This is a genomic window from Roseateles sp. (assembly GCF_036404855.1).
GTDB lineage: Bacteria > Pseudomonadota > Gammaproteobacteria > Burkholderiales > Burkholderiaceae_C > Pelomonas.
On sequence record NZ_DASWYS010000109.1, the window covers coordinates 1 to 53,649 of the forward strand.

60 protein-coding genes are annotated in these 53,649 nt (G+C 66.7%); 9 read left to right on the forward strand and 51 right to left on the reverse strand.

Translation table 11 applies throughout. From position 1 onward, the window contains the following. Positions 1–156 precede the first annotated feature (156 nt). Positions 157–378, forward strand: a complete 222-nt coding sequence (locus tag VGF12_RS06945; RefSeq protein ID WP_331175310.1) for a hypothetical protein — start codon at positions 157–159, stop codon at positions 376–378. Here VGF12_RS06945 and VGF12_RS06950 read toward each other — a convergent pair. The 26 genes from VGF12_RS06950 to VGF12_RS07075 form a co-directional block, all read right to left on the reverse strand. Beyond that, complete coding sequence (locus VGF12_RS06950; RefSeq protein ID WP_331175311.1) at positions 368–12,211, reverse strand: LPD38 domain-containing protein; 11,844 nt, start codon at positions 12,209–12,211, stop codon at positions 368–370. The two genes, VGF12_RS06945 and VGF12_RS06950, sit on opposite strands and share 11 nt — an antisense overlap. 7 nt (positions 12,212–12,218) lie before the next feature. Beyond that, positions 12,219–13,457 (reverse strand): hypothetical protein, encoded by a 1,239-nt coding sequence (locus tag VGF12_RS06955; RefSeq protein WP_331175312.1) that lies wholly within the window; start codon positions 13,455–13,457, stop codon positions 12,219–12,221. Continuing rightward, complete coding sequence (locus VGF12_RS06960; RefSeq protein ID WP_331175313.1) at positions 13,454–14,263, reverse strand: hypothetical protein; 810 nt, start codon at positions 14,261–14,263, stop codon at positions 13,454–13,456. The genes VGF12_RS06955 and VGF12_RS06960 overlap by 4 nt, the downstream gene beginning before the upstream one ends. Further along, a complete protein-coding gene (locus VGF12_RS06965) occupies positions 14,260–15,330 on the reverse strand; it encodes a hypothetical protein (protein ID WP_331175314.1) in 1,071 nt (356 codons plus the stop codon). The genes VGF12_RS06960 and VGF12_RS06965 overlap by 4 nt, the downstream gene beginning before the upstream one ends. A 37-nt stretch (positions 15,331–15,367) precedes the next feature. Next, the gene (locus VGF12_RS06970; protein ID WP_331175315.1) at positions 15,368–15,829 is read right to left on the reverse strand and encodes a hypothetical protein; all 462 of its coding nucleotides are present in this window, start codon (positions 15,827–15,829) and stop codon (positions 15,368–15,370) included. Between the two features lie 49 nt (positions 15,830–15,878). After that, positions 15,879–16,259, reverse strand: a complete 381-nt coding sequence (locus VGF12_RS06975; protein WP_331175316.1) for a phage tail assembly chaperone — start codon at positions 16,257–16,259, stop codon at positions 15,879–15,881. Beyond that, on the reverse strand, positions 16,256–18,331 hold the full coding sequence (locus tag VGF12_RS06980) for a phage tail tip fiber protein (protein ID WP_331175317.1): 2,076 nt from the start codon (positions 18,329–18,331) through the stop codon (positions 16,256–16,258). The genes VGF12_RS06975 and VGF12_RS06980 overlap by 4 nt, the downstream gene beginning before the upstream one ends. 29 nt (positions 18,332–18,360) lie before the next feature. Continuing rightward, the gene (locus VGF12_RS06985) at positions 18,361–19,959 is read right to left on the reverse strand and encodes a hypothetical protein (RefSeq protein ID WP_331175318.1); all 1,599 of its coding nucleotides are present in this window, start codon (positions 19,957–19,959) and stop codon (positions 18,361–18,363) included. A gap of 4 nt (positions 19,960–19,963) precedes the next feature. Continuing rightward, positions 19,964–21,478, reverse strand: coding sequence for a hypothetical protein (locus tag VGF12_RS06990; protein WP_331175319.1), 1,515 nt, complete (start codon positions 21,476–21,478; stop codon positions 19,964–19,966). A 9-nt stretch (positions 21,479–21,487) separates the two neighbouring features. Then, positions 21,488–22,087 (reverse strand): hypothetical protein, encoded by a 600-nt coding sequence (locus VGF12_RS06995; RefSeq protein WP_331175320.1) that lies wholly within the window; start codon positions 22,085–22,087, stop codon positions 21,488–21,490. Beyond that, on the reverse strand, positions 22,087–22,866 hold the full coding sequence (locus VGF12_RS07000; protein WP_331175321.1) for a DUF6682 family protein: 780 nt from the start codon (positions 22,864–22,866) through the stop codon (positions 22,087–22,089). The genes VGF12_RS06995 and VGF12_RS07000 overlap by 1 nt, the downstream gene beginning before the upstream one ends. Before the next feature lie 9 nt (positions 22,867–22,875). Next, positions 22,876–23,487: a hypothetical protein gene (locus VGF12_RS07005; protein ID WP_331175322.1), complete on the reverse strand. Its 612-nt coding sequence runs from the start codon at positions 23,485–23,487 to the stop codon at positions 22,876–22,878. 69 nt (positions 23,488–23,556) lie between these two features. Further along, positions 23,557–24,006, reverse strand: coding sequence for a hypothetical protein (locus VGF12_RS07010; protein WP_331175323.1), 450 nt, complete (start codon positions 24,004–24,006; stop codon positions 23,557–23,559). Between the two features lie 57 nt (positions 24,007–24,063). Next, on the reverse strand, positions 24,064–25,377 hold the full coding sequence (locus tag VGF12_RS07015) for a DUF4043 family protein (RefSeq protein ID WP_331175324.1): 1,314 nt from the start codon (positions 25,375–25,377) through the stop codon (positions 24,064–24,066). A gap of 19 nt (positions 25,378–25,396) precedes the next feature. Further along, positions 25,397–26,449: a hypothetical protein gene (locus tag VGF12_RS07020; protein WP_331175325.1), complete on the reverse strand. Its 1,053-nt coding sequence runs from the start codon at positions 26,447–26,449 to the stop codon at positions 25,397–25,399. A gap of 121 nt (positions 26,450–26,570) precedes the next feature. Next, complete coding sequence (locus VGF12_RS07025; RefSeq protein WP_331175326.1) at positions 26,571–28,661, reverse strand: hypothetical protein; 2,091 nt, start codon at positions 28,659–28,661, stop codon at positions 26,571–26,573. A 9-nt stretch (positions 28,662–28,670) separates the two neighbouring features. Further along, entirely contained in the window at positions 28,671–30,221 is a 1,551-nt protein-coding gene (locus VGF12_RS07030; RefSeq protein WP_331175327.1) for a terminase, read from the reverse strand. Then, complete coding sequence (locus VGF12_RS07035) at positions 30,196–30,714, reverse strand: DUF2280 domain-containing protein (RefSeq protein WP_331175328.1); 519 nt, start codon at positions 30,712–30,714, stop codon at positions 30,196–30,198. Before VGF12_RS07035 ends, VGF12_RS07030 begins: the two co-directional genes overlap by 26 nt. A 33-nt stretch (positions 30,715–30,747) precedes the next feature. Next, positions 30,748–31,347, reverse strand: a complete 600-nt coding sequence (locus tag VGF12_RS07040; RefSeq protein ID WP_331175369.1) for a putative metallopeptidase — start codon at positions 31,345–31,347, stop codon at positions 30,748–30,750. 32 nt (positions 31,348–31,379) lie between these two features. Continuing rightward, the gene (locus tag VGF12_RS07045; protein ID WP_331175329.1) at positions 31,380–31,562 is read right to left on the reverse strand and encodes a hypothetical protein; all 183 of its coding nucleotides are present in this window, start codon (positions 31,560–31,562) and stop codon (positions 31,380–31,382) included. 5 nt (positions 31,563–31,567) lie between these two features. Further along, entirely contained in the window at positions 31,568–31,810 is a 243-nt protein-coding gene (locus VGF12_RS07050; protein WP_331175330.1) for a hypothetical protein, read from the reverse strand. Beyond that, a complete protein-coding gene (locus tag VGF12_RS07055) occupies positions 31,807–32,157 on the reverse strand; it encodes a hypothetical protein (protein WP_331175331.1) in 351 nt (116 codons plus the stop codon). Before VGF12_RS07055 ends, VGF12_RS07050 begins: the two co-directional genes overlap by 4 nt. After that, positions 32,154–32,690, reverse strand: a complete 537-nt coding sequence (locus VGF12_RS07060; protein ID WP_331175332.1) for a DUF2514 family protein — start codon at positions 32,688–32,690, stop codon at positions 32,154–32,156. The genes VGF12_RS07055 and VGF12_RS07060 overlap by 4 nt, the downstream gene beginning before the upstream one ends. Further along, positions 32,674–33,183, reverse strand: a complete 510-nt coding sequence (locus tag VGF12_RS07065; protein ID WP_331175333.1) for a hypothetical protein — start codon at positions 33,181–33,183, stop codon at positions 32,674–32,676. The genes VGF12_RS07060 and VGF12_RS07065 overlap by 17 nt, the downstream gene beginning before the upstream one ends. Further along, entirely contained in the window at positions 33,180–33,524 is a 345-nt protein-coding gene (locus VGF12_RS07070) for a hypothetical protein (RefSeq protein ID WP_331175334.1), read from the reverse strand. The genes VGF12_RS07065 and VGF12_RS07070 overlap by 4 nt, the downstream gene beginning before the upstream one ends. A gap of 165 nt (positions 33,525–33,689) precedes the next feature. Further along, complete coding sequence (locus VGF12_RS07075) at positions 33,690–33,977, reverse strand: hypothetical protein (protein WP_331175335.1); 288 nt, start codon at positions 33,975–33,977, stop codon at positions 33,690–33,692. Positions 33,978–34,314: 337 nt separating this feature from the next. On the opposite strand from VGF12_RS07075, the gene VGF12_RS07080 reads away from it, so the two are divergent. After that, positions 34,315–35,112 carry a DUF4393 domain-containing protein gene (locus VGF12_RS07080; protein ID WP_331175336.1) on the forward strand — a complete coding sequence of 266 codons (798 nt, stop codon included), beginning with the start codon at positions 34,315–34,317 and terminating at the stop codon, positions 35,110–35,112. 27 nt (positions 35,113–35,139) lie between these two features. Here VGF12_RS07080 and VGF12_RS07085 read toward each other — a convergent pair whose 3' ends face one another. After that, positions 35,140–35,550 (reverse strand): zinc-finger-containing protein, encoded by a 411-nt coding sequence (locus VGF12_RS07085; RefSeq protein ID WP_331175337.1) that lies wholly within the window; start codon positions 35,548–35,550, stop codon positions 35,140–35,142. An 18-nt stretch (positions 35,551–35,568) separates the two neighbouring features. On the opposite strand from VGF12_RS07085, the gene VGF12_RS07090 reads away from it, so the two are divergent. Further along, positions 35,569–35,760 carry a hypothetical protein gene (locus VGF12_RS07090; protein ID WP_331175338.1) on the forward strand — a complete coding sequence of 64 codons (192 nt, stop codon included), beginning with the start codon at positions 35,569–35,571 and terminating at the stop codon, positions 35,758–35,760. On the opposite strand, the gene VGF12_RS07095 is transcribed toward VGF12_RS07090, so the two are convergent. The 22 genes from VGF12_RS07095 to VGF12_RS07200 all read right to left on the reverse strand — a co-directional run bounded on the left by VGF12_RS07095 (position 35,729) and on the right by VGF12_RS07200 (position 49,093). Then, complete coding sequence (locus VGF12_RS07095; RefSeq protein ID WP_331175339.1) at positions 35,729–36,904, reverse strand: hypothetical protein; 1,176 nt, start codon at positions 36,902–36,904, stop codon at positions 35,729–35,731. The genes VGF12_RS07090 and VGF12_RS07095 overlap by 32 nt on opposite strands. Then, positions 36,901–37,218: a hypothetical protein gene (locus tag VGF12_RS07100; RefSeq protein WP_331175340.1), complete on the reverse strand. Its 318-nt coding sequence runs from the start codon at positions 37,216–37,218 to the stop codon at positions 36,901–36,903. The genes VGF12_RS07095 and VGF12_RS07100 overlap by 4 nt, the downstream gene beginning before the upstream one ends. An 87-nt stretch (positions 37,219–37,305) precedes the next feature. Then, positions 37,306–37,719: an HNH endonuclease signature motif containing protein gene (locus VGF12_RS07105; protein WP_331175341.1), complete on the reverse strand. Its 414-nt coding sequence runs from the start codon at positions 37,717–37,719 to the stop codon at positions 37,306–37,308. Continuing rightward, positions 37,716–38,156 (reverse strand): hypothetical protein, encoded by a 441-nt coding sequence (locus VGF12_RS07110; RefSeq protein ID WP_331175342.1) that lies wholly within the window; start codon positions 38,154–38,156, stop codon positions 37,716–37,718. Before VGF12_RS07110 ends, VGF12_RS07105 begins: the two co-directional genes overlap by 4 nt. Next, complete coding sequence (locus tag VGF12_RS07115; protein ID WP_331175343.1) at positions 38,153–38,500, reverse strand: hypothetical protein; 348 nt, start codon at positions 38,498–38,500, stop codon at positions 38,153–38,155. Before VGF12_RS07115 ends, VGF12_RS07110 begins: the two co-directional genes overlap by 4 nt. After that, positions 38,497–39,339: a hypothetical protein gene (locus tag VGF12_RS07120; RefSeq protein ID WP_331175344.1), complete on the reverse strand. Its 843-nt coding sequence runs from the start codon at positions 39,337–39,339 to the stop codon at positions 38,497–38,499. Before VGF12_RS07120 ends, VGF12_RS07115 begins: the two co-directional genes overlap by 4 nt. Further along, entirely contained in the window at positions 39,336–40,094 is a 759-nt protein-coding gene (locus VGF12_RS07125) for a hypothetical protein (RefSeq protein ID WP_331175345.1), read from the reverse strand. The genes VGF12_RS07120 and VGF12_RS07125 overlap by 4 nt, the downstream gene beginning before the upstream one ends. Next, positions 40,094–41,236 (reverse strand): recombination-associated protein RdgC, encoded by a 1,143-nt coding sequence (gene rdgC / locus VGF12_RS07130; protein ID WP_331175346.1) that lies wholly within the window; start codon positions 41,234–41,236, stop codon positions 40,094–40,096. The genes VGF12_RS07125 and rdgC overlap by 1 nt, the downstream gene beginning before the upstream one ends. Before the next feature lie 3 nt (positions 41,237–41,239). Continuing rightward, on the reverse strand, positions 41,240–41,515 hold the full coding sequence (locus VGF12_RS07135; RefSeq protein WP_331175347.1) for a hypothetical protein: 276 nt from the start codon (positions 41,513–41,515) through the stop codon (positions 41,240–41,242). A 133-nt stretch (positions 41,516–41,648) separates the two neighbouring features. Beyond that, positions 41,649–42,587: a phage Gp37/Gp68 family protein gene (locus VGF12_RS07140; RefSeq protein ID WP_331175348.1), complete on the reverse strand. Its 939-nt coding sequence runs from the start codon at positions 42,585–42,587 to the stop codon at positions 41,649–41,651. Further along, complete coding sequence (locus tag VGF12_RS07145; protein ID WP_331175349.1) at positions 42,580–42,873, reverse strand: hypothetical protein; 294 nt, start codon at positions 42,871–42,873, stop codon at positions 42,580–42,582. The genes VGF12_RS07140 and VGF12_RS07145 overlap by 8 nt, the downstream gene beginning before the upstream one ends. Further along, a complete protein-coding gene (locus VGF12_RS07150; RefSeq protein ID WP_331175350.1) occupies positions 42,866–43,591 on the reverse strand; it encodes a hypothetical protein in 726 nt (241 codons plus the stop codon). The genes VGF12_RS07145 and VGF12_RS07150 overlap by 8 nt, the downstream gene beginning before the upstream one ends. Positions 43,592–43,675: 84 nt before the next feature. Beyond that, a complete protein-coding gene (locus VGF12_RS07155; RefSeq protein ID WP_331175351.1) occupies positions 43,676–44,131 on the reverse strand; it encodes a crAss001_48 related protein in 456 nt (151 codons plus the stop codon). Positions 44,132–44,290: 159 nt separating this feature from the next. Then, complete coding sequence (locus VGF12_RS07160; RefSeq protein WP_331175352.1) at positions 44,291–44,578, reverse strand: KTSC domain-containing protein; 288 nt, start codon at positions 44,576–44,578, stop codon at positions 44,291–44,293. 238 nt (positions 44,579–44,816) lie between these two features. After that, the gene (locus VGF12_RS07165) at positions 44,817–45,731 is read right to left on the reverse strand and encodes a hypothetical protein (protein ID WP_331175353.1); all 915 of its coding nucleotides are present in this window, start codon (positions 45,729–45,731) and stop codon (positions 44,817–44,819) included. Then, on the reverse strand, positions 45,719–46,321 hold the full coding sequence (locus VGF12_RS07170) for a hypothetical protein (protein WP_331175354.1): 603 nt from the start codon (positions 46,319–46,321) through the stop codon (positions 45,719–45,721). Before VGF12_RS07170 ends, VGF12_RS07165 begins: the two co-directional genes overlap by 13 nt. Then, positions 46,321–47,394: a phage recombination protein Bet gene (gene bet, locus VGF12_RS07175; protein WP_331175355.1), complete on the reverse strand. Its 1,074-nt coding sequence runs from the start codon at positions 47,392–47,394 to the stop codon at positions 46,321–46,323. Before bet ends, VGF12_RS07170 begins: the two co-directional genes overlap by 1 nt. Next, positions 47,391–47,690 (reverse strand): acyl carrier protein, encoded by a 300-nt coding sequence (locus tag VGF12_RS07180; protein WP_331175356.1) that lies wholly within the window; start codon positions 47,688–47,690, stop codon positions 47,391–47,393. Before VGF12_RS07180 ends, bet begins: the two co-directional genes overlap by 4 nt. 59 nt (positions 47,691–47,749) lie before the next feature. After that, a complete protein-coding gene (locus VGF12_RS07185) occupies positions 47,750–47,983 on the reverse strand; it encodes a hypothetical protein (protein ID WP_331175357.1) in 234 nt (77 codons plus the stop codon). Positions 47,984–48,008: 25 nt separating this feature from the next. Next, positions 48,009–48,377 (reverse strand): hypothetical protein, encoded by a 369-nt coding sequence (locus VGF12_RS07190; RefSeq protein ID WP_331175358.1) that lies wholly within the window; start codon positions 48,375–48,377, stop codon positions 48,009–48,011. Positions 48,378–48,509: 132 nt separating this feature from the next. Then, on the reverse strand, positions 48,510–48,749 hold the full coding sequence (locus tag VGF12_RS07195; RefSeq protein WP_331175359.1) for a hypothetical protein: 240 nt from the start codon (positions 48,747–48,749) through the stop codon (positions 48,510–48,512). Next, on the reverse strand, positions 48,746–49,093 hold the full coding sequence (locus VGF12_RS07200) for a hypothetical protein (protein WP_331175360.1): 348 nt from the start codon (positions 49,091–49,093) through the stop codon (positions 48,746–48,748). Before VGF12_RS07200 ends, VGF12_RS07195 begins: the two co-directional genes overlap by 4 nt. A 111-nt stretch (positions 49,094–49,204) precedes the next feature. On the opposite strand from VGF12_RS07200, the gene VGF12_RS07205 reads away from it, so the two are divergent. Both VGF12_RS07205 and VGF12_RS07210 read left to right on the forward strand, forming a co-directional pair. After that, positions 49,205–49,438, forward strand: a complete 234-nt coding sequence (locus VGF12_RS07205) for a hypothetical protein (protein WP_331175361.1) — start codon at positions 49,205–49,207, stop codon at positions 49,436–49,438. 34 nt (positions 49,439–49,472) lie between these two features. Continuing rightward, positions 49,473–50,186: an autoinducer binding domain-containing protein gene (locus VGF12_RS07210; RefSeq protein WP_331175362.1), complete on the forward strand. Its 714-nt coding sequence runs from the start codon at positions 49,473–49,475 to the stop codon at positions 50,184–50,186. A gap of 162 nt (positions 50,187–50,348) precedes the next feature. Here the strand turns inward: VGF12_RS07210 and VGF12_RS07215 are convergent, their stop codons facing one another. Further along, complete coding sequence (locus VGF12_RS07215) at positions 50,349–51,032, reverse strand: helix-turn-helix domain-containing protein (RefSeq protein WP_331175363.1); 684 nt, start codon at positions 51,030–51,032, stop codon at positions 50,349–50,351. Between the two features lie 518 nt (positions 51,033–51,550). Then, a complete protein-coding gene (locus VGF12_RS07220) occupies positions 51,551–52,018 on the reverse strand; it encodes a hypothetical protein (protein WP_331175364.1) in 468 nt (155 codons plus the stop codon). Between the two features lie 77 nt (positions 52,019–52,095). Here VGF12_RS07220 and VGF12_RS07225 point away from each other — a divergent pair, with 77 nt between their 5' ends. The 4 genes from VGF12_RS07225 (at position 52,096) to VGF12_RS07240 (ending at position 53,508) form a co-directional block, all read left to right on the forward strand. Beyond that, positions 52,096–52,389, forward strand: a complete 294-nt coding sequence (locus VGF12_RS07225) for a transcriptional regulator (protein WP_331175365.1) — start codon at positions 52,096–52,098, stop codon at positions 52,387–52,389. 321 nt (positions 52,390–52,710) lie between these two features. Continuing rightward, a complete protein-coding gene (locus VGF12_RS07230; RefSeq protein WP_331175366.1) occupies positions 52,711–53,013 on the forward strand; it encodes a ribbon-helix-helix protein, CopG family in 303 nt (100 codons plus the stop codon). A gap of 105 nt (positions 53,014–53,118) precedes the next feature. Beyond that, a complete protein-coding gene (locus tag VGF12_RS07235) occupies positions 53,119–53,337 on the forward strand; it encodes a hypothetical protein (protein ID WP_331175367.1) in 219 nt (72 codons plus the stop codon). A gap of 12 nt (positions 53,338–53,349) precedes the next feature. Then, positions 53,350–53,508, forward strand: coding sequence for a hypothetical protein (locus VGF12_RS07240; RefSeq protein ID WP_331175368.1), 159 nt, complete (start codon positions 53,350–53,352; stop codon positions 53,506–53,508). Positions 53,509–53,649 lie beyond the last annotated feature (141 nt).

The following is a 53,649-nucleotide window of genomic DNA, read 5'->3' on the forward strand; positions in this document are numbered from 1 at the left end:
CGAGCGCATCCCCCATGACACGCTCAGCGAGTGCAGCTACCGCCAGAGCTGGATGCTGCGGGTACCGACGGCGGAGGAGATGGAACTGATTCTGAAGGGCAAGCCGGGGCAGCTGTCTGGACAACAATGCCAGCCGAGCGCGTAGCATCGCCGCCCGTGCGACTCGCCCTGATGCTGCCCCTGGTCGTTTTCGGCCTGGTTTTGCTTGCCACCCCTGCCCTGCCCCTCGGCCTGGGCATGATCGCGTTGGGCATCTGGCAGTACGAGCGACGGGGCCACCGCGGGAGCGATGGCTTCATCACCGTCTTGATGGTCCTGGGCGGCCTCGGCGCTGCGGCCGTGGTCGTCCAGTTCATCGCTCAACGCATCACTGCGTAGCCCTGACGGCCGGCGCCGTCATCACCTGCTTGGCCAGGTCGTTCCGCCGCAGCTGCAGCGCGTCGATCTTCTCGCGCTTCTGGGCCGGGGTGAGCTTCGCGTCGGCGACGATGGCGTCGTGCGCCTTCGAGAACTGCGACAGCTTGCGGCCGGCCTCGGTGACGACCGGCTCCACCGCCAACACCTTGGCGTTGTCCCGGCGCAGCTCGGCCACGCGCTCCAGGTCGCCAGACTTGGCGTGCGCCTTCAGCGTCTTGGCGATCTGCTGGGCCTCCTCGCGCAGCTTGTAGAGGTCGCTCTCGAAGACCGTCGACCTGGCAGGGTCCACCCGATAGAAGCTCTTCACGACCGGCAGGTCGTCGGCGCGTAGCGCGGGACCGGGCGGCTTGCCTTCCAGTTCGCGCACGACCATGTCGCTGACCCCCAGCACGTAGGTGCCCACGGTGCCGAGGTAGCCGCCCACCAGGTACTCCATCCGCTTCGGGCTCATCCCTGTGGCGTCAGCCACCGGCGCCGCCCCTTGGGCCAGCACGCGCATGGTGTCCGAGGTCCTGGCGCTGTAGCGCGATGACGGCAGCTTGCCTTCGTCGCCGATGTTCTCAATGGGCGAGTCCCGGAAGCTGTCGTGGTTCATCGCCACGTTGAGCGCCGGCCGGAACATCTGCGGCACCAGGTCGAAAGCCAGCTGGTCGCGCACGTTGGCCCACGTCCGGCTCAGCGTCTTCTTGCCGGTGTCCAGCCCCTTGATCGAACGCCCCAGGCGCTCGGGGATGGTGGCGAAGAGAACGCCCAGCTCGAACGGCTTGGGCAAGCGGAAGTGATGGCCACCGATTCGGAAGTGCCAGTAGGTGTCGCGGTCCCAGTCCGGCAGCTCCTCATACCAGTCGTCGCCATCGTTGGCGAAGCCGAGCATGACCGTGGCGGCCATCATGAGCGAGCCCACCGCCACCAGGCGCTTCGGGTCGCTGCGCCCGAGGCGATACAGCCCCTGCACCCGGGCATTGAAGAACGGCAGCACGTCGGCCAGCAGCTGGTAGGCCGCCCAGCTGCCGCGGAGGTTGAAGTCCATCAGGTCCTTGGCCTCGAACGCGGCGGCCGTCGCCCCGCGGCCGGCCTTGTCGGCGGCCTCATAGACGGCTTCCCGGTTGGCGTTCTCGATGGCCTCGCCCACGCGGCGGTACTGCTCCCAGAACTTGGCCGGCGTGTCCAGCACCGTCGACACGAAGCCGTCGATGGAGGAGGCATTCATGCCGCGCGAGCGCAGCGCCCGGCGGATGGCGACGGCGGTGCCAGTGGGGTCGGCCGCGTTGACGTTGCCAGACTGGAAGCTCGCGCCGGCAAACAGCATGGCCTCGGACGCGGCCGATTCGGCGAAGCTCTTGGCAATGCCAGTCAGCGAGTGCACGGGGTTGAACCCGTCTCGCGTGATCGCCTGGGCCGCAGCTGAGTCGCGGACGAAGTTGCGCAGCATGAAGTCCGGCGTGGCCGTGACGGTCGCCGTCAGCAGGCGCTTGAAGGCACGCGCCGCCCCGAGGCCGGGGAAGTCGAACGGCACGAAGCTGGTCAAGGCGCGCAGCAGCAGCGGGTCCGCCACGCGGTAGAACTGCGGGCGGCCATCGCGCATCACGCGCACCACGTCAGGGTCGCTCGGCGCCTGGATCGCCCACATGCGCGCCATGCCCTCGAAGGCCTCCGGCGGCACGGCGTCCAGCGCCGGCTGCGGCGTGCCGGCGTCCACCAGCAGGCGCTTCACCTGCGAGGTGGGGATGATGGCCCCCACCATGTCGTAGCCCACCTTCTCGACTGCCTGGCTGTTGCCGTTCTCAAGCGTGGCGATGGTCTTGCGGATGGCGTTGTTCTTCAGGCTGGCGTCCACCAGCCGGCTGAAGTTCATCAGCAGGTTCTCGACCGGGTCGTTCAGCGCGGCCGTGCCGCCCCGCAGCGTGCGCACACCCGAGCTTTGCCCGGCCAGTCCCTTGCGGCCGGTGGGGCTGAAGGTCGATTTCTCGTCGATCTGCCGGTAGAAGGGGATGTAGTCGGCGTGGTCCCAGGCCTTGCGGCCCGCCGGGTCGATGAGGCCGGCGCCCTCGGCGATGTCCAGCACGCTGCGCTTGAAGGCGCTGTACTCCCCGGCGATCTTGACGAACTCGGCCCGGCGGCTGCCGGCCAGGCCCTGCAGCGCCTTGATCTGGTCCGCGGTGAAGTTGTTCTCGCGGCCTTCGTTCATCAGGCGGGCGGCGCGGTTGCCGATCATCCATCCGAAGAAGTCGCTCACGTCCTCGCCCAGCGGCGCCAGGATATCCAGCAGCCCCTTCGAGCCGGGCACCTTCACCAGGTGCTGCATGTTGGGCGACCACGCGGCCTGCCCGTGCAAGAGCAAGCCACGCATCACCGAGCTGGTGCCGCCATTGGCCAGGCGGGCGGCCACGTAGGGGTCCTGGTCCACGCCCAGCGCGCCGAGGTCGCGCTCGATGGCGCGCTTGATGCCGTGGAACTGGTCGAGCGCGCCTTGCCGGAACTCCGCCGTCAGTTCGTCGCGCGAGCGCAGCAGGTCGATGGAGCGGCTGTAGGCGCCGGAAACCCGGGTCTTGATGGAAGGGCCTGCACCGATACCAGCACGGGCTAGAGCTGCGCGCTCCTCCGGCGTCTTGCCGGCAAGGCTGAACCTTACGCCTTCGTCGCCGTCTTGGCCTTGGTCATTCGCTGTTCGAAGTCCACCTTCTGCTTCGGCGTCAGCTTCGCGACGCGGTCCATCATCTCGCGCATCTTCCGATTGCGCTGGTCCGCCAGCGCTTGCTTCATCTGAGCGGGCGTCATCCCGAGATCCTGGGCGGTACGTTTCTGCATTGAGGATTCCGTCGTAGGCATGGCCGTCGGGCAGATTTTGCTCCGGCACGCCGAGTTTGTCCCAGAAGCCCCGGGCCTCCGTCACGATATTGCTGATTGCCAGATCACCGTCGGTGCCGGCGAGGATGGCCTCAACGGCCGCGCGCCCGATGCCGGTCTGCCGGCCGTCAGCGTCGACCTCGATGTCCAGCAGTGCCAGCGGCACCCCGTCCTTGACCAGCAAGTCGACGCGGCCCAGCACGCCGAAGCTGTCGGCCGGCATGATGGCGTAGCTCAGGATCTGCTCGCCCTCGTCGGGGATGACTTCCAGGCGCTCGGTTTCGACGGGGAACGCGACGCGGACCCGGTCGTTGGCGAACTCAGGGCGGCCCTCGTCGTCCAGCGCCACGTAGGCACCGTCGCGCAACGACATGCGCGCTTCGCTCAGGTTGCCGATGCCCTGTGACTTGGAGAAGGCGGCCATCGCATCGACCACTGCAGCACGTGCCGCACGCATGTCCTTGACGTACTCATCCGACCCGAATGGGCGACGCTTCAGCACCTTGGCAAGCACGTCGTCGATGAACGACAGGATGGCATCGGCCACGCGGCGGAAGCCGCCGCCATTGACGTGGGCCAGCTCGCGCCAGAAAGCCGGCTCGGTGAACTGGTCGCCGACGATGTCGGCAATGCGCTCCTCGGCCAGCACGTCGTCATTCAACGGCGGGAGCTTCGCCACCTTGCGGCGGGCATTGAGCTTGCGGCCATAGACGGACGCGCCCAGGGTCACCTTGTCCAGGCGGGCCTTCAGGTCGTCGTAGATCGCCGGGTTCGTTGCGCGCAGGACGTGCAGTAGCTCGTGCCCCATCACGGCCATGACCGGCTTCGGAGTGCCAACGTCGATCACGACGGTGTCCTTGCCGCCCGGCTCCATGCGCAGCGTCATGCCGTGGAAGATGGGGCCCTCGGCATTCCGGACGAAGTGCACGGCGTGGCCGAACACTCCGCGGGCGAGGCCGCGAGCGCTTCGAAGTTCAGGGCTGACGTCAGCTCCTCCCACCGGAAGGACCCGGTGTTTGCCAGGTCGACTAGTTGCTCGGTCGATAACGCTCTGAACGCGCGCAGCAACTCGCACGGCCTCGGGGTCGGTGCTGGCGGGGATGTCTTGCGCGGTGGCATTGCTCGATCCTTCGTCGGCCAGCGACAGCTTGGGGTCTGGGAACAGCTCGGCCAGCCGCTCGATGTGCTTCTCACGAATGAACCAGCCGCCGTCCTTCTTGAAGGTGTACTCGTCGACCTGCTTGGCCTGGCCGGGGAGCAGGTCGGTGCGCACGACGCCACGCAGGACATTGCCCTTGCCCGTGGTGTGCTCGACGATCTTCTGGCCGGTGGCCTGGGCCACTTCAGCACCCCGTGCTGCAGCGGCGACTTGCTCGGCCTTCTTGGCTGAGCGCGCCGGCTGCGCGGGTTCTGCTTCCTCGACCATGGCCTTGGTCCGCTTCGGGATCTCGGCGTCCTCCATGCGGTCGAACAGCTCGTTGATGTCCTCGACGCTGCTGTAGTCCCGGGAGACTTGCGCCGGCGCGGCCTGGTCCTTGGCCAGCTTGTCGATCACCACGATGCGGGTGGCCACGTTGGTAGCCGCGCGCTCGAAGGTCACCTGCGGCAGCTTGATGTCGGCCACCAGGTGCATGCCTTCCGTCGGTCGGAAAGTCGTTGTGCGCGGGCCTGTCGGCTGCACGTCGGTGATGCTCTGCGTGGTCACCAGGCTGGTGCCGGTCTTGCCGGCCACCTTCACCATCACGCCGTCGCCCTGGGCGGTTCCGGCGGCCACGCGGCCCTCCGGCGCCCAGGAGGCGCGCGACTTGATGGTGTCGCCGATGTAGATCGGCCCCAGCGTGGGGTGCGTCAGCATCGGCTTCAGCGGCTTCGTCTGCTCCTCGTAGAACCAGGCGTCGAACTTCTTGTCTGCCGCCGGCCCCGTGGGGATCAGCGCCACGACCCGGCCGCCGTCGCGCAAGTGCGTCGCCGCCTTGGCCAGGTGGTCGACGGCCGTGCGGCCGGCGGTGCCGAACGGCGGGTTCATCACGATGGCGTCGAACTTGTTGACGACGTGCAGGTCCTCGAAGGTGCCCCGGACGATCTTGCCGTCGAACACCATCGCCATGCGCGAGCCGAGCGCGCTGCTGGGCTCGACGGCCGTGCGGTTCACGTTCTCAGGGAACCAGCGCGCGATGGCGCCATGCCCGCCGCTGGGCTCAAGCGCGTCTTCGCCCCCGCGCAGGTCGGCCCATTCCACCATCTTGAAGCCCACGGGCTCCGGGGTGGCGAAGTAGTCCGTGCCCTCCTGGGCCTTGGTCTTGGCCGTCTTCTTCTGGGTGCCGAAGTAGAACGACTTCGCCCGGTCGTAGGCCGTGATCGCGGTATTGGCGGCGCGGTCGCGCGCCTTGCCGCCGGTGCCCTCGCCTTCGTGCCCGGCCGGGAAGTCGCCGCTTTCCTCGAAGCCGCTGATGAAGGCGTCCTTCAGCGCGCGGGCGAGTTCGCCGCTACCCAGGTTCTCGGCCGCGCTGGCGCGCTCGGCGATGGTCTGGGCGAACGCCCAGCGCTCCCAGTTGGTGCCGGTGTTCAGGTAGCGGAACATGGCGTTGCTGACCTGGCCGGTGCGGTAGATGCGCCCCTCCTGCTGGATGGACATGGTCGGCTGCGTGGGCAAGCCAAGGTTGAAGAGCACGCGCTGATGCTTGCCGGTCGTGTCGTGCCCGCTCCAGCCCTTGTTCTTGGCAGACTGCACCAGGGCCACGAGCGGGCCGGTGTCGTCGGACTGGAAGGCCTTGTAGCGGTCCAGCAGGTCGCCCGGCTTCTCGTTGCCGTTGATGAGCAGCACGCCGGGGAATTCCTGCGTGAACCGCGTGATGGGCGAAAGCAGGTCGGACAGCAACTGGTCCCCGACGAGGCTGGGGAACTCCGCCCGGAACTGGGCGACGGCCCCGTTGTAGGCCTCGGCCATGGCGGCGCGCTTGGCGCCGTCCTCGTTCTCGATCTGGCCGGGCGTCACGGGCGTGAAATGGAACGGGTTCACCGCCCCGCCCTTCTTGAAGTCGTGGAACACCACGACCTTGCGCCCCATGGCCATGTGGTCGCGCACATGCTGCACGACCTCCTTCGCCTTGATGGCTTCCAGCAGGTAGCGCCGCACCAGATGGCCCTGCTTGCTGTACAGCCGCTCGCGCAGCTCGTTGTCGAGCATGGCGAAGCCGTTGACACCGTCTTCCTGCTTCTTCAGCGTCTCGTGCGTCTGCTTGGTCTGGTCGCCAATCCACTCCATGGCGCGGTCGATCTCGTTGCCGACTGCCGAGTCCACCAGCACGAACTTGCGGTCGTAGTCGGCCGGCACTTCGAGCTGCCGGCCGGACAGCGCCCCGCGCTTCTTCAGCCAGGCGTTGAACTGGCGCTGCATCAGCCCGCTGTCGACCTTGGCGTCGGGCGCGGTGAGCTTGTTGTAGCGCATGCGGTAGCCGAAGTGCTGCATGAAGAACTTGGCCCGCGCGTCGCCCTCGTTGTAGGCCTGGCCGCCGGTGTCGCGCTGCCCGTCGCCGTAGTCGAACAGATAGCCTTCGGCCCAGTCGATGGTCTTCTCGTAGGCGAAGGGGGTGGCAGACAGGAACGTCACGCGGGTGCGCTGGGCCAGCTGGCGGGCCTGCACGTCATCACGCACCGCCTGACGGGCGGCGTCGAGCTTCTTGCTCAGCGCCGTGTGCTGAGCGCGCAGCTTGGTGTTCTCGGCGCGCAGGGAGGCGGCCACTTCCTGCATCGTGTCGTCGTTGCCGAGGATCTTGTCGTTGGCGTCGATCTGCTTGCCGATCTCGGCAAGACGGTCGATGTCCGGCCGGTTCAGCATGGTGTACCGGTCGTGAATACCCCTGGGGTGCAGGCTGATCGCGCGCAACGCCTTCAGCGCCAGCGACTCGTCGCCGTCGGCGCTCTGCATGAGGCTGTGGGCTTCGTCAGGCACGACGAGGTCCCAGCTGCGGCCGGCCAGCGCATCGTTCTGGCCGAGGTTCGCGTAGGTCGTGATCGTCACGCCCTTGCCGGCGTCGCCGGTGTTCTCCAGCGCGGCGATGTCCAGGCCGAGCGCACGGCCCGAATCCACCCAGTCGGCCATGATCTTCGCGTCTGGCACCACGATGAGGGTGTCGGTCTTGCCCTGGCGGGTGAAGCGCTTGACCACGCCCAGGCCGGTGAAGGTCTTGCCGGTGCCGGTGCCGTTCGTGTACAGCATGCCGTAGCCATCGGGCTCGGCGAAGCGGGTTTCAGCCTTGAGCACGTCCTCCTGCTGCTCAGGCAGCAGGTAGGGCAGCGACTCGCGGATGTTGGCTAGGTCCCCCGACTTCGTCGGGACCGACTCGGCTAGGCGCTGGGCGCGCCGCTTGTCGCCGTCTCGTAGTCCGCCAACAGCAGCTTGCGCAACATGCTCTGTTGCGACGGACTCAGCCGGAACTCGTGGCTTGCCAGCACGAGCGCTTCGTTGATTGACGTCAGTTCCGGCAGGGAAGCCCGCAGGCCCGGATTCCCGGACGCCTCCACGTACCGGCTGATCGCCTCGTTCTCCGCCAGCAGCGGCGCCGTCAGCAGGTACGCCCGGATCGAACGCGGGTCGGCCCCCTTCTGCTCCAGGCGTGTCTCCAGGTCCTTGATCGCCGACGGCATCGCCTCGGGGTCCAGGTTCAGCAACCTGCGCCACTGTGGCGTCGCCAGTTCCTGCGTCTTGGCGATCTCGTTCCAGATTGGCAGCGGCGTTTGGTACATCGGTTTCCCCCTGATCGGCGGAGATAGTAGCTACATCGATGGCGTCGACCTCAGCCGCGCCGCTCATGCCGTCGAAGCCCGCAGCGCGCGGGTCGTACCGCACGCCCATGTACCAGCTCTTGAGGTACGGGCGGGCCGAATCGCCCAGGTCCGCCAGCATCGCCTTGGCGTAGGCGGCGAACGTGCGCGCCCCGCGCTCGATGTGATAGCCGGCCAACGTGATGCCGTCCACCAGCGTCTCAGGGTCGATGCCGCTGTTCAGCTGGCCCAGCTTCGACTTGAGGCGAGCGCGCGCCCGTGCAGCTGCGTCTTCCGTGAAGACGGTGTTCTCGCTGACCTTGGGCTTCGCAGGTGCCGGTGCATCGAACAGGCCGCCCTGCCCCGCTGCCGCGGCAACGTCGGCCGCGGAGTCGCTTCCGGTCAGCGTGAACTCGTCGCGCTCGGCGTCGGCCTTTGCCTTGTCGGAGAGCCGCTTCTGTTCGGCGGCATCGCTGGCCTTGGCGCGCTGGTCGCGCCCGGCCTGGGTCTGCAGGTCCTCGCGCGTCGGCGAGGTGAGCGTCAGACCTTCGGCGGCAGCATCAGGCCCCGGCGCTTGGCTTCGAGTTCCTGCAGGCGCGTCCGGTCCTCGCGCGGCATCGCGGCGATCTTCTTCAGCGTCTCGGCGCGCTGAGCTGCCTTGGGCGTCTTGGCGGGCTTGCTGGTCATGGGTGGCCTCATCGTAGGTTTCGCCAAGGAAGGCGGCGAGCGCACGCGGGTCGGTGCTGAAATTGTCGTCGAAGCCGGGGATGTCGTCATCCTCCAGGCTCGCCATGTCTGCCGGCGTGATGCCGGCCTTGGCGGTCAGCGCCTCCCACTCCGCCTGCTCGGCGTGGGAGAGTTCTTCGGCCTGCTCCTGGGCTTCTGCCCCGCGCTGCTCTGCCGAGCGCATCTGCCCCAGCGTGCTCAGGCGCGGCCGGCCGCCCAGCTCGTCGAAGATGGCGGTCTCCAGCTCGATGCGGATCTCGTCGTCGGCGACGCCATCGAAGTAGCCCGCCTCGCGCAGTTGCTCGGCCACGCCGTCGATGGACAGGCCGCCGGTCTTGCGGAACGGGAATCCCTTCAGGTTGCCGACCTGGACGGTGGACTTCAGCTCCTCCGGCTTCATGCCGAACTCGCGCGCCACCTCCTCGCGGTTGAGGCCGCCCATCTTCGCGACCGCCTGCAGCAGCGTGTCGCGCTCCGGGTCCAGCTTGACCCGCTTGGACTTCTTCGTTACCCGAGCGGCTTGAGCGGCAGGGGCTCCCGCTGCGGGAACTCCACCCCCTCCTTCAGGCGCTGCTGCTCGTGCAGCGCTTCCCTGATCTGCCGGCGCTTGTCCGCCCGTGGGGACTGCGTTCTGACTGGCTGCATTGAGTGCCTCGACTGCTTGCTGAACACCCTTGACCCACCTCTTGCCGAACGTCACACCGCGCTTGCCCGCGATGCCCTTGAAGTTCGGCAGGGCTGCCTTGATCGCCTCCGGCTCGCCCAACACCAGCAGCGTGCCGTCGGCCTTGGTCATAGTCTCGAAAATGGGCGACGCGGGTGCTTCACCTGCGCCGGGTTGCGCTGTAGGAGCGGAGGCCTTCCAGCGGACCAGATCGCCCAGCGGCTGCTTCTTGGTGCCGTCCTTCACCCACGACCGAAACGCCGGCATGGGCAGGCGCGTGATGCTGGCCAACCCCTTCCAGTCCTTCGCGTAGTTCGCGCGGTACATCTGCTCGGCCTCCGCCTCGTCAGCGGCGCCGAGCACGACCTTGTGCTCGTCGAACTTGCCAGTCTCCGGGTGCACCTGGTCGACGACGAACACCGGGCCGGCGTAGTCCGGCGCGGTGCCGGGCTTCACGAAGGCGTCGACATGGTCCTTGTCGTTGCCGACGGTGCCCTTGATGTAGCCGTAGTGACTGGCGAGGGTGCTCTCCCAAGCCTTGCCGTCACGGTCGACGCCGCGGCGCACGCTGCCCTCGGGGTTCTCGATGGCCAGGTCCAGGCCGCCGATGCGGACATGCCCCTTCGCGTAGTTGCCGGCCTCCTTCTGGGCCTGGGTGGGCTCGGGCCGCTCGTTCGTCGGACTGGTGGCCGCAGCGTGGGCGCCCTCGTCAACCGAGGTTGCTGCCGACGCTTGTTCAGGGTGGATCGTGGCAATCGCTTGGCCATTCTGAAACGGCCCCTTCTGCCCTTCGGGGACGAAGCCAAGGGTTCCGCTGGTCGGATGGCGCCACAACACCATCGGTTTGCCGGCGGCGTTAGCCTTCTCCTGGTAGGTTTGCACGGCTGCTGCAGCCACGTCGTCAGGCGCACCGGTCGCCTTTTGCGCCTGCCATGCTGCCCTCTTTCCTGCGAGCCTGTCGTCATCTGTGGGGATCGGCGCCGGCACCGGCGCAGGCGTCGGCTGGGAACCCCCCGCCCCTTCGGACGCGACCGCGCCCTGTGCCTGCGCCGGCTGATCGTCGGCCGCCAGCCCGGCGCCGTCGTCGAGCAGGCGCTCCACGGCCTCGGCGCGCAGCTGGGGCGTCACGTCCAGCGGGCCGTGCGCGAGGGCGTCGGTGATCGACGGGTCCACATCACCGCCGCTCAGGCCCTTCTCGCGCGCCGTGCGCGTGAACCGGGCGAAGAACCCGCCGATGTCGCCGATGGGCCGCTGCGCTGCCGCCTTGATGGCGGCCTCGACAGCGCCCGGCACCATGCCCACGGTAGAAGCCGCGTTGCGGAAGATGTCCTCGACCTTCTTCCTGCGCGCGAGTGGCGCGTCGGTGGTCAATGGCGGGTCCACATGGAACCCGCCCTGACGCGCGATGCCGAAAGGGCTGGCGTCGATCGCGCGGTTCAGCGCCTCGTCCGGCGTCTCGTGGATGTCGCCTTCCAACGCCCCGGCCAGGTCGTTGGCCTGGCTCTGGCGGCCGGCCACCTTCTTCACGCCACCCGCGAGGCCGCCGGTGAGCAGGCTCTGGCCGAACGTCACCTTGGCCGTCTCGACGACCTGGCCGAGGTAGTCGTCGAGCGTCATGTTGGGCTGCTGCCCGTGCGTGCCCGCGACTTCGTAGGCCGATTGCAGGGCCGTGGTGACCTGCTCGCCGATCTGCTCCTTCACGAGCATGTCGGCCAGGATGTGCCCCAGCTCCTTCCCGGTCGCCTGCTGGGCGGCGCGCGAGAACAGCGCCTGCAGCTGCGGCATGCCGAAGCGCTCGCCGATTCCTTCGGCCAGCCCCATCCACACCGCACGCTCGGCGGCTGCGTTGCCGTCCAGGCCGCGGGCGCGGCTTTCGCCGTACTCCTGCGCGGCCGACTGCGCCATCAGCGCGCGCAGCGGCGCACCCGGCGCGGCCAGCGCCAGCGGCACCGATGTGAAGGTCGACTCGAACACCTTCGTCGTCAGGCTCTCCGGGTCGCGCTTGTTCGTGAGCCTGGCATTGGTGCGCTGGCCCGCCTTCACGCTCTCGCCGGCCAGGTCGCCCAGGCCCTCGGCGCCCACCGCATCGGCACCAGCCTGGATGGCGCCCCAGGCGGATTGCCCCAGGTTCACGCCGGCACGAGCCACCCCGCGGACGGCATCGCCGCCCGTCTCGACGACGGCGCCTAACAGCGAGTTGTCCAGCGGCTTGCGAACCGTGGTGTCGAGCGCGCGCTGCACGAAGCCCGGTTCGGGCGCGGCCGTGATGCTGGCGCCGCTGCGCGTGCCAGCCTCGTAGCGCATGCGGTCCATGGCCTTAGCCTGGCCCTGGTCGCTCAGGCTGTCCCAGTCAGCGCGGGCGGCACGATCAGCAGCCGTCTCCTGGTGGCCGGGGCGGTCCAGTACCTGATCCGGGCTCTTCGGTGCGCTCGCAGGGCTGAAGCTGACGCCCAGGCTGCGGCCCTGAGGACGGATCGCAGGCGGCGCGGGCGCACGCGGTGCCGGTGCCGAACTGGGCTGCATCGCCTCGATGGGCGCCGGGGTCGGCTCGCTGGCCAGGCTGGCAAAGCTGGGACTCGAGTCCAGCATGCTGCCGCTGGGCGAGGCCGCAACCGGCGCAGGTGCCGGCGGCCTGGGCGCCACGCCCTTGAGCAGACGCGGCAGGATCTCCGCCGATGACCAACCCGCCTTACGCGCGCCGGCAATGTCGAAGTTCTGCTTGGTTGCCAGGTGGTCGGCGATCTCGTCGTCGCTATAGCCCTCGCTGCGGGCTGCTTCGATGTCAAAGCTCATGGGTGGTTCAGCGCTGGAAGTCGTCGAGGGGACGGCGGTTCGCCGGGGCGGGCTTCTGTGCCGGCTGCTGCGGCAGCAGGGTGCGTGCGGTGGCGCGGTTCTCCTGCGGCGTGGCCGTGAGGCCGGACAGGCTCTTGCTGACCGTGTTGGCCGTGGAACCGACCTGCTTCTCGAACTCCAGCGAGGTCAGGGGCTTGCCGTCGTCGCCGGTGGCGATGCGCTGGCTGCCGTCGCGCATGATGACCAGCACGCGGCCGTCGGCCAGGTTCAACGTCTTGGCGACGTTGCCGCCCGTGCCGCTCCCACCGGGCTTGCCGCTGCCACCCGGGCCGCGGATCTCGGCCACCTTGACGCGGCCGTCGAAGTTCATCTTCGCGACCTGCTCGCGCGACGCCGAGCGCAGCTTCTCCACGTCGAGCCGGCCCTCGTTCTGGGCTTCAATCTCGCTGATGCGGTTGTCGTGCTTTGCGTCGTTCGTCTGCCGCTGCTGATCACCGCGGTAGCCGGCCAGCTTCTCCATCAGCGAGTACTTCGCCGCCTGCACCGGATCGAGTGCGAATTGCATGAGCCCTTCGACCTGGTCGGCCGTGATGCGGTCAACCTTCTCCTCACCCGTGCGCGAGTTGCGGCGCTGCACGTCCCAGGCGCGGGGCGCCTTCGGGTCCGGGTTGTTCACCGGCACGACGCCCGACAGGTCGTAGCCGTCGTCCAGGTGGTCATAGACGCCGCGGAGCAGCGGCTCAACGTCGCCGCTGGACTTGAAAGCGAGCATGCCCTTCTCGGCTGCCTGCTTACGGAGCTGACCGCGCAGGCCTTCGTCCTGCAGCCACTGCTTCACTGCGGCATCGTGCCGGCCCTTGGCGAACAGGGTGTCGGTGCGGGCGCGAGCAACAGCCAGCAACTGATCGTCGGTCGGCTTGAACTGCGCCACCGCCGACGGCGTGTCATTGCCAGTCTGGTCCGGCATCGAGCTGTCGGAGCCTCCCAGCGTCAGGTTGTTGCGAGCCCCTGGGCCCTGCGTGCGGTTGAACTCGTCGCGAAACCCCTGCATGCGCTGGACCATGGCGGCGTTCGCCGCCTCCAGGTCCGCATTAAGCGCGTCGTCCCGGTCCTGAAGCGTGCGCTGACGGCCCCGCTGCTCGCGCTGCCAGCGCTGGTCCTCGATGCGCTCGCTCATGGCCTGGCCGTCAGCCAGCCCGCGACTCAGGCCGCCCGCCAGGGCGCCCAGGCCCGCAAGTCCGCTCATTGCAGTGCTCCTTTGCGTTGTGCGAGCGCCTGCACGCGCTGCACGAACTCGTTGACGCGCTTGTCCAGCGCCTTGATCGCGATGACCTCGACGCCGTTCGCGTCGATGGGGTCCTCACCGGAGAGCCCACGACGCACCGCATCGCCCAGGCCCTTGCCGCCGGGCTTCTTCAGCGAGCGCGACGAAGCTACCGTCGCCCCCCGCAGGTAGGCGTCGATGTCGGGGGCTTCGTAGTCGTCCTCCTCGATAGGCCGCTGCTGTGGCGCCTGCGGCTGGGACTGGCCGCCCATGAAGCGCTGCATGTTGGCCAGGCTGAGCTTGCCGCCCACGCCCCCTCCAGCGCCAGCCGACGACGCGCCGTAGCCGGTCGTGCCCGATGCGGACTCGATCAGTGCCGGCGTCCACTGGCCAGATGAGGCGCCGATCTGGCTCATCCCCATGCCGCCGGTGTCCACGAGCAACCCGCCTGAGCCTTCTGCCGCGCCGCCGGCCCCAACACCAGAGCCGCTGCCGGCCCCCGCCAGGCCACCGGCGGCGTAGGCCGCGGCGACGACGTGCGCAAGGCCCTGCATTGCTTTGCCCGTGCGGGTGTCGATGCCCGCCGCCTCGGCCTGGCGGTAGCGGTCCTGCGTGGCGCCGCCCATCTGGTCGACGATGGGCTTGTCGTTAGTGCCGAGGACCTTGTTCCAGAGCTTGGTGCTCGCAGGATCGACACCCGTCAGGAGGCGCGTCGGCTTCTTGGCGATGTCCTTGAGGATCTGCTTGCCATGGAAGCCCTCGAAGTCCAGCAGGCTGCCGAGGCTCATGCGGCCTCCAGTTGCTCGAGGATCTGCATGCCCTGGTCGAGCCGAGACATGAGCGCAGCGATGGCCGACCGGTTGCGGTCGAACGTCGCGCCGACGTTCAACGCCTTACCCTGCGGCGCGACCTTGTCGCCGAACTGGGCGCGCGAGTCCTCGGCATACTCGCCGACGTGGGTCCGGTCGTCGCCCAAACCCTTCTTGTAGCGCCACGACTCGACCTCAGGCATGGCGCGCATGCCGTCGAGCACCGCGTCGTCCAACGTCCGGCCGCCCTTGCGCTCGGTCTTGAGTTTCTTCGAACTCATCATGTACATCATCCCGGCCTGTCCGGCGAGCTGGCCCAACCCCATCAGGCCGCTCATCGCGCCAGCGCTGCTTTGGTTGTTAAGTTGGGCGACGTTCCCGTAGATGTTGCCGGCGGAGCTGTTAGCGCCCGTCGACAGCCCGTAGGCCTGGAAGCCAGGCGCCAGCGACGCGCCGTAGGTGCTTTGCTGCTGGCCCAGCATGCCGCTCGCCGTGCTGCCCGCACCCAGCGCGAGCTGCGCAGCCTGCAATCCGGTCGACGAGATCCCGCGGCCGAGCTTGGCGACGTTGTCGGTCAGGCTCATGCCGGTGGCCTCGACCTTGTCGCGAGCGGCCTGCTCAGCACCCACCGTGGCCTTGGACTGCTGCAGGCGGCTGGCGTTGTCGAGCGTCAGCGCACGGCCGCTGCCCAGCGACACACCGGCTCGGCCCAGAGCGCGGGTCTGCGCTTCGCGTTGGGCATTGCCCTGCTGCTCGACGGCCGCGCCGGCTGCAGCGGCGGCCTCGGCGCGACGCTCGGGCGTGTCGTAGTTCGCCGCCGTCTCCGCGAGCCGCTGCTCCGCCGGCAGGCCGATCTGCTTGTACAGATCCCACTGCTCCGCGCTGCGGTCGTCGGCCGTCTTCTGCGAAGCCATGGCCTGATCGATCAGCGCCATGTACTTCGGGTCGAAGAGCTTCTGCCGCTCCTCGGCAGCCTTCATCTGCTCGCGAGCGATGGCCGCGGTCTCTGCCCCCGTGGCCGCGTTCTGGACGGCCGCAGCGTTCATGCCGGATGTATCCGGCGCCGATGGTCCCCAACCCATGTCAACCTCCGATGGAGTGTTCGCGCAGGTAGTCGTCTAGCCGGTCCGGCGTGGGCGAGCTGCGGAAGTAGTGCGCTGCCTCATCGGCAGCCTTGGCGCCGGCCGCGGCGAGCACGACGGCGACGAAGAACGAATACGGGCTACAGCGCAGCGTGTAGGCCGTGACCAGTTGCTCGCGGTCGCGCGAGCCCTCCATGCGCGTCGCGGCCCACCACTCGGCAACGGCCACTCGCAGGGCCAGTTCCAGGGCACTACGGTGCTCCAGATAGAACGGGTTGCGATGCAGGTCAAACAACGCCCAGGTGAAGGCGCTGTAGATGTCCGCGTCGGGCTCCTGCTTCTCGCCGTCGATGGCGTCGTCCATCACCTCGGCAAAGCGCCAGGCGTCGAAGATCAGACGGCTGGCGTCCTCACTTCCACCACAGAGGCGGAGGACTGTTTCGCGCTGGCTTTCTGGCTGCATGCTTGGCTCCGAAGACCAGCCACCCTAAGGGTGCGCAGCCCATTAATGTTCACTCTGGCGCAGGTGGCCAAGTGATGGCGGCCGGAAACCCCGGCTGCTCCGGCAAGTCGCGCAGCGCCTGGCGGTAGTCGCTCCAGGTCGACGGCATCGGAATTCCGGTTTCGAGCGCGCGGGTCACCATCCAGTCGCAGGCGGCCAGGTCAGCGTCGCGCCGTTCGCGCGCAGCGGCAGCCTTCTGACCGTCCGTGCGCGGGTCATGCCATGTCGGCACACCTCCGACCAGGCGCAGCTCCGCCAGCGGGTGCGGCTCTTGCGGCCAGCCGGCCCAGTCGGCGACTTCGACCGTCTCCACATCGTCGGGCGGCTCGTCGGCCTCGAAGACCTGCACGATGCAGTCGGCAGGCCCCAGTTCAGCAAAGAATCGGGTCATGGGATGGGGCCAGGTGTGCCGTGCGTGGCGGTGATGAGAAACGACGTCTTGGCGGTGCGTCCGTTGGCATCGGTGACGTCGCAGGTCACGTACCCTGTCTGGATGCAGTTGAACCCATAGCCGCTGACCGTAACGGTGGCGGAATCAGCGCCGCTCATGGTCATGCTGCCCGCGGTGCCGTACGCATTGCCGTAGCTCAACGACCAACGGTACGTGAATGGCGCCTTGCCGCCTGATGGCGTGGCGGTGCGACTCACATAGGTCCTATTCGTGTTGCCGCCGCTCGATGTGCTGTTGGAAAGCGCGCCCACCGTGAACGCGTCCAAAGTTGGGTTGTTGATCGTCGGGTTGTTGATCGTTGAAGCCACCACGAGGGCGCCATTGAGGTTCAGCACCCCGTCATGTGTGCCCATCCACAGACCGCGGATGACGCCACCGCCCATGTCCCGGGTAATACCGAGATAGGCGTTTCCGCTCCAGACGCCCAGCATGATGCCGGATCCGGTGTCAAAACTTGGCTTGCCCGAGCTGGTAATCAAACCGCCCAAAGTGATCGCGCCCAGGGTGCCGGTGGCGCCGTTGACGGCATTGGCCGTGATGGTCCCGCGCACGGTGGCCGAGCCGAACTCAGCGGTTCCATCAGCGTTGAGTCTGAAGCCCGTCGAGCCAGGGACGTAGTTCGAGCTCTGGATGTACTGGCTGGCCGCGAGCGAGCCCGCCTGCAGCTTCGCCACCGACAGGCTGGCGATCTTGGCGTCGTCGATGGTCGCGTTCGCGATCATGGCGTTGACGATGGCGCCGTTCTGGATCGCCGCGCTGCCCACAGCGATGGAGTTGGCTGCCAGGTGGGTCGCATTGACCTGGCCGGCCTGGATCAAGCCCGCGGTGATCGTGTTGACGGCGATCTTGTTGCCGGTAATCGTGCCCGCCGCGATGTCGCCCGCCACGATGGACAGCGCTGCGATCTTTCCGGCGACAACACTGCCTGCGGCCAGCTCATTGGCAGTGACCGCGCCGGCGGTCAGCTTGGCGGTGGTCACCGAGCCTGCGGATAGCTCAGTCGCCGTGACGGCACCCGCGGCGATCTTGCCCGCGACGATGGAGCCCGCGGCGATTTCGTTCGCGGTGATGGCACCCGCCTGCAACTTGGGCGTGCTGATCGAGTTGTTCGCGATCTGCGTCGCCGTGATCTGCCCGGTGACCTTGGCGGCATCGATGGCTGCGAGCTGACTGTTGCTCAGGGTGCCCGTGATCTGGCTTGCGGCAATGCCGGCGATCTGCGCCGAAGCGATGAGCCCGACGATGTTCGACGCCAGCACGCTGTCCGCCGTGCCACCGACCGCCGGCACGTAGGCCCCGGAAAGATCGTCCCAGAAATAGAGCTTCCCATCGGTCGTGTTGAAGACAGTGGACGTCGTCTTCACCAGCGGCACCGTGTCGACGATCCCGACGGGCTCTAGGCCGGGCACGAACTTCGGCGGTCCGACAGCACCATCGGCGATATTCCCGGCCTCGATGATGAGGTCGCCGAGATCCTCGTTGCCGATCTTGCCCGTGGTCGCGGTCACCCCATTGATGCCACCGGCGGGGCTCACCGATTTGACGCCGTCGTTGGACTCGAACTTGGCCCAGACGTGCCAGGTGATGCCGAGGTCGCTGGGAAGCGATACCGTGCTCAGGAACTCCGGCGTCTCGTACACGCGGCCGGCCTCACCCGGGAAGGTGGGCGCGGGACCGGCCGCACCAGAAGGCATCTTCACCGCGTACAGGATGGTCCGTTTGTTCCCCCGACCCTGCGTGTAAATCGGCGAGTTCCACTCGATGATGACCTGAGCGAAGCCCGCCGTGATCGAAAGCCCTGCGACGTCGGGTGGCGCCGTCAGGTCGGGGTCGGTCCCGGGCGGCGCGATGACGACCGGGCCGCCACCCGACCCACCGCTGCCGCCCATCGACCCCGTGCCAGCACCGCGCACGCCGGTACCGAACTGCACGCGGTTGGATGTGATGTCCAGCGCGAGGCGGCGCAACTGACCGAGGAAGTCGGACAGCCCTTCGCCCAGTCCCTCGGGCACCGGGCCAATGCTGCGAGAAGGCCTGTTGCTCATTCGACAACGACCCCTTGCACGCTCGTGGCGGTCTGCACCTCGAGCTGCCATTCCCGGCCGCCCGTGCCGTCTGGCAGGCGGTGTTCGCCGGTGCCCACCGCTCGGTTGAAGGGCGTGGTCTGGTCGGTGATGACCTTGACAAGGCATGGCCCGCCATCAGCCACCAGCTCCACCCACTCGCCCTCAACGTGGCTCACCTGGCGCACAACCCTGCTCTTGAAGGTGGCTGTCATGAAGTCGGCGCCGGCATCCCACTGCTTGACCGTCGAGCCGTCGAGCACGAACAGCGCGCTCAGCAGCGGGTCCCAGAAGCCCGCGGCGTAGCCTTGGCTCAGGAAGTAGATGCCGTCCGGGTTGGCCGGGTCGACGACGAAGCCCTTCAGCGCGCCATCGTTGTAGAAGCCCACGTACAGCGTGCGCTCCCCGAGCTTGCACAGGTATCCCGCGATGGTGGTCGGCTGCAGCGCTGCCCACTGCGCTGTGCTCATGGAGTTCCCTGTCAAGCAGCGCAGGCCATCGACGCCGTAGTACCAGAGCCCATCCTTGGCGGCCCAGATGCACCACGACTCGCCGACGACTAGCGACCGCTGGCTGGCGATCAGCGCCAGGGTCATCGGCTTCTGATCCATGGCGCCCGGGTCGCTGCCGGTGAACAGCTCCGCGCCGGCCTCGGTGAACACCAGCAACCGCTGCGCGAAAGCCGCCTGCGCGATGGGCTTGGCGGGCAGGATGTACTCATGCTCGATGGGCCAGGCGTAGACGTAGTTCGGCACGCACAGACGCACCGACTTGTCGACCAAGGCCGAGGCGAACTGGTTCCAGCAGTAGGTCAGCCACGAGGCGTTCGCTGGCAGCGGCAGCCAGGTTTCTGACGCCAGCACCTCGCCCAGCTTGCGGGCGTCGTCCTTCATGCCGACGCTGCCGAGCGCGTACTGGCGCAGGAACAGGTACTCAGCGTCCGTCGTGCCGGCGACAACCTGCGTGCGGTACCAGCGCACGATGGTGATGCCGTAGTTGCCGGCCGGCGGCGCCTCACCCACGGCCAGGTTCAGCGTAGCGCCGGGCTTGGCGGCCGGTGCCAGGAACGGAGGAGATGGGGCGGACTCCCAACCCAGGTCATTGACCCAGGTGTAGACGTAGTACAGCTGCCGCGCGTCACCCGACTCGCCGTCAACATCCAGCATCACGGTCGGCGGTACTGTTGGTTGCGGAACGGCCAGTTCGCGAGTCGCGTTCGGGTACGGCGTGCCCGAGAAGGCCATCGTCGTGTCCGTCCACTTCGGAGAGCCCGACCCGGTGAAGTAGGTCCGCTCGGTCGGGTCCTCCGCATCGAATGCACGGATGACATGGACAAGCGTGGTCCAGCTCAGCCAGTAGGCCGCAGGGTCGGGGGTGTCCCGACCCATGCGATAGAGCGTCTTTCGGGCGGCGCCGATGGGCGGCGTGGCGATGGCCAGCGGCGAGCGCCAAGGGCGAAAGTCGCCCTCCTCGCTCGGCTTCTGGTTCACCGACAGCACCCCGACGCTTGGGGGAAGCAGCCGCTTGTTCAGCTTCAGGTTGGCGCCCAGGAAGCCGGAGAGTTCGACGAGCGCCATGCCGTCAGCTCAATGCCTTGGTGACGCCATCCCAGAAGCCATCAGCGTTGAGCACGAGGGAGCCACCGAAGGAGTTGGCGCCGGCAGCCAGCCTCGCGGACCCCGACGCCAACGACACGACGATCTTGTTCTCGGAGGTCCAGAAGACGTTGAAGAGCACGCCGACGACGCCGGCAACGCCGACATCCGACAGCCAGCCGACCCGGAACCAGTTGCGCAGATCAGGTGACGACCACACGTCGTAGCCGCGGACTCCACCCGGAACGCTGCTGTCCCACATGCTGATCCACAGCGCACCGCCGCCAGGAATGGCGATACCGATCAATGGGTCTCGGCCGGGCGACATGTCAGCATCGCGTCCCTTTGTGGCCACCAGCGGACCGGTTCTGGAAACAGCGGTCGCCGGCCAGAACGCCTTCGCGCCTGATCGATCCGTCAGATAGGCACCAATGTCCCCTCCGAAAACCAAGTCCCCGGCACGGTAGTTGTCGGTGAGTGCGTCCAACCTGCTGAGTGCGTGCCAGCCGGCGAACTTGTTGAAGTCGGGCATCGCGGTGTTGGCCGGAGGGGCAGCGGCGGAGCCGTCCCAGCGGATGATTCCGGATGTCGGGTCGTCGCCGAACAGGAAGTACACGAAGCCAGTCGCCGGATCCTGCACCACGCCGTGGCCGTGCCTCACCTGACGATTCGCACCGTCGGTGTTGAACTCGAGGAAGATGGCCCAGGTCTTGCCAAGGTCAGTCGAGCGCCACACACGGCATTGGTCATTGGCCCCGCCCTGCACACGGCCGCCCGCCACGTTGTATTCGCTGAGGAACAGTACGGTGTTGCCCGCGATGGTGGCGATGCAGATGCTGCGGTCATGCAGGATGCGGATATCGGCCGTCTGTGCTCCACCCTTGTTACCGATGTCGAGAACTGCACAGCCGTTGTCGAACGCGGCGGCGTTGTTCCCTACGGTGAGCGTGGCAGCCGTGATCGCGCCGGCAGCGACCTTGCCGTAATAGAGGAATGCGCGACCGGACGTTGCCCCTCCATTGGAATTGACGGTGAACAGGAGGTTTCCATCGGGCAGCGCCCAGGCTCCCGTCAACGTGCCATTCGTGATCGTCGCGCCCGCGCTGGTCTTCAGCACCGAGGCAAGCGTCGCGTTCTGGCCAACCGGGACCAAGTTGGACAACGGCCCGGACGCCAGGAACAGCTTCGAGCCGTAGAAGCCCACCGACTCGGGCAAGGCCGCGGTCCCAATGTAGTTGCCATTCGGCAGCTGGTTGAACAACGTCTGTTGAAGGGCTGCTTCCACCGCAACGGTGCGCACCTCGCTTGCTGCTGCACGACCTGCAGGCGTGACCAAGGGAGAGGGCTGAGCGTCAGCAGAGTTGGCATAGTCCAACGAGGCGACCATGGCCGCGCCGTTCCAGTGATAGCGCGTGAACGGTGGGCGGTCCAGCACGTAGTCCACGTCGGGATTGCCAGGCATGCGGAGGACTTGCTCCGGGCTGATTCGTTGGAGGTTCATGTGGCCCTTTCAAGCAGGCTTGACACGCAGGCGGCGAGCCACCTGCTTGCGGTTGACAGAATGCGAGGCGGCCACCCGGGTGATCGCCTCGCGGAACTTGGTTTCGTGGAACACGGCGGCGGCGCCGTCAGCCCAGGGCTTGTTGGCCATGGCCAGCAGGCGCGCGAGGCAGCCGTGAGTGAGGGCCTCGCTGTGGCTGCGCCAGACCCAGTCGGCGACCTGGATGGCCTCGGGCCCGACGGACAAGATGCGGATGAGGCGCAGGTTCACCGCGGCCGGCGGTGTGGGCGTCAGCGTCAGCTCGCCGGACGGTTCCTTGAAGGTGAGCCGCCAGTCGGTCGGGCCGAGGTCGCGTAACGCCGGGTCGTTGTAGTACGTGACATGCACGTCCTCGCCCTCGATGGAAGCCTCCACCACGTCGACCACCTGGCTGAGCATGTCCGCCAGCGCGGGCACAGTGCCGTCCGTCGCGATGACGTCGTCACCCAGCATGCAGCGCGTCTCGGTCAGGAACTCCGCGCAGGCGTTGCGCATGGCGGCGGCGGCCTCGGCCTCGGGGCAGGCCTTGACCTGGCCGAGCACGCCCTTGAGCATGTTCAGGAAATCCATCACGCACCCCCTGCCACGTCTGCGAACGGCAGCTGCTTCAGGTTCGGGTTCACGCCAGTGAGCACTGAGGCCTGCGCGTTGATCGAGCTGATGAACAGCCCGGTGTGCGTCTGCGCCTTGGGGAGGTTGACGTTGTTCTTGCTCCCCTTGAGCAGCGCCACCGCCACGACGTAGTTCTGCAGGTCCTCGACGAACAGGTCATCGATGCCCAGCAGCTCGTTGGACCCGCCGCCGAACCGGTAGGCCTCAGCTCCGGGCTCGCCGCCAGCCGGGATGCGGCGGGGCGCGGCCAGCCAGGAGATTTCCACCCAGACCGGCGTGACGGCGTGCACCCCGGGGCTGACGTAGAAGACCTTCGGCAACTGCTTGTCGAAGACGTACTCCCGCACGACCGCCTCGGCCTTCGTGTGCCAGTCAGGGTCCAGGGCGTCGAGCGTCTCGCTCTCCACCAGGCGAACCACCCGGCCGGGCGTCGAGCCGTTCGTGCCCATGTACCGCACCACGTCCAGCAATGCGATGCCGATGGTGTCGACTGCGACAGTGCCGTCGCCGGGCACGATGTGGGCTGCCAGGACCTTGCTGATGTCCTGGCGCGTGCCCGGCTTCAGGCGGATCGCATCGACGCGCGAGCCGGCCTGCGGGAGGTACTTGGCGATGGCCATCTGGCCGTAGTTCGCGTAGTTCACCAGCTCGATTTCGGTCCAGCGGCTGAACTGGGGCGCGATGTCCTGCAGCGTCGTCGACACGCTGCGCAGGAACGTGCGGACCAGAGTGGTCATCGCCATGGCTTAGGCCCCGCCTTCCAGCAGCTCGATGAGCTTCGCCTTGGTCTGGTTGCCCTTGACCTCGACACCCTTGTCGGCGAGCGCTGCACGCAGCTGCGCGGCCGTCATGGCGCTGTAGTCGGGCTTCTCAGCTTCCGTCGCCTTGGCGGCCGGGTCCTTCTTCGCCTGCTCATCGGCCGCTTCCGTGCGGGCGGCCTCGATCAGCGATTCGATGCGCGCCTTGCGGTCGGCCTCGTCGAGCGCGTTCCACTCGTCGACCGTCAGGCCGCTGGCCTCGTGCGCCGCCGACACCACGACGCCGAGCTGGATCTCGGTGCCGGCGACTTCGATGAGCGCAGGGAGGTCCGCGCCGTAGAGGACGGTCGAAGCCTTGACCGTCGAGGGGCTGGGAGGAGGCGTCGCAACCACAGGGGTCGGCGACGGCGCGCTGCTGAGGGATGGAGTGGCCTCGCCAGCGGCCAGGCGCCACACGCCGGTGTGCTGCGCGAGCTTCGGCCACGCTGCCAGAGGCACCGACTGAACGTCACCCTCCCCACGCCAGACCGCGCCCGTGTGGGCGACGTTGTCTTCCTTGATCGGCTTGGCGCCGATGTACTCAACTTGAACGAGTTCCATGCTGGTCCTTCGTCTGCGGAATGAAAAAGCGGGGCCGAAGCCCCGCTCACGTCAGGTCACAGACCCGGATCAGGCGACGCCGAGGATGCGGCCCTCGCCGATGGCCCAGATGGACGTCGCGCCCGGCAGGCCAGCCGCGCTCACCGTCGGCTTGAGCACGATCTGCACCGGCTCGTTGAACGTGATGGGCTCGAACGGGATGTCGACCCAACCGTTCTGCGCGGCCTGGAAGGCCGTGCTGGCAGCGAGGAAGTAGGTCGGCGCGGCGGCGAGCTTCTGCTCAGCGTGAACCGAGCGGTAGCCCAGGTTCACGGCCAGCACGGCGCCCGTGTCCAGGTCACCCGCGCGGTACTTGAGCCCGTGCAGACGCACGCCGGCCGGCACGTCCAAGACGATCACCTCGTCGTTGGTCGTGAGGCTCGCGCCGATGGCCACCTTGTTATCTTCCTGCCAGGCATTGCCGCTCTCGCTGGAGGTCTGGCGCGGAGCGGTGTTTTGAGGACCCTTAAAAGTCGTCATGTCGATTCCTTGAAGTTGGACGAGGAAGGGCCAGGCTGTGCGCCCGGCCCCGCCCGATCAGTTGCCGATGGACTTGACGGCTGCGTCGATCACGATGGCGCCGTGGTCGGTCCACTCGAATTGGCCGTTCTGGTCCTTGAAGCGGAAGCGCAGCTTGGTTTCGCCGCCCATCCACTGGCCCATGGCCTCGTACTTCTCGCCGTAGTCGAAGGCGCGTTCCTTGAAGGCCGCGTTCACACCAGACGACTCATTTGCGCCGATCAGCTGCGCGAAGGCCTGCGAGCCCATGAAGATCGACCGTGTGACCCGGTAGCCGGCCGTCAGCGCCGCATTGACCTGCTGCGCGGTCTCCGTCGGCATGCTGTTGGACGCGCCCGTGTACCGGTTGGCGTTGGTGATGATCTGCGTGAAGTCACCCGGGTTGAAGAAGATCGAGTGCTCCATCTTCTTCAGCAGGATGTTGTTCCACATGTACATCTCGCCGCGGAACAGCGGGTGGATGTTGGCGCCCATCAACTTGGCGCGCTCCAGGGCGTTGACCTGCCAGGTGCGGATGTTGTGGCCGGCGGTCTGGTCCTTCAGCAGCTGGTTCCAGCCCTGCGGGTCCAGATACAGCACGCCCTTGATGGGCTCGTCGTCGGCCGCCGGGTCGCCCGGCAGCTTGATCGGCTGCACCTTGAACGTGATGCTGTCCAGGTACTCGGCCAGCGCATCGATGTGGCCCAACTTCCAGCCGTCCGTGCTGTCGATGTTGGCGAGCTGCTGGCCGCCCTGGATCAGCTCGTTGCCGTCGATGACCAGGTGCCGGTTGTAGCTGGGGGCCAGCACCGGGTTGATCATGATCTCGGAGAAGTCCGGATCGTCGGCCGTGGGGACGTGCCAGTCGACGGTGTTCTGCGAGCCACGGGCGCCCGCGATGTGGGTCAGCGCGCGCTGCCACAGCAGTCGGGGGAAGTAGCCCATCAGCTGGGCCATGGCCACCGAACGCAGGCGGTGCGCGGTGCGCTTCTGCGTCATCTTGGCGCCCGGGTAGACCACCATCGACGCGTTGTCGATGCGGGCCTCCATCGACGACAGGCCGATGGGCACGCCCTTGCCCTCGCGCATGCGGTCACCCATGATCGGCTTGCCGGTCAGGATGTCGACGGCGTCGATGGTCACCTTGTCGCCAGCACCTTGTGCCAGGTCGCGGACCATGATGCCGGGCATGCCGGGGTTGGACTGTTGCTTGAGCGTCGCTTCGGCACCAGCCTGCTGCGGGGCCTGGCCCACCAGCTTGGTCAGGTTGGTGGGCTTGCGCAGGCCGAGGGCGGCCAGCGCTACCGACTCCTTCTTGACGGCAATGGCCGAATCCTTGGAGATGGTCGTCATGTCAAACCTTTCGGATCAATCAGAAATAGATCCCGGCCATCTCCATCAGCTGCTTCTCGCTCATCCCCTCGGTCGATGCGAGGAGGTCGGCAGAGGTCTTGCTGCTGATGGCGTCCTCGGCCGACTGCGGGGTGGAGCCGCCGAGGTCCGAGAGCGATGGCATGGGGGCTGCCTTTGCGGCGGGCAGCGCGGGGGCTGCCGCCGGTGCAGGCGAGGCCGCGGGAGCGGCCGGGGTCGGTGCGGGTGCCGCGGACGGACGCTGAATGCCGAACTCGGCGGCCACCATCCGTTCGACCTTGTCGAAGCGCTGGGCATAGGTGAGCCCGGCGCTATTGGGGTCGTTCTTCAGGAGGCCATCGATGGCGCGAGCACGGTCCCATTCGGGGCCGCCATCGCTCATCCACTTTGAGATGAGCGGTGCGCCGGCAATGGCTGCGTCGAACGCCTCTTCGTCGCTCTCGGGCTCGGCACGCGGCGCGGTGGCCGGTGTCGGTGCAGCCGCTGCAGGGGCCGGCGCCGTGGCGGCGGTCTGCAGCTTCTCCTGGGTCGCCATCACGACCTTGACCAGCTTGGACAGGCTCGGGTAGTCCTGCTCCAGTTCGGCCAGTTCTTGAGGCGTCAGGGTCTCGGGAGCCGACGAGGCGCGGGCGGCCAGGTCGGGATTGCCGGCGGCGTTCAGCTGTCGCTGCGCTTCCTCCAGCTGTGCACGCAGGCTCGTGTTCTCCTCGCGCGCATGGCGCTCGGACTCACGCGTCTGCTTCAGCACAGCGTAGGGAATCACGCGCTTGCCGTCTGCGGTTGCTACGCCGTCAACGTGCTCCGCGTCGCTCGTTGCAGGTGCAGCTGCGGGCGCTTCGCTGCTTTGCGCCGGAGCCGGAGCGGCAGCGGGTGCAGCCGCCGGAGCGGTTGCGGGTGCTGCTGCGGCGGCCGTGGCGCTATCGCCCTTGTCCTGCTCGTCCTCGTCACCTTCCTCGATGCCGATCCCCAGGCCCTCATAAAGCGCGGGGTCGGACCAGTCAACGGTGTCAGGGTTCAGCGCGTCGATGCGCGCTTGGAGGTTTGCGGTGCTCATGGATGGCTTCTTCCTCGTGTCGGAGAGGTCCGAAATGACGAAGCCCACCTCAGGGGTGGGCTTCAGGGGTGCCGGCTGCTACACCATCCGCAGGGCCGGCGCCCGCGGAGGCGAATCGGTGTCAGGCCGCTTCGGCGAGCGCTGCCTGGATGCGAGCGTCTTCGTCGGCTTGGGGGTCAAACTGCGGCTCTTGAGCAGGCTGGGCGGCCTGCGCCAGATCAATCTGCGTCAGCGCTCCTTCGCGCTGGGCCTTGGCCGCTGTGAGCGCGGCGTCAGCTTCCTTCTTGGCGACGTCGGCCGTCGCTCCGCGCATCTGCAGCTCCTGGCCGGCCTGGGCCAGGGCCTCTTGCTGCTGCTTGGCCAACTGCTCGGCTGCGGGGTCCTGGTCGACCTCGGCCTCCTCGCCGGGCTCGGGCACGCCGTACTTTTGGCGCAGCCACTTCGCATAGAGGTGGCGGTTCTCCAGGTTCGTCGACTCGATGTAGGCGGGCAGCAGCACGCCGCGGGCGATGGGATCGTTGCCGGCGGCGGCCAGCGCGTTGCCGAGTTCGGCCTGCGTCTGAGCGCGGAACGCCGGCGTGCTGGGCACATCGCCCAGGCCGATGCGGGTTGGCGCGTCCTGGACGTGGTTGACCGGGATGCCCTCGGGCGTGAAGGTGTTCAACACGATGACGCGGGCCTTCTTGCCAGCGCCGACCTCGACCTGCAGTTCTGGCTGGCTGAGGTCCTCGACGATCAGATCGGCCAACGCATCGCCCACGGCCGTGCGGGCGTAGCGGTAGTTGTCGTTCGTCTCGCCCAGGCTGGTGATGGACTGCTCCACCAGGCTATTCAGCGCGGTGCCGCTGCGCACGCCGTCGGCGCCGGAGCCCAGCAACGCCGAGTAGATGCCCGGCACATCCTGGATCAGCTGCTTGGCGTCTTGCATCACCATGACCTGCTCGTTGCTCAGCTGCAGGTTCTGCTCGACGCGCAGCGCGTCCTTGTTCTTGCGGTCCTTGTTCATGACAAAGAAGCCGTCGGGGCGCATCACCTCCAGCGCCAGGTCGCGCAGGGTGTTGAACTTGGGGTCCATCGCGTCGCTGTCGACGTAGGTCTGCTTGGCCTTGAGCAGCCAGCGCAGGCGCGAGCGGCGCTCGTTGTATTCGTCCTGCGGGTCGATCATCCCGGCCACCAGGCCGTAGGGCGTGCCCTTCTCGTCGTCGCGGTAGCAGAAGAACGGAATGAGCGGGTACTTGCGTAGCTTCGTCTCCACGTCGAAGAGCCGGAAGGGACCGCAGAACAGGGCCCGGCGGATCTTGTAGCTAGGTCCCTTCACAAGCTGCGCCTTGCCGCGCTGCAGCAGGGCCAGATGCAGCGGGTTGCGCTCGTTGAACAGCACGCGGCGCGTGCCGGCGACCAGCGCAACCACGATCTTCGGCACCCTGTAGTGGATGTCGTAGAAGCGCACGCGTCGCCGCAGAGCGTTGTCGAGCCACTCCTCCTGCTGGCGGCTGTAGCTGCTGCGGATGTCGTGGAGGTCGTCAAACCGTTCCGATGCGAGGATGGTCTGTTGCATGGCGTCGGTAAACACGCCGCTATGGCAACCCAGCTCGAACACGTCGCGGAACTGCGGAAACCACAACACGGCCTCGTCCAGGTCCACCCACTGCTGGCGGCACACCCAACGCTTGGTGTTGATGTCGGGATCACGGCCGCGCCAGTCCCACCACACCTCGTTGCGGTGCACGCAGTTGACCCGATACGGGTATGCGAGAACGTCCGGGCTACGCGAGACCTCGACCCATCCGATGCCAGGCACGAGCTGGCTGCGGTAGGCGTCGGAGATGGCCAGGTCGGCGAAGCTCTCCCGCTGCGCCTCCTTCAGGCGCTCGCTCAACACCTCGGCCACATCCGTGAACGCGCCGGCATCGGCGTTGGCTCGCCAATCAGTTCGAGCCTTCGCCTCGTTCCCCAGTGCGCCGTTCACCGTGCGTGCGATGAGGTTCACGATGGTGCTGGGCTCTCCAGTCTCCTCGTGCTGGGCCAGCTTGGCGGCGCTGAGCTGCTTGCCGTCCATGTATGACGCAGCCTTGTCGGCGAGGTTGCGCCATTCGGGTTGATTGGCGCAGTCCTCGACCAGGCGCTCCAGGGCGTGCAGGTCCATCCCATCGCCCATAGCGCGGTCGCGGTCGGGGCGTGACGGCTGCAGATTGGTCGTGCCAGCTTGCATGTGCGTTTCTCAGGAATAGCGAGGGCGGTTGCGGAACGCTTCCGCCTCTGCTGTCATGCCTGGCGGCGGAATGCCGTCGGCGAAGGTCATGGCGACAGCGTCGCCCTTGTCTGGGGAGCGCCCCAGCACCTCGCGGATCTCGTCCTTGTCGCGCACCTGGATGCCAGCCTCTTGGCCCATCTGCACGACCTTGTAGCGAACGGCGCAGAGATCGCCGAGCAGCTCCTTGTCGTCGGGCAGCGCGATCTGAACCTCGTTCGTCGGGTCCAGCGCCTCACGCAGGCGCCAGTACATCTCGGCGCGCACGTTCTTGAAGCGCAGGTTGCCGGTCTTGTCGATGCGCTTGCTGCCGGCCGATCCAACGACGGGGAACACCGTCAGATTCAGGCCGACCAGGAAATCCAGCGCCGCAGCGCCTACGCCAATGCTGTCGATGGCGATGGGCGCGCCATTGCGCAACAACGGTGCCGCGAAGCCGGCCGCCTTCGGCCCGTCGTTCGTCACGATGCCGGGCGCGGTCACCATCTCGTCGAACCAGTCACCATGCCGGCGGGCAGCTGACGACTTGTCGATGCCACCGCGGGCCGGGTCAAAGCCTAGGCACGTCATCGGCCCCTTGCTGTCCCTGGGCTTCCAGCGCGCCATGGCGGCCTTGACCCACTCGGTGGGGATCAACTGCCACACCGGATCGGTGCGGCCGGCCTGGAAGTCGCCGCGCAGCATCTGCGAGCGCAGGGGCTCGGGCAGCGCGCGCAGCGTGTCCTTGTAGCCAGTGAGGCTCAGGAACAGGTTGTCGTCGACCGACGAGCTGATGAACGTTCGGCTCTTGGGCTTGACCATGTCGTCGCCCACCATCACCAGGCTGCCGCTGGGAACCTCTTGGTCTTCGCCCTTCTCGTTGGTGATGTACCAGCGCAGCTCGCCAGACTTGGCCGGGTTCGGGTGCTGCGGGTCCAGCCAGGGCGCCCAGAAGCGCACGACCCACTCGCCATCGGCATCCGTCGGCGGGTTGCCGGCGCACACCACGCGCTGGCGGATATTCGGGTTGTCCGTCCGCATCCAGCCGATCAGCGTCCGGAACTGGCTCTCCAGGAAGTGGGTGATCTCGTCGAAGGCCTTCAGGTCGTGCGGCCGACCTTGGTACTTCATCCAGTCGTCCGGCAGCTTGACCGAACCCAGCTCCATCACCCGGTCGCCAGGCAACCGCCACACGCCCGTCGTGCTGTTGTAGCCCTGGCGCGTGCCCAGGATCTTGGTCATGCGCTCTTCGATGCCGATGAGCTGCACGGCCTCGCGGCGGAAGATGATGCTGTGCTCCTGTGCCGTGAGGCAGAGGCCCAGCAGCAGGTCGGTCTTGCCGCCGCCGGCCGCGCCACCGTAGAACACGATGTCGGCCTCGGACTCGAAGGCCATCGTCTGCGGTCCGACCTGCGGCATCCACACAGGCATGCCGTCGAACAGCAGAGCGTCCAGCTCCTCCCGTTCCTCGGGTGTGAGGTTCGGGAGTAGCTTGGCGATCTCCTTCGGCGTCAGGTCAGGGCTTGTCGGCCGGAGCTTCACTGGCTGCGCCCTTGGCCTTGTGGATCAGCGCAGCAAGCCGGCTGGCCCGCTCCGCATCGGTCACCCGTAGCGCGTGCTTGTGCTGGATGGGCCCTCCGTCCTTGCCCGTGTGCTCCAGCTTCTGACGGTTGGTGAACGCGCCGCCGTCTTCCTTGGCGGCCTGCTCCAGCAGTTGCATCACCATGGCCGTGTTCCCGTTCTTCGCAGCGGTGACCAACGCTTGGTCCAGCACCCGAAGACGGTAGGCCTTGTGTGAGATTGCAATGTCGCTGGTGTCGGCCAGGAACTTGGCGCGCGTTGCTTCGAAAACGTCCTTCAGGTCCTTGCTCAGGCGTGCGCCAGAGGCGGATTTCGGGTTGTAGATAGCCAGCTGCGGCAGGCTCACCGTGACGTTGAAAGCCTGTTTAACGGCCTTCTGCACGTCCGTGGGCGTCTCAAAGCACGCCAGCCGCTCGACGATGAAGACCTTGACGGCGCCGTTCAGAGCAGCCATATCGATGCGTCCAACTTAAACGCGACTCAACGCTCACGCAACGCGGCGCAAGCAAGTGCCGCACGCTGCGGCCATGGCAACTCGGCTGACCTCGGGCGCCTTGTTGGCCGCTGCCACCAGACGCGAAATCGAGCCCTCAGGACCCCCCACGCCGTAGCGACGAACCACACCGACGAACTCCTCGACGTCGTGGCCACGGATGGCGATCTTGGGGGTCCCGTCCTTCTTCCACTCCGGGCCGAACGCGCCTTCGACCTGGGCGATGTGATACAGCTCGTGCTCCACCAGCGCGCAGAACTCGGCGTCCTCGCATTGGCGGCAGTAGCTCGCGTCCAGCGTGATGAGGTAGTCCGGGATGCGACCGAACCACTCGACCATCTGGCTGACCTGGCGGCCTTTCTGCCAGCCACCAGCGCGGAAGGTCACTTCCTCGGCCGTGCCGGCGACTTGGCGGCCCGCCTTGGTGAAGCCCTGCGAGGCCCACATGAACTCAAGGTCCGCGTGGTTGAGGTGCTTGTGCTCCGGGTTGTGGAGCGGGCCGTCCTCGGCCAGGATGTTCTTCTGCACCCACGCGAGCAGCTCGGGCGCGGGGCGGAAGGCGATGTCCTGTTGCTCCAGGTCCTGCGGCGGCATGGGCCGGGCGAGGCCTGGGGTGCGGCGCTTGCTCACTTCTGGACCGGGAGGCGTGCGGCAGCGCGATCCCACCAGCGCTCGTAGGCCTGGTTGTCGCAGGCGTGCTGGCGAGCTGCGCGGACCTTCGGCGCGATGGCGACGACCCAGCGGAAGGGGTTGCCGTCCTTCTTGGCGTCGAAGACGGGCAGCGGCGCGTGGCGGAGCATGTCGGCCATAGCGATCAGCGCGGGCGCTGCACCAGGTTGGCGGTGAAGGTCAGGCTGGAGACGGCGGTGCCCTCGTGCAACTGGCTGCCGAGGTTCACCGAGACGTCGAGCGCATCGTCGTCGGGCAGGCTGTCGATCTGCGACGCGATCACGCCCTGGGCTTCGCTCAGCTGGTTGGTCATGCGCTCGATCTCGACGGCGAGCGCCTTCTTGGCGGCTACCTTGGAAGGCGCCAGGATGTTCACGGAGTAGCTCATTGGGATTCCTTCAAGGGCGGTTCGTTGAGGCCAGGGAGGACCAGCGGCGTGTGCCGGAAGGTCTCGGTGCACACCCAGATGTAGTGATGGTTTCGCTCCATCAGCGCGTACAAGACACCGTGGTCAGCGCGGAGCTGCCGTGCCAAGCCCTTCCACTGGCGAACGGTGACCTCGCCTCCGTCGGTGCGGCTTGCCGCATGTAGGTACGCCAGCTTGGCCCCCAGCAACTCGGCCTGAGCCATGGCGACAGGCTTGACGCGGTCCGCATAGGCCTGATCCTTGTCAGGGCCCGGCAGCAGCCGCACCGTCACGCTGGTGGGCTGGCAGTGCCAGTTGGCCGCAGTCATGGCTCAGGCGTCAGCGCGTCAAAGGTGCGCTCGCAGAGGAGCCCGGCGCGCCCGCGGACTTCGGCGGCTGTTGCAGCCTGCTCCGCAAAGTCGTCAAGCGCGCCGACCAGCTCGGAGAGTTGTCGGATACGTCCTTCGGCTGCCGTGCAGCGGCTGGCAGCGGCTGCATCTCGCGCACGATCAGCGAGGGAGGTGGCGAGGTCTTCGGCATAGCGCTGCAGCTGGCCAGCACTGCCGCGCAAACGATCAGCGTCAGCCTGTGCAGCTTGCCGGGCGAGGAGTTCAGCATCCAGAGCCTCCTGGCGGGTTTTGGCAATGCGGGCGCCCTTCTGGGCTTCAAGCTGGACCAACTCGCGTGTCTGGCGCTCCAGGGTCTCCCGGTACACGCCGAACTCGGTAGCCAGAGCCGCCTTCTCGAGCTGCTGCTGCTGGACCTGGGCCCACTGGTAGCCGGCGAAAGCAAGCGCGGCGATGACGAGCAGGGCCGCGATGTGCGGCACGGCGCCCGCCAGGCGCTCAGACACGGATGGCATCGAGGGCGGCCTGATAGTTCGCCGGCCAACGGCTCGGGTGCGGCTTGCCTGGGCGCCAGCAGCGCTGGTAGTAGCCCCAAGCGCCCTGCTCATCGCCCAGCGCCGGCAGCGGCTTCGGGTCGGTCAGCAGCAGCAGGCGGCCGAAGGCGAACGCGAGCACGTCGTCACGGCTCAGCTCGCCCCAGACCACCGAGGCGGTCGACGCCGGCACCCGACGGGCCGAACAGACCTGCAGCGCGAGCGTCTTGCTGGCCGCGTGGTTGAGCACGCCGCGGACGCCGCCGCCAAGCTCGAACTGCAGCAGCCCTCGCGCGGGCCCCTGCCCTCCCCCGGCGACGACCTGCACGCGATCCTTGAGGCCGCTCTCCTGGAGGCCGATGGCCAGCAGCGTCACGCGGGCTTCGAGGCTGTCGAGCTTCGCCGGCAGCAGCGCCAAGGCCTGGGCCAGCGCGCCTGCGTTGAAGGCCTTGCAGAGGTCGACGGCCGCCGTCATGGCTCGCCCTTCAGCAGACGCCGGACCTTGTCGGCTGTCACCAGCGGCTGCTTCTTGAAGCGCTTCGCGAGGACTGCCACGCCACCTGCCAGGAAGTAGCCCAGCGCCCCCAGCGCGCCGTCGACAGCCCTGCCGGTGGCGTGCGGGATCCATTGCTGGATGACGCCCAGTGCGACGTCGCCGAACAGGTGCGAGAAGGCGAAAGCCACGAAGAACCGCGCGAAGAGCTCGCCGCGAGTCTTGGGCATGTCGACGGCAATCATGATGCTGGCGCCGAGACCGGCGGGCAGCAACTTGGACAGCGCGATGCCGGCGACGGCGCCGCTTGCAGGTTCACTCATCGGGAGGTCTTTCATGGGCGCCGCCGGTTGAAGGTGGACGCCGGCACCGGCCTTTCGGCCGGGGAGCCTTGCCGGCGCCCGAGAAACTCTTCTCTCTGGGCTCGCTCGCGAGAAGCTCAAAGAGAAGAGCCCGCGTGATGCGGGCTCTCAGCAGGTCAGCGGCACTCAGACCGACGGACAGGCCCGCCAGCGGGGCGTGACGATGGGCTGCTCGCGCTTGATGAGGCGAAGCCGGTAGGCGACCTGGCGCACGCGCTGGACCATCGGCACCGCCTCGGCATCGGGCTCGGCCGGCTTGGCGAACAGCGACACGCCCTCGAACGCCCAGGCCTTCAGGCTCTGGACGCCCGAGGCGACCTTTTCGGCCGTTCGGTCCCAGACGGTTTGAACGACAGTGATAGCCGCAGCAGCGACAGCCAGGAGCGCGAACGCAAACGATCGCATGGGTTTCATGCTGGTCCTTTCAGGTGTGGTGCTGCGGCTCACAGCGGGAGGCCCTGGCCATGGCGGGAAGAGGGGCCCGTCGGAACTGCCCGCGCCTCCTGCTAGAGCGGTTGGACTGGTCGCATGTTCGTCGGGGCGTTCGGGCGCGGTCGCTCGATGCGCACCGCAGAAACGACAAAGCCCGCCAGGGGTGCCGGGCGGGCTTCGGATATGGCTACGCCCATCCAGGGGGCGCAGCTTGATGTTTTGACCGGATCACCCAGCCTTTGTGTCGCGTGGGCGGGACTCTACAGCGTCCAAGAACATTCGCAACTGGATAAGCTTGAGATGCTCAGTAGGAGGATAAATGACACTGGATCTTGCACACGTCGCGGACGCTTTCTCAAAGTTCACGGGCCTTCTGGAAACGATCTACGCCGATCTAGCGCAACCGGGCGTTCGCCAGGTGGGGAAAGCGCTGGAGACCTCGTTAGGCCTAGGCAATACGCTGCTTATCCCGATATCGCTGGTCAATGAGCGGGCACGCATTCTGTTTACGCAGAACATGGATAAATATCGAAAAGAAATGGAAACCGTTCCTGAGGACGAAGTTATTCCGGCCGCGCCGGAGATAGCGGTCCCGATCATCGAGAAGCTGACCTACGTTTCGGACGAAAAGCTATCTGACCTTTATACCAAACTGCTTGCCTCCGCATCGGACAAGCGACGAGTAAAGAATGCTCATCCGAGTTTCGTTAATGTGATAAACAACATTTCTCCTGACGAAGCGATATTGCTGCCGAGAATCTATAGGGAGGGGCGAGTCCCCTACTTGACGGCTCTAGCACAGCGCATCGGCGAGCCTGGAACAATTTCTCTAGGAAACGCAACCGAAGACCGATTGGCGGAAGGCTTAGTTTTTGAGGAGAACGTCTCAGCCTATTTGGCCAATCTTTCAGGCCTTGGCATATTGGAAGTTGACCGAACTCGATGGCTGAAGGACGTCACGCGTTACGAAGCGCTTGAGAAGGATGCAACACCACTCATTGAGCTCCAAATGCGCAGCACCCCACACCTTCGAGATCGCGAACTACACTTCCAGAGGGGAATTGTTGAGATCACCGCATATGGAATTGTTTTCATCACTGCATGCGGGCATCAATAGCGCCGTTCACAGGCTCTGATTCACCGATCAATGCCGTAACGCGCGGCAGATGGTGACGACGCGCCGGCATTGATCGACATCGAACTGCCCGATGTGGCAGTCCTGAACGGGTATGCCCAACTGGTGCGCCAGCCAAGCGTAGGCGGTTCTGCGGGGCTGCCCGCGGTCCTTCCAGGTCGGATCGAACGCAGCGTGCGCGGCCTGCTTCACCTGGCGCAGCTCGGCATCGGCCAGCCGGCCTAGCGGCACGGTGCCGTCGCTGATGACCTTCTTGCCTGCCTTCCAGAAATAGGCCCCCGGCTTGTGGCAGCCGACGTAGGCCCCGCACGGAAAGCAGGACCAGAAGTTCAGCGCGGCAAGGTCGGGCCGGTGCCGGTAGATCTCGGCGCCGGTCACCAACTCGGCTGGTTGCTTGCAGTATGGGCAGTGGATGGTCATAGGCGCAGAATCGACGTTATGGCTACAGCGCGTGAGATCGATGACGCATGGCTTCGGGTGGTCGCGTTCGACGAGACCATTCACCAGATGTACCCGAAGGTTCGCAATGGCGATCCGAGGGAAGTGCAACGGCTGAAGGTGATGTGGCTGGCCAGGAACATGGCCCTTGAAGAGCTGCTCAAGGTGCTGGAGACGGCGAAGCTGCATTGAAGGGCTCAGCCGTCAGCGTCTCCGCCTGAGGCTGCTTGTCCTGTACCGGGGGCTTGGTCGCCGTTTGGATGGCTGCCTCCGCAAAGGCCAGCAGTTCCCGCACGTCGGGGTAGTTCGTGCCGTTCGTGCCAAGGTCTTCGCGGGTACGCTCGGCGGCGCGGCGAAGACCGGGCGGCAGCGCATGTGCTACTGCGGAGGCTTGAGTCGCGCGGAACGCTTGGGCGAGCGCTCGTCCGACATTGGTTGGCTCGCCGTCTGCGAAGACGAGCAGCGGGCTGTTGCCGTGGCCGCGCAGCGTCTTGGTCAGCGTGCGGGCGATCTGCTCATCCGTCAGCTCATGTGCAGGCGCGGGGGCTTGGGTGGCGAGGTCTTGGACAGCGAACCAGGCCGCGTGCGTGCGCGGGTCCGTGTAGACCGGGCTGCCGTCCTCGTCGTGGGCGTTGGCGACTTTCGACGTGGGATAGCAGTTCTGCACGCACCACGCCTCGAACGCTTCGCGGGTCGCCGCCCACTTGGGCTGGGGCTTAGCTTCGAGATTGGCAAGCGCCTGGTTCAGCTTCGTCCATGCGGCCCGGCGCCGAGTCTCTACGTCCTTGGTCTGCGACCGCAGCATGGTGTCTTCGAGCACGCGAATCGCGGCATGTGCGGCGTCTTTCAGTTCCGCATCCCCCTCTGCTGGGGATTGGGCCCGCACCTCCATCTCGTCGTCGAGCGAAGTCGTCAGCCCCTTGGCCCACTGCACGGCGCCTTCTTGGTCGTTGTTGACGATCATCCAGGCCACGTCGCGGTTCTGAGTCTTCAGGCGCTCGACCTCTTCGGCCAGGTCTGCGGCACTGAGATGGGCACCCTCAGGGGCTGGGATTGCGGCGGCCGACTTGGTGACCTTCATCGACAGCAGCGGCTTGCCGTTAGCCTGCAAATGCGTCGAACGGTCGCCGTCATCGGTCCAGTCAAGGCCGCTGAGCGGGGGGAAGTCCATGCCGCAGTCGGTTGCCAGGCTGGCAGAAAACTCGTGAAACAGCAGCGCCTGCTCAATCTCGCGCAGCATGTCGCTACGCCGCTCAGCCGGAACCTTGAGCATGTCGCCCACCGTCTCAATGCGGTATGCCGGTGCAGGATCAGGGGCTTGGGTTTCGGTGGTCATGCTTGGGCTCCGGTGGCTTTGGCGACGGCGGCGCGGGCGGCCATCAGCACGTTGCGGTGATGAGCGCGCTCGGCGCGAGACATCTCTTCGCGCGCATCGCAATAGCAGGCCTCCAGGTCGCGCAGCGCGGACAGCAGATCCGGCGCGGCGGCGATCAGGCGGCCCGGCGTCTCCGTGTCCAGATTGGCCCAGTGGTCATCGCTCTGCGCGACGACGAGCGCGACAACAGTGCCGGATGCATCTTTGATCGCGCGGTATTCGCTGGAGCCGATGCCGTCGTGGCTGGCCGTCCAGCCGTCCGTGTCGCCGGTCATGGCCCAGGCCTCAGGTCCAGGCTGGGAGGATGGTGCGGGTGCGGGTGTGGGGGTCATGGGGGTGTTTGGCAATGGGGGACTTGAATTTCAGGCGGCAGCGGCCTGGGCTACCACGCGCTCGAAGTGGAAGACGATGGGCGCCCGGCTCTCGACAATCAAGCCGTATCGCTTCATGCGCCGATAGGTGCCGCTGTCTCGGTGTATGACCTCGTGCGAGCGCTGCATCAGGTCGCGCCACTGCTCAAGGGACAGCGTGTGCTTGTCGATGTTGCACGGTGCGCAGGCCGGGTTCAGGTTCGCAATGGCGTCACGCTCGGGCCGATGCACCTCGCCAGTCGTGCGGAGACTGTAGACGCCGTCCTTGCGCACGGCCTCCAGCTTGCGCTCCACAGGCTCGATATGGTCGGCGTGCCATCGGTCGCCCAGCGGGTTGCCGCAGTAGGCGCACAGACCGTCGTACTTGAGGCGCAGCGCCTCGCGCTGGGGCTTGGTGAGTTTCATACTTGACCGGCATTGATGGGATTGGCGGCAAGCCACGACACGCAGGCGTCGTGAGCTTGCTTGACGTGGTGCAGCGGCGGATCGATGTCCCAGGCGCTGAGTTCTTCTGCCAGCGCGGCGCGGCACTGCTCAACTAAGGCGTGGGCGCTGGGCGCCGACTGGGGAGGCAACTCACCAGGAAACTCGGTGGTCTTCACCGTGCCGTCGGCCGCTCGGTATCGCAGCGTTGTGGCTTTCCTGGGCTTGCCACGGCCAAGCTCGGACTTGGCGTGCTGATCGAACCCTGCCAGCTCCCATTCCTCGGGCTCAATGTGCGCGGCGTAGCGCAGCATGTCGTCCTCGCCAACAGCGCGCACGATCTCACCCCACGCGACCGCATCGCAGGCCTTGACATGCTGGAGGGCGACGCAGACACCCTGAAGGAATTCGTCACTCATGTCGTTGTTCCCTGTGAGGGGCCGGGAGCGGCGGCGGCCCGGCGAGCCCTGAACAGGTTCACTCCGGTGACCGGGTGGAACGTGGACCGAGAAATCGCCCAGGCCTGCACGCGCTTCACCTCGGCGCGGCGAGCCTTGCGGCGCTGGCGGGCATTCCCGCCGACGGCCAGGCCCTGCCATTCCAGGTACTCGACGGTGTTGCAGTAGGGGCACGGCTCGTCGCCTCCGCTGGTCAGCCCGTCTCCGTCGCCAGAGTCGAGATCCCACATCCATCCGTCAATGCAGGTGCCGTCCGGGTAACTGGCGCCGAAGGTCGGCGCTTCGTAGTTGCAGCCCTTGCTCATGGACGGTCCCCCTGTCCCTGCTGCTGTGCATCTGGTGCAGTGGCAGGATCTGTGGAGAGCAAGTCCTCCGCATCACTGATGTTGTGCTCGCACTGGCTGCACGCGCTCCAGTGGTCGGGCTTCTCCGGCTTCTGCTTGGCGACACGCTCGACGAACTCGCGCCACTCAGCCGGCACGCTTGCTGCGGCAGGGGCGGCTGCAATGGCAGCGCGGGCGTAGTCGCGCATTTCCTTGGCGGTGTAGCCAGGCTCGTCGAGCACCTCTTGGTAGCCCTCGTCGCCGTGATCCTCGTCGCCCTCGTCTTCATAGAAGAGGCTGTAGACCGTCTCAGGCAGCGGAGGAAGCACAACATCCACCGGTGCGGCCGGCTCTGCCTGAGTGGCTGCAGGCTGGGCTGCTCCAGGAGAAGCGGGGAGCGGCAACCAGTGGGTTGGATCAGTGCGCCAGCAGTTGGGCACGTCGTCGTTCTCGACACTGGTCTCGTACCAGCCGGGCTCGCCATCGTCTGGGTTCTCCCAGTTCTCGGCGATGTAGTCGGCGCTCATCCACTCGCCGCGCAGCGTGCGCCACTTGCCGACTGCGTTGAAGTAGCCAAGCAGCAGCACGCGCCCGTCCGTCGGCGCCGTCTCAATAGGCAGCCACTGCTGGGCTGCAGGCGCTGCGATCAAGTCCGATGCGAGTCGCCAGAGCACGCGCATGGCTACGGCCTGGTCGTCGAGGGTAATGACCAGGTCACCCGGAGCGAGGGGATCGGTGATGCGGATGGTCCGGTCGTCGATCTGCGAGAAGGACCAGCCGGCGGGCTTGCTGAGCGGAGCTCGGTCGAGGTCGTCCGTCATGCGATCCTCCAGGCGACCGGGTCGAAGGCCTTCAGGGCTGCGGCGTGCTCTTCAGGCGTGCCGGGCCATTCCCGAACGACCGCCGTGACAGATTCGCGCGCGGGCCACGCAGCGATCTCCTCGGGCGTCTGGCCCGCCTGCTTCTCGTCCAGCCACTTGAAGATTGCGTGATTGCTTCCCCAGGCGCAGCGGTTCGCTGTTGCGCGATTGGGCATCGCGTGGATCTCTCCAGGGCCGGGGATGTGGATGCACCACAGCTTCCCTTCGCCGCGTGGCACGAGGGGCCAGACCGTGACGACCTGCTCTTCGTTGCCCATGGCGAGCGGCTTCAACGGCCGACGCTCGACGGTCAAGGCGATTCCGGAACGTTCGCACCCCGACACCAGTCGGCGTGCCTCGATCAGCACCTCCTCGACGATGTCGAAGTGGCGGGGCTCGTTTCGCTCGGCCCAAGCCATGCGGTAGAACTCGGTCAGCCAGTGGCCCTCGGGCGGCTTCTGACCACTCTGGGCGCCCAGCATCAGGGCTCCAGTGATGGCGTGAGCCACCCGGGCACGGATGCCGGCAGGATCAGCGTCGAGACTGTAGGCAGCGTCCTCGGCTTCAGCCTTGAGCAGACCAATGCCGTGCATGTCGATGGCGCCGGTCTCGGCGTCGAAGGCATGGTCGTAGCCGGCGTCACGCAGCAGCTTGGCGATCTCCTGATACGTCGAGCGGCTGACTTCCAGGGTGGCGTAGGTGTAGGTGGATCGCATCAGGCGTGCTCCCCTTCGGTGATCTGGCGCTGACCGTCGGCGGCCATCGGCGAGACGAGGCCCGTCCTCTCCATGGTCTCCAGCAGCCGGGCGGCGCGGTTGTAGCCAATGCGCAGATGCCGCTGGACCAGCGAGATCGACGCCTTCTTGTGCTGCAGCACGACGGCGACCGCCTGGTCGTAAAGCGGGTCCGGCTCGTCGCCGGTCGGCGTCGCGGGCGAGGCCGCGGCCTCTTCGATGGGCGGCACGTACTCCCCACCCAGCGCATGCATCAGCGACGCGATCAGCTTGCGCAGCTCGCCGGTGGCCAGCGCCACGTCGGCGTCGAACTGCTCGTCGGCCGCCACCTCCGGCCGGCCCTCGAAAGCCAGGTCCAGGAAGGACAGCCGCCTGATGTGCCCGGCCTCGTTCAGCTCGAACGCCACGCGCTCGGCGTAGCTCATGCCCATCTTGGTCGGCATCTTTCCGCTCGTCAGGTGGGCTTTGACCTCGTCGATGTCGAGCGGGTGGCGGGCGTACTTCACCACGGGCTTGCGCTCGTCCATGCCCTTCAGCTCACAGTCGCTGTCGATGGCGAAGCCCTCAGGCATGTCGCCGTCCAGCAGCCACGCCGCCATGCAGGCGGCCGGCGATTCCTTGGACTGCATCAGCGCCAGGTTCATGCGGCCAGTGCTGGCGTGCTGCACGAACATGGAGACGAACTCGTCCGCCCTGCCCTGGCTGCCGGCGTCGACGGCCAGGATGCGGGCCTCGGTGTCGATCCACGCCAGCATGCTCGTGCGCTTGGTGAAGGCCTTGGGCAGCAGCTCGTGGATGGCCTGCTCCTTCAGGTCGCGGCGGGCCTTCTTGCCGGGCCGGCGGCCTGTGCCCTTCTCGACGTGGTCGGCCAGCTCTTCGAGCCGGTCCTCGATCACCGAGTTGGGCAGGAGGCGCGTCTCGGTCTGCAGCTTGACAACCCAGTGGCCGTCAATGACCTGGACGAAGGGGCCGTGGTCGTCGCCCCGCGGCGGCACCCAGCCGGTGCTTTGCTTCTGCGTGGGGCCGGTGGCCACGAACGCGCTCTGCGCCAGGATCTCGCACAGGCCCTCAGCGCTGCCCGGCATGTCGCCGCCGATGCGGTACAGGATCAGGTGCTTGAACATCGATCAGGCCTCCGCCTTGACCAGCACCCAGCCCTCGGGCTTGCGCTGGTACTTGACCTTGCCGGCCTTGCGCAGAGCCTGGAGTCGGCCGTCGACAAAGCGCCAGGACGGCTTCTCATCCCTCTTGGACTTGGTATGGCCGCGCGCCTGGTCCTCCAGCGCCTCCGCGGCTGCGCGGACCTTGCCTTGGTACAGGCCGGTGAACAAAACGGGGTTGCTCTCGTTGAGCGACTTCAAGATCGCCGCGTCGAGCTTCGTGTAGTCGTACTTCGTGGCCATCAGGCATCTCCTTTCGGTTGCTGTTGCTGCCTGCGCTGCAGGTCAGCTTCGATTGCGTCCCACGGGATGGGCGGGGGCTCGGGCTGGGGTTGGGTCCAGGGGCGTGCGGCCTGGCGCTGGCGGGCTCTGCGGCTCATGACGGGAAGCCGTCGTGCGTGCGGCCGTCGAGCAGGCGGCCGGCGGCCTTCTTGCCGATGCGTCGAACCGTGGCGCCGTCGTCGAACTGGTGATGCGGCCCCGCGCCAGGTTGCTCGCTGACGCTGACCCACTCGCCCCACTGCTTGAAGTGAAACGGCACGTCGGCCTCGGCGCATTGGTCGCGCAGGCTGCGCACCCAGTCCGGGTGCATCGGCCGTGCGCTGGGCCCGCTCTCGCCGCCGACGATGACCCAGTCGAGCTTGGTGATGGCCGGAACCATGTTGCGCAGCACGGTGTTGGGCACGCGCAGCGTGGTCAGGTCCACCGGGCCAAGCAGCGGCTCCATGCTGAGGAAGTTTGGGCAGCGCAGTGCAGTCAGCTTCGCGATGTCCCGCTCGGCCTCGGGCTGGTTCACGATGGTGGCGCCAAGGCGGATGTGCGATGGCCATTGCTTCAGCCAGCTCTCGGGCACCATGCGTCGGACGTTGCCGATGCGCTTCGTCAGGCAGTAGAGGTCCAGGTTTGTGCAGGCCTCGGCCTTGGCGAACATCTCGTCCCGCCAGAGTTGCTCCACCTCGTTGTCAAACAGGTCCGACAGGCTGGAGCAGAAGACGCGGCGGCGGGTCGGCGTCAGGCGCGTGCCGCACGTCATGCAGATACACAGGCGGGACGACTCGGCGTCGTCTTCGCCGCGGAAGCCACATCTCTCGCACTCGTAAAAGCGCTTCCGGTTCCACCGCTCCAGGTTGTTGCGGTTGTGCTGGCTGGTCAGCCGCCGCGGTGCGCCTGGGCCCCAGTTGATGGCCTGGCCACCGCTGAAGCGCTTATTGCGCGCCTCGGCGTAGCAGCCGTCGCAGCCGAGGCCGACCTTCGTGCAGCCCTCCCACCAGTTGAAGGTGGCGTCGGTCCAGGAGATTTCGGATTTCTCAGCCATGGGTGGCCTCCTGCGTGGGATAGCCAGGACAGCCGCCCTCGGGGCCGTAGTCGAATCCCGCGCATCCAGCGCGAGGGCATGGATTCGCACAGGTCTTGTCGCAAGGGATGTGCTCGCGGCCAGCCGCGAGCTGGTCCATCAGGTGTTCGCGCACCTCGGAGCCCTTCAGGCGCCGGCCGTCTTTGCGGAACATGCCGGCGAGACGGGTGTTGGGCCAGCGCAGCGCACCGCGGACGCTGACGCACAGGTGGAATGTCATTGGCCCCGTGTTGGCGGTGTCAGCCATGGTCTGCCTCCAGCGGATGCCAGCCCACGACCCACACGAACGGGTTCGCCTCGACGCTGCCCGGCCCGTTGATCGCCTCCCACAGGCTGAAGTAGCTCTGCCGCGGGTCGCTGAAGTGGTAGTGCTCGCCGGCCGGCAGGCCATAGCCGCCGTCCTTCAACTTCACGATGCCCTCGGCCAGCGCGTCTTCGCGGCTGATCGACTGCAGGCGTTCAACGCGCACCAAGTTGACGTCCAGCGTGTCGCGGCTGGCCCAGCGCGGCATGAACATCGGCGGGCGCAGGCGGCCGGGCTCGTTCGGCGTCGGTGGCGTCACGAAGTCGCGCCATTCCTGAACGGTGCGGCGCTGTCCATCGGCCTCGAACTGAGTCGGACACCAGGGCTTGGGATAGCCGGCGTCCAGCGCCTTGTCGCCGACCGCTGATGGCGAGAGATGGTCCAGGCTCTCCGGGAACCGAAACGCTTCGCGCACCCACAGCCGGTCGCCGGGCCGGCCGTATGGGCATGGCGTCGGATCACATCGCCATTCGCTGGATGTCCGGGTGTCCGACTCCAGCACCCAGCCGGCGGGCGTTTCAACGGCGCGCAGACCCGAGAAACTCATGTTGAGCCCCGCGGCCACGTTGCACCATTTGGCGATGCGACGCGTCTGCGTCTTCGTGCCGGCGCGGGTGGCGCGCACCATCGGCGCGCTGAAGGGGATGGGCCGTTCTTTCACTGAGGGCTCCCAAGGGAGGAGATGACCAGCACCGCCACAACAGCGATGAAGGCGGTCATCCAGAGGCGGATAGATCGCATGGCGTCAGTCCTGGAAGGCGGCGATGCGACGGGCCAGCACATCCACCAGATCGCGCATCACGCGCTGCTGCTCGCCCATCAACTGATGCTGCAGAGTCGTGAGGCAGGCTGCGTTCGGGCCGCCGATGAAAGCGCTCAACCGGTCCAGCTCGCCGGTGCGCTCGGCCAGTTCGCGGCGCACGCGCTCCTGGTAGTTCGCCGGCTCGCGGGTGTAGCCCTCCTCGAAGGCCTTGGCCGGGCTGTAGCTGAGGTAGCCGTCGCTGTAGACGACGTAGTAGCCGCCCACCTCCGGCCGGTGCTTCGCGTGCCAGGCCTCATCGAGCCACGCAATGGCGCCGATCTCGCCCAGGACGACGTCAGGGGCGTTCTGCAGGCCGTTGCCGCGCAGCTCGGTGATCTTGGCGGCGCTGACGATCTTGTGGCAGCGGTAGCGCGGCAGCTCGACTTGGGTTGTGCTCATGTGAATCTCGGTGGTTTGGTGGGGCGGGCCGGACGCAACCCCGGCGATACAGCGGTACGGTTTCCCGACTCGACGGGCATCGGATGAGGGCTCTAACCTTCCTGTTCCCCGTGCGGCTGGCGTGGTGCCGATTTCCTACACCGCCGCCCCGTTGAGTGGTCAGGCCTCGGCCTTGGCGCCGATGGCGTACTTCTTGAACGGCGCAGACTGGAAGTGCGCGATGAAGTGCTTGCCGACGGACTCAGCGCCGATGAAGTCGGCGTACTGCTGGGGGCTGACGTTCGGGTAGTGGTAGACGGCATTGCCCGTCTTGAACGTCACGGCCAGGGTCTGGGTGCTGGCGTCGTAGCCGACGGCGGCCAGCTTGCTGGAGTCGACGGCGTGCAGGTCGATGTGCGGGGCGTCGCCTTCTTCGAAGGCTTGGGGCTGCTTGAAGTCCTTGGGCATGAGTAGCTCCTGGTGGGTGAAAAGGGTCCGGGCCTTCCATCCCGGGTGGTCTTTCGACTCGCAGAGGCGGGGTTTCCGCTTGCATCAGGGACTTGCACCCCTGTGTCGGCACTGCTGCGCTGATTTCCGATCACGCCCCAACGCGGGCCTCGGGCGAGCGAAACGCTCGCGGGTAGTTCACGGCTTGGCACCCCTAGACCCAGCACGTGGGCAACGCCGTGAACCACACTGGGTTCAATCAAGCGACCTTGCGGACGCTCAGCGACTCGGTGAACACGGGCTTGGTGCCCGGCAACTTCAGGCCGCTCTTCTGCATGTCGGCCAGCTTGTTGAGGTTCGACGGGTTCACGTCGAGCAGGTGGAGCAGGCTCTCGTCACCGCTGGCCAGCTGAGCCGCGATGTGCTGGATGAGCGCGGCCTTGTTGGTCACCTCGCCGGTCCACTTGCCGCGCACGCCTTTGGCGGCTGCGATGGGCGCGACGGTGGCGCGGGTGTGCATCGCCGTGACGGCCACGTCTGCCTGCTGGCGGGCCTCGTCGACCTTGACCGAGGCTTGCTGCAGCAGCGCGCCCGCGGTGATCTCGCTGCCGGCGGCCTGCGCTTCCTGGGCCTGCTGCACGAGTGCCTGCGCATCTCGGTTGGCCTGGGCCTCGCGGTCGGCTGCTTCCCTGGCCAGGAGCTGGCGTTCGGCGGCGGCCTCGGCTTCCTTCTCGGCCGCGATGCGGCGCTGCTCGGCGTTGTAGGCCAGGATCTTGGACTTCACGCCGGCCAGCACGTTGGCGACGAACGTGCGCGGAGCGCCGTAGCCCTCGTTGACCTTCTTCACCAGGTCGTTGAAGGGCGAAACCAGCGCCTTGCGCTCCATCTCAATGGCGCCGCTGTCTGCGCAGGCCATGGCCAACCGGCCGGCGATGGCCGTGGCCTCCTCCAGCATCTCGGGGCTGTCGATGGTCAGCGTGCCGGCGATCTCCAGGTCCACCGAGATCGTGTCGATGATGGACTGCACGCGCATGCCGGTCTGCGCCAGCATCAGGCTTTCCGGGCGCAGGATGATGACCTTGCCGATGCCCTCGATGGCGGCCTTAAGCACGGCTTCGTTCGAGGTGATGAGGTCGGCCGTTGGGATGGTGGCGATGTCGGTCACTTCAGGCATTTGTTGCTCCAGTTGGACAGGGTGATGAGGCTCTGGAAGGCCGGCCAGTCGGTGGGCTCGTCCCAGGGCAGAAACTTGAATCGACCGTCGGCGCGCAGTTGCACCGTGGCGCGTCGGGCCAGCGCGTAGCTCGCGTCGGCCTCGGCCTTGATCTGGCGGTAGGCTGCGGTCTGCATGCCCCACACCGGGTGGGCGTCGGCGCTGGTCTTGATGTCGACGACCCAGCGCGTCGTCGGCGGGTACTTCAGGGGCAACGTGCCGCAGCGGTCCATGGTCCCGGCGTAGCCGAACAGGCGCGAGAAGTCCTGGAACTCGATGCCCTGCCACTGCGGCCCGTACTCAACGGAGAACGCCTCCCAGGCCGACAGGTAGCCGCGGTAGTGCACGGGCACCAGCGGGATGTCCAGCTCGTCCTTGTCGAACATCTCGCACATGCGGTGCACGTAGGTGCCGCGCTGCTTCGCCGCCTCGAGCACCTCCTCAGGCACGCCCGCGAAGTCGTGCAGCTTGTCGAGCAGTTGCGTCACGCTCGGCACGACCCGACCATCCACCCGGTAGGTGTGCGAGGGCTCGTCGAAGGTCAGACCCATCACGACAGCGCCGCCCGCAGCTGCTTGAACTGCTCTTTGGTCAGTCCGTCGAAGGTGTCCGGGTTGACGCCGTGGCCCTGACCCAGCACCGCGTCGAGCACGTCGGCGTGCGCGCGCTTGGCGTTGCGGCAGCGCACGACGATGTTCTGCTTCTCGCCACCGGTGGCCATGAACACGCCGGGTTGCGGCTGTGTGGGTTGCGGGGCGGGCGCTGGCCCCTGCTCTGCCGGCGCGGCCGCAGGCGCCGGCATGGTGCCCGTTGCAGCAGGCTCCACAGCGGCCTTGCGAGGGGGCATCTCCGGCGGCGGGGGTGGCGTCGCGCTGGCGTCGGTCGTGTTGCCCGACTCGTCCAGGTCGAAGTCGTATCGCTTGCCCTCCATCTCGTCGGCTGTCGGGCCACTGCCCACCGCCTCGGGGAAGCCCTTGCGCAGCGCCTGGGCCTCGGCGCACTTCGCCAGCTGGCCATGGATGCGCTTCTCCCACATCTTGTTGGGCGCGTCGGTCCAGGCCGAGGCAGTGCCGTAGTTCTCAAGCCAAAGCTCACGGGCCACGAAGGCGCAGCGCACGCCCTGCACGAAGCGGTACACCGTGACGCGGCACCACTCTGGGTACTGGATGCTGACCTGGCGCCACTCATCGGACTTGTAGCGCTTGCCGCGCTCGTTCGTGTTCCAGACGGTGAACTTCTTCTCGTAGGTCAGAGTCTGCAGCGGGCCGAACTCGGGCTCGTCCTGGCCAGCGTAGAGGCCCGTGCTGGCCGCCTGCGTGCGGTACAGGCCGATACCGGGCAGCACGATGTCGCGCCACTCGTAGACATCGCCGTCTGCGTCCCGCTCGCCCGTCTTCACGTTCATGGGCACGATGTGCACCGGACGCTGTACCGGGTCCAGGCGCGCAGCCCGGCAGTACGACAGAACCGCCTTGACGCTTTCACGCTTCGCGCCGGGGTAGAAGCTGCTGGTCAGCGTGTCGATGGCGTCCGACTCGGCCATCGAGTAGATGACGGGCAGGCGGGGCTCCGGCGCGTCGAAGCTGTTCAGCGCTTGGCGCTCGGGTGCGACTGTGGCGTTCATGCAGCCTCCCGCTTCGCCGACACCTGGGCACGGGCGACCAACTTGCGGTTGACGAGGTCGACACAGCCCTGGACGGTGGCGAGCGAAGGCTCATCCTTGTCATGGACCTGGATGCCGTACTCGTCCTCCAGACGGATCGCGATCTCGAGGATGTCGAGTTCGTCGGCGGAGAGGTCCGCCACGAGGCGGGCCTCGGGCCTCACATCTTCAATGGGTTGGCGCAGCTGGGCCGCGATGACGAGGGCGACGACCTCTGCGACAGGGGTCTCGGCAATGGGTTGGTTGGGTGCGTTCATGGGTTCTTTCCTTCTGGGACCACACTCGCAGGCCCGGCACGCCGGGCGAGCGGCTGGGGTCAGGCCGGCAGCGTTTCGAGAGCGTCGGCCGCCTCGCTCATCAGGCCCGCGCTCTTGGGGTCGTTCTGGTGGCGCATGAAGTCGGCGCGGCCACGCAGGCGGCGGATCAAGACGCCCTTGCCGCTGTCGACGTGCTCGCCGCCGCTGTTGGCGTTGATGGCTTCGAGTTCCTCGCTTTGAAGAACCCGGCGTTTCGCGTCCGGGTCGTAGGGCAGCATGTAAGGGTCTTGCATCTCGCTCTCCAGGTTGTTGACTTGGTTAGACCGGCTCGGGAACGCGCCGCCATGTCGGCCACCGGAAACCCTGCTGCGCCAGGTTTGCGCGGGCCTGCAACAGATCCACGCCGATCAAGCCGGGAGCCCAGCCAGCCAGCACGCGCAGAGCGGCGTCGTGGGCGCTGATGGGTGCGCGGCAGCCGCTCCACATCAGCAGACCGGCGCCGGTGTGAATGCCTGGCTTGTCGCGGTAGTCCATGGTGGCGAGCCAGCTGTAGAACTTCTCGCGCGGAATGCCGTACTCGTGCGCCGCAGCGCGGTAGGCACTGCAGAAGTGGACGTAGTCGGCGCGGGTGCGGCCGCATCGGATGGGACGACGAGGACGGGCGGTGCGCTTGAAATTGGGGTGCATGTCTTCTCCCGGTTGTTGACCACAAGGGGCCTCAAAGGGTGATCACCATCGAGGCGACCAGCAGCAGGCACGACAGCAGCGCACCTCCTGCAGTGATGAGGCTCAAGGCCTCTTCGGCGATCTGGTCGGGCTTCATCGAGTCGCCAGCTCGGGCAGGATCCGCAGGACGATGTGCGCGCCAGCGATGGCGGCGAACATCACGAGCAGGCCCGCGGCAAGAGCGCGCCAGGGATAGGCAGGCGGCACGGCGTTGCGCGGCAGCGAGCGGTCCGACTTGCCCTGCGCCGCGTTCTCGGCAATGCGCCGATCAAGGTCCCGCTCCGAGCACAGGCGACCCGGCGCCGTGTCGGGGGTGTGAGGCCAGCGGCTCACCCCAGAACCCCGGCCGTCTCGTCCATCGCTGCGACCTGCTCGGCAGGCAACACCAGCTCGGCGCCCTCCCCTTGGTCAGCCAGCATCGCCCGCAGAGCACGGACACGGGCATCGCAATCGAACACCTCGCGCTCCATGCCCGCCGCCTGGGCCCGGCACTGAATGCTGGCGTTGATGTAGTTCGACTGGATCTGCGTCGGGTTCGGCTCAGCCGACAACGCCCGGTATTCGTCGGCCTGGCGGTCGTAGGTTTGCTGGGCCTTCTTGGCGGCGGCCAAGTCGGCTTCCGCTTCAACAAGCCGTTCGGCGAGGGTCTGTTTGCGGGGGGGCTGCAGCGCTTCCATGGTGGCTCCTGTGGGTGCGTCGGCCGAAATATAGGCAATGCGCTTATCAACGTCAAGCGCATTGCCTATATTTTTCAACGCATGCTGTACTGCCGTCAGAAGGGAGCAAGAGTGAGAACGAGACTGACGAAGTTCGCCGACGGCTGGACGGCGATCTACCTACTGATCGCAGCCTGGGCACCGTTGCTGTGGTTCGTGGACTACCGGCGCACGCAGGCCATTTGGGAGGTGACGAGCTATTGCTTTGACCTCTTCACAGGTCACGATGCCGGTCGCGTGGTGCTAACCCTTCACGGTCTCTTCATCACCCTGCGCTTTGGGTCGCTGACCAGCCGAATGAGCTGATGCTCTCCGGCATGCCGCTAAAGTCCGCCGACGCATGCTGACCTATCAAGACCTTGTGGACGTCGGCCAGTCCCCCGACGCCGAGACGCTACAAAGCCGGCTGGTCAAGGCTGCGCGCCAGCTTGGCTACGGTCTGTCCGGTGGCACTCTGATCCGCGGCCGACTTGCGAGCGGGAAGGCGCTGGTGCGCAGCTTCGGCAATCACCCGGATGCATTTGCCGAGTCCTTCAAGTCGTTCGACCTGAGCATTCGCGACCCGTTGTTAACGGCCATGCAGGCCACGCAGGGCTGCCATGTCTATGACCAAGGGTTCTACGTGGCCTCCGGGGCCGGCGAGCTGTGGGAGCTGATCGCGCCGCACGGCTACCGCCATGGAATGGCAATCTCGATCCACGAGTTCAGCCATGCGGAGACTTTCTGCTTCGGCGTGGACAGTTTGGACCCCATTCCGAACGGGGTTGAACGACTCCGGCTGCAGAGCCACCTGCAGCTGTTGGCTCAGCACGCCCACGCGGCAGCAAAGAGGATCCACCTTCCATCCCCGGCCGTAGATCTGAACGCCGTCACCAAGGGGGAAGTCGAGGCGCTGAAGTGGGCGGCAGATGCGCAGTCCGTTTCGTTGCGCAGAGGCCGAGTCGTCATAGCGAGTCAAGGCCAAGTCCAGGGGAAGGTCATGGCCAAGTTGCAGGCCACGTCGGCGCCGATGGCCGTGCTCCGAGCCATCGAAGGTGGGTTGATCGACGGATGATCGGGCGGGCAACTGGTTGAATTGCCAGCTAGTAGATTTACGCGCGTATGGCCACAGTGGAGGTAGGTCGATGTGACCTGTCTACATAACCACTGGAGTCTCAATGAGCCTGCTCGAAATCATCTATGAAGTCCTCGGCATCCCCTTCGGCGGCGGCAACAGCTAACCAGCTGCGAGCCTTCGGATATCTGATGGCTCAATCCAGCCCTCATTCAACGCCATCATGGCCGCTGCCAGAGTGTTGTCGACGGCACAGCGCATCCTGGCCTGCTTGAGGTGCCCTTCGACGGTTCGCGCGCTGATCTCCAGCGCTGCGGCCGTCGCCTTCGGCGAAACGCCTGCCACATAGAAGCGCAGGCACTCCAGTTCTCGGTCGGTAAGCGTGCAGGCCTTTGCCGGTGCGCAGTTGAATCCCGCCAGAGCCATAGTCGCGGCCAGAGCCGCCGCAGCCAGCATTCCCATCCGCTCGTCGTCACCAATGGCGGACTCCCGCGCAAAGACCACGACGCAGCCGAATCGCTTGTCGCGATTGATGGTCGCAGCACCATTGGCATAGCCATCCATGGGCAAGGCGTAGCTCCCGGGCCCAATCATCAGCGACGGACCATTCAGACTCAGAGCCATCGTCAGGCGGTCAAACACGAGATCACGTGGATGGCCAAGCAGTCTGTCCACGGCAGACCCACCGTTGTGAATCACCTCCGCGAGTTCGCGCTTTGCCAGGCCCTGCAGCTTGAGCACGAGGAACCTGTCAGCGCCCTCACTCTCCGCTATCTCCTGCATCGCGGTCGCGAAGCGCTCGGCACTCGGTGGCGCCGCGAGCGCCTCATATGCCTCCGAAATCATCCCCACTACTCCCGCTACGCACGTAAACCTTCCAGTTGCTCAAGCACCGCTCGAAAGTGAAACTAGCCCCGTCGCCCTGACGGACCGATGGTAGTTGGACAACCCCTAGATCAGGGCTCCCCCAGGCCATAACGGACCCATCGCATCAGGGGGTTGCGCCACTCACTACGAGACACAAGACCGACAGGCGCGCCGGAAGGAAATCAGTTTGCATCGCGTGTTCCAGGTCATTGAGAAACCACAACTTCGAATCGTCATCGTCGCAACCCCCTGCCCTTCGATCGCAGCTCTCAGCGTTCGCGAAGCGCTGGCCATGCCACTGATCCACGGCCAAGGCCTTGTCATTCAGTTGCTGACGATGCGAGTTGACCCCGCGCAAATGCATGGCGTCCTGATGGACTGGATCTGCTCATCCACGAACACGGAGAGCCTGGCCCTGGCGGCGCCGACTGGCTGCCTGCCGGCGCTTCGAGGAATCAGCGAAGACCTAGCCCGGAAGGGACGCCCAATAGGTGTCTTCAGCGACCAGGACCTGACGGGCGCTTTGGTTTACGCGCTGCGCGCGGTGCGGCTGGCGGAGGCGACTCGAACTGTTGCAACGCGTTGTCCATCAACGCGTAGGCGATCCGTTGGTGCTCCTCGTCCGTCAGCGCGTCGAACCGCCTTGCCAGGCTGATAGCCTGCAGTGACATACCGGGTGGAACGTGGTCCGGAGAGAGCTGAGAAGCAACCTTCTTCGTTGCTTGGTCGAGAGCAGCGTCAAAGCTGCCCGCGAAAACCTTGAAGCCCCAATGCTCTGGTCCGACAACGTCGGCAAAGTAGGACATCAGATGCTCGATGTGCTCTTTGTCGATCCGCCCGGTCCGGGTCCAGCCTGACACCGAAGGCTGAAGTACATCGAACTCAGTGGCCACGTCCTGCTGGGTCACACCCTTCAGTTTCATGGCCGCTTTGAGCGCGGCTCCTAGATCCTTCCCCGTCAGCATGCGGGCATTCCAACAGGCATTGCCTATAACGTGCAATGCGCTTGACACAAGTAAGCGCATTGCCTATATTTTGCCGCATGGACGGTGTTCAGCAGGCAATCAAGAACTTTGGCAACCAGGTGGCGATGGCCGATGCACTTGGCATCTCGCAGCCCACCATCAGCGGCTGGACCAAAGACCGCACTGACCAAGCCTGGCGGCCCGTTCCCCCAAGGCTCTGCATCGCCATCGAAATCCACCCGCTGAACCGCGACGCCACCACTCCGGTAAAGCGCTGGGACCTTCGCCCTGAAGACTGGTGGCGCGAGTGGCCCGACCTCGTCGGAACCAAGGGTGCTCCGGCTCCCACTGCTATGACGAAAGCCGCCTGACATGCGGCCTCTGACCGGTCTTTGCACCGTTTTCCTCCCGTTGCTGCATCAAAGCCGTCTTTCCTCCCTGGGCGGCCGGAGCAACGGTCTTTCCCCGGGGCGTCATGCCTCGGGGTTCTTTCTCACCGCGCGACACGCGCACGTCGCGGCAGGCATGGCCGGCCGCGCTTTCCCCTCGCTGCAGTCCCGACTGCCGGCGGGATGTCCCCTGCCCGTTCGATCGCGGCGAACACCTGCTCGGCTGCGAGAGCCGCCCGCATCACCAAGCCTCTGACCCGGGCAGCTGCCCACAAATTCACCAAGTCACTGGAGCCTGTTGACATGGAATTGACCCCTGAAGATTACGCAGCGTGGCGCTTGAGCCTCGCTGATGAAGAGTTGTTCGGGAAGAACGACGACGACTTTGAATTCCGCCTGCCGTCCGATCTGAAGGCCGCGCTCGCCAAGAAGGCGGCAGAGCGGGGCACGTCCACGGCTGCGCTGCTGCGCCTCATCGCCGTGACGTACCTCTACGGTGCTGACCATGTCGGCATCCTCGTGCTGAAGCGCTTCGGCGTGGTCCCCGGCACCGCCCCTGAGTCGGCCCGGCCGGATGCCCGGACAACTGCCCCGGGGGTCAACTGAATGGGCGGAAGGCGCTTTGACTCGCTGAGCTCGAAGAAGCTCCCCGAGTGCGTCCAGCGGATGGCGGAGAAGCCTCCCGCCTGCTTCGATAAGCGGACGTGGACCTTGTTCCTGGTCGACTGCTACCGCGGCGCGTTGAACCGCCCGAGCGCCCTGTCCCGGATGAACCGCGGTGAAGTCCCTGCGTACTGCGGCGACTGCACCCTCGAGCACGCCCAAGCCATGCAGGCCTGCATGAAGTGCCGCCCTCCTGTGGGCGCCGTCACCCCCTTCTCCCCGCCCACCGACGCCCAGGCCGCCGAGGCCGAGGCCGAACTCTCCTGAGGAGCCGTCCCCATGGACACCAACATCTGTGTCGAGAAGTCGACCCTGCGCGAAGCCGTCCGCGCTGCCGCCGAGAACATGACCCACGACGAGGCCGTTGCGCACGTCGCTGAACTGCATCTGGTGCCGGCCGAGTCGGTCCAGGAAGCGCTGCGGACGGAGCAAGCGTGAGCATCGTTCGCAAGACCGTCTTCCACCTCTGCGGCGCCACCGGCGGCGGCGCGCGTGGCTTCAAACGTGCCAAGGTCCAGCTGGGCCAGATGCACGGCGAGTGGGTCTGCGTGGGCAGTGTCGACATCGATGCCCGCGCCA

Coding starts and splice junctions, on each gene's coding strand:
- VGF12_RS06950 (WP_331175311.1), bottom strand. CDS start 12,211: ATGAGCTTTGACATCGAAGCAGCCCGCAGCGAGGGCTATAGCGACGAC.
- VGF12_RS06955 (WP_331175312.1), bottom strand. CDS start 13,457: ATGAGCGGACTTGCGGGCCTGGGCGCCCTGGCGGGCGGCCTGAGTCGC.
- VGF12_RS06960 (WP_331175313.1), bottom strand. CDS start 14,263: ATGAGCCTCGGCAGCCTGCTGGACTTCGAGGGCTTCCATGGCAAGCAG.
- VGF12_RS06965 (WP_331175314.1), bottom strand. CDS start 15,330: ATGAACGCTGCGGCCGTCCAGAACGCGGCCACGGGGGCAGAGACCGCG.
- VGF12_RS06970 (WP_331175315.1), bottom strand. CDS start 15,829: ATGCAGCCAGAAAGCCAGCGCGAAACAGTCCTCCGCCTCTGTGGTGGA.
- VGF12_RS06975 (WP_331175316.1), bottom strand. CDS start 16,259: ATGACCCGATTCTTTGCTGAACTGGGGCCTGCCGACTGCATCGTGCAG.
- VGF12_RS06985 (WP_331175318.1), bottom strand. CDS start 19,959: ATGGCGCTCGTCGAACTCTCCGGCTTCCTGGGCGCCAACCTGAAGCTG.
- VGF12_RS06990 (WP_331175319.1), bottom strand. CDS start 21,478: ATGAACCTCCAACGAATCAGCCCGGAGCAAGTCCTCCGCATGCCTGGC.
- VGF12_RS06995 (WP_331175320.1), bottom strand. CDS start 22,087: ATGGATTTCCTGAACATGCTCAAGGGCGTGCTCGGCCAGGTCAAGGCC.
- VGF12_RS07000 (WP_331175321.1), bottom strand. CDS start 22,866: ATGACCACTCTGGTCCGCACGTTCCTGCGCAGCGTGTCGACGACGCTG.
- VGF12_RS07005 (WP_331175322.1), bottom strand. CDS start 23,487: ATGGAACTCGTTCAAGTTGAGTACATCGGCGCCAAGCCGATCAAGGAA.
- VGF12_RS07010 (WP_331175323.1), bottom strand. CDS start 24,006: ATGACGACTTTTAAGGGTCCTCAAAACACCGCTCCGCGCCAGACCTCC.
- VGF12_RS07015 (WP_331175324.1), bottom strand. CDS start 25,377: ATGACGACCATCTCCAAGGATTCGGCCATTGCCGTCAAGAAGGAGTCG.
- VGF12_RS07020 (WP_331175325.1), bottom strand. CDS start 26,449: ATGAGCACCGCAAACCTCCAAGCGCGCATCGACGCGCTGAACCCTGAC.
- VGF12_RS07025 (WP_331175326.1), bottom strand. CDS start 28,661: ATGCAAGCTGGCACGACCAATCTGCAGCCGTCACGCCCCGACCGCGAC.
- VGF12_RS07035 (WP_331175328.1), bottom strand. CDS start 30,714: ATGGCTGCTCTGAACGGCGCCGTCAAGGTCTTCATCGTCGAGCGGCTG.
- VGF12_RS07040 (WP_331175369.1), bottom strand. CDS start 31,347: ATGCCGCCGCAGGACCTGGAGCAACAGGACATCGCCTTCCGCCCCGCG.
- VGF12_RS07045 (WP_331175329.1), bottom strand. CDS start 31,562: ATGGCCGACATGCTCCGCCACGCGCCGCTGCCCGTCTTCGACGCCAAG.
- VGF12_RS07050 (WP_331175330.1), bottom strand. CDS start 31,810: ATGAGCTACTCCGTGAACATCCTGGCGCCTTCCAAGGTAGCCGCCAAG.
- VGF12_RS07055 (WP_331175331.1), bottom strand. CDS start 32,157: ATGACTGCGGCCAACTGGCACTGCCAGCCCACCAGCGTGACGGTGCGG.
- VGF12_RS07060 (WP_331175332.1), bottom strand. CDS start 32,690: ATGCCATCCGTGTCTGAGCGCCTGGCGGGCGCCGTGCCGCACATCGCG.
- VGF12_RS07065 (WP_331175333.1), bottom strand. CDS start 33,183: ATGACGGCGGCCGTCGACCTCTGCAAGGCCTTCAACGCAGGCGCGCTG.
- VGF12_RS07070 (WP_331175334.1), bottom strand. CDS start 33,524: ATGAGTGAACCTGCAAGCGGCGCCGTCGCCGGCATCGCGCTGTCCAAG.
- VGF12_RS07075 (WP_331175335.1), bottom strand. CDS start 33,977: ATGAAACCCATGCGATCGTTTGCGTTCGCGCTCCTGGCTGTCGCTGCT.
- VGF12_RS07080 (WP_331175336.1), top strand. CDS start 34,315: ATGACACTGGATCTTGCACACGTCGCGGACGCTTTCTCAAAGTTCACG.
- VGF12_RS07085 (WP_331175337.1), bottom strand. CDS start 35,550: ATGACCATCCACTGCCCATACTGCAAGCAACCAGCCGAGTTGGTGACC.
- VGF12_RS07090 (WP_331175338.1), top strand. CDS start 35,569: ATGGCTACAGCGCGTGAGATCGATGACGCATGGCTTCGGGTGGTCGCG.
- VGF12_RS07095 (WP_331175339.1), bottom strand. CDS start 36,904: ATGACCACCGAAACCCAAGCCCCTGATCCTGCACCGGCATACCGCATT.
- VGF12_RS07100 (WP_331175340.1), bottom strand. CDS start 37,218: ATGACCGGCGACACGGACGGCTGGACGGCCAGCCACGACGGCATCGGC.
- VGF12_RS07105 (WP_331175341.1), bottom strand. CDS start 37,719: ATGAAACTCACCAAGCCCCAGCGCGAGGCGCTGCGCCTCAAGTACGAC.
- VGF12_RS07110 (WP_331175342.1), bottom strand. CDS start 38,156: ATGAGTGACGAATTCCTTCAGGGTGTCTGCGTCGCCCTCCAGCATGTC.
- VGF12_RS07115 (WP_331175343.1), bottom strand. CDS start 38,500: ATGAGCAAGGGCTGCAACTACGAAGCGCCGACCTTCGGCGCCAGTTAC.
- VGF12_RS07120 (WP_331175344.1), bottom strand. CDS start 39,339: ATGACGGACGACCTCGACCGAGCTCCGCTCAGCAAGCCCGCCGGCTGG.
- VGF12_RS07125 (WP_331175345.1), bottom strand. CDS start 40,094: ATGCGATCCACCTACACCTACGCCACCCTGGAAGTCAGCCGCTCGACG.
- rdgC (WP_331175346.1), bottom strand. CDS start 41,236: ATGTTCAAGCACCTGATCCTGTACCGCATCGGCGGCGACATGCCGGGC.
- VGF12_RS07135 (WP_331175347.1), bottom strand. CDS start 41,515: ATGGCCACGAAGTACGACTACACGAAGCTCGACGCGGCGATCTTGAAG.
- VGF12_RS07140 (WP_331175348.1), bottom strand. CDS start 42,587: ATGGCTGAGAAATCCGAAATCTCCTGGACCGACGCCACCTTCAACTGG.
- VGF12_RS07145 (WP_331175349.1), bottom strand. CDS start 42,873: ATGGCTGACACCGCCAACACGGGGCCAATGACATTCCACCTGTGCGTC.
- VGF12_RS07155 (WP_331175351.1), bottom strand. CDS start 44,131: ATGAGCACAACCCAAGTCGAGCTGCCGCGCTACCGCTGCCACAAGATC.
- VGF12_RS07160 (WP_331175352.1), bottom strand. CDS start 44,578: ATGCCCAAGGACTTCAAGCAGCCCCAAGCCTTCGAAGAAGGCGACGCC.
- VGF12_RS07165 (WP_331175353.1), bottom strand. CDS start 45,731: ATGCCTGAAGTGACCGACATCGCCACCATCCCAACGGCCGACCTCATC.
- VGF12_RS07170 (WP_331175354.1), bottom strand. CDS start 46,321: ATGGGTCTGACCTTCGACGAGCCCTCGCACACCTACCGGGTGGATGGT.
- bet (WP_331175355.1), bottom strand. CDS start 47,394: ATGAACGCCACAGTCGCACCCGAGCGCCAAGCGCTGAACAGCTTCGAC.
- VGF12_RS07180 (WP_331175356.1), bottom strand. CDS start 47,690: ATGAACGCACCCAACCAACCCATTGCCGAGACCCCTGTCGCAGAGGTC.
- VGF12_RS07185 (WP_331175357.1), bottom strand. CDS start 47,983: ATGCAAGACCCTTACATGCTGCCCTACGACCCGGACGCGAAACGCCGG.
- VGF12_RS07190 (WP_331175358.1), bottom strand. CDS start 48,377: ATGCACCCCAATTTCAAGCGCACCGCCCGTCCTCGTCGTCCCATCCGA.
- VGF12_RS07200 (WP_331175360.1), bottom strand. CDS start 49,093: ATGGAAGCGCTGCAGCCCCCCCGCAAACAGACCCTCGCCGAACGGCTT.
- VGF12_RS07210 (WP_331175362.1), top strand. CDS start 49,473: ATGCTGACCTATCAAGACCTTGTGGACGTCGGCCAGTCCCCCGACGCC.
- VGF12_RS07215 (WP_331175363.1), bottom strand. CDS start 51,032: ATGATTTCGGAGGCATATGAGGCGCTCGCGGCGCCACCGAGTGCCGAG.
- VGF12_RS07220 (WP_331175364.1), bottom strand. CDS start 52,018: ATGCTGACGGGGAAGGATCTAGGAGCCGCGCTCAAAGCGGCCATGAAA.
- VGF12_RS07225 (WP_331175365.1), top strand. CDS start 52,096: ATGGACGGTGTTCAGCAGGCAATCAAGAACTTTGGCAACCAGGTGGCG.
- VGF12_RS07230 (WP_331175366.1), top strand. CDS start 52,711: ATGGAATTGACCCCTGAAGATTACGCAGCGTGGCGCTTGAGCCTCGCT.
- VGF12_RS07240 (WP_331175368.1), top strand. CDS start 53,350: ATGGACACCAACATCTGTGTCGAGAAGTCGACCCTGCGCGAAGCCGTC.